The sequence below is a fragment of the Brevibacterium sp. LS14 genome, assembly GCF_012027885.1.
GTDB lineage: Bacteria > Actinomycetota > Actinomycetes > Actinomycetales > Brevibacteriaceae > Brevibacterium > Brevibacterium casei.
On the sequence record NZ_SJXG01000056.1, the window covers coordinates 56,814 to 114,484 of the forward strand.

Genomic DNA, 57,671 nt, shown 5'->3' on the forward strand with positions numbered 1-57,671 from the left:
GGGCCGCCGATCCACGCGGGGCCGGGACCCAGGCCGCCGATCCACGCGCAGCCGGAAATCCGAGTCGCCCCGGACGCGGATTTCGAGCGCCGCGTGGATCGAGCGCTGACCATCGTCGACGGACTCAGTCCCTCACTTCTGCAGCTCGTCGAGGGCTTTCTGCGAGCCGGGGGCGAGTGTGATCGGCTCCGGCGGCACCGCGGTGTCGAGTGTGATGTCCTTCGCGGCCGCATGGACCTTCTCGAGGTCGGCCTTCTTGTCATAGATGAGCTTCGTCAGCGCGCACTGCGTGCCCTCATCCATGTCGTTGCGGACCATGAGGACGTTCGGGGTGACGATCGTCTTCACCGTGCCCGCGCCCTTGTAGGTGTCGGCGGGGATCTCGGCCACCTCGTAGACGGGGTTGAGCTCCTTCATCTTGCTCTCGAGCCCGGAGATGTCGACGAACTCGACGTCCCCGCCGTTCGAGGTGAAGAGGTCGGTGACGCCTGCGGTGGGCAGACCGCCCGACCACACCATGCCGTCGATCGTCCCGTCCTTCATCCCGTCGACCGTCTTGGCCAGGTCGAGTCGCTGCTTCGTCACATCACCGTCGGCGAGGCCCGCGGATTCGATGAGGCGGTTGGCGATGACCTCGGTGCCGGATTTCGGTGATCCGGTCGAGATCGTCTTGCCCTTGAAGTCCTCGACGGACTTGATGTTCGCGTCCTTGCGGACGATGACGTGCGTGTAGTTGTCGTAGATGCGCGTGAGTGCCGAGATCTCCTCGGGCTTGTCGAAGTCGGCGTTGCCGGTGACGGCATCGGCTGCGGTGTCGGCGAGCGAGAACGCGATGTCGTAGTCGCCCTTCGCCAGCTGCTGGAGGTTCTGCACCGAGGCTCCCGTCTCGGCGGCGGTGGCCTTGAGCTCGGTGTTGTCGGAGATCAGCTGCGCGAGACCGCCGCCGAGGACGTAGTACACGCCCGTCGAGTTGCCGGTGGCGATCGTGATCTGTCCCGACGCCGCCGTGCAGCCGTCACCGCCTTCGGCGGCAGGGGTGTTCTCGCGCTTGCCGCCGCACGAACTCAGGGCCAGGACTGCGGCGATCGCAGCCGCGGTGACGGTGAACATCTTCGTTCTCTTCATGGGCTCTTCCCTTTCTTAGTGGGTGTCTCAGTGGAGGTCCGGTGACAGCGGCTTCAGTGGACGATGGGGGGCCAGCGGTTGGCGCCAGCAGTTGGCATCGGCGGTTGGGCGGCCGGGCCGCCCGGTCCCCGCACCGGGCTGGGAGGTCAGGGGCGAGGTCATGGGTGGGCCGCCTCGGCGGGGGTGGCCTGCGGACTCCGAGGACGACGTCGGAGGATGAGGTGGACGACGACGGCGAGGGCGAGGGCGGCGAAGCCGATGGTCATCGACAGCGGCTGGAGGTAGAGGAGCGCGCCGGCGGCGATGAAGCAGAGGACGCGTTCGGGCCAGCCGGCTCGGCGGATGATCCAGCCGCCGGCCCCGGCGGCGAGCGCGGCGACGGCGCACGCGGACACGGCACCGGTCCACAGGGCCCCGAGGAATCCGCCCTGCGCGACGAGGGAGGCGCCTTCGGGGGTGAAGGTGAAGGCGAGCGGGACGAGGAAGGCGGGGATCGCGTACTTGCACGCCTGCCACATCGTCGCGATGACCCGGCCCCCGGTGATCGCCGAGGAGGCGACGGCGGCGAGCGCGGTCGGCGGGGACACCTCGGAGAGGACGGCGTAGTAGAAGATGAACATCGCGGCCGCCGCCTCGGGGACGCCGAGGGTGATGAGGGCCGGACCGACGATGACCCAGCTGATGATGAACGAGGCGGTCACGGGCACCGCGAGACCGAGTACGGTCACGGCGATCGCGGCGAAGATGCACGTGAAGACGAGGACGGCGGTCGGGTTCGTCGAGATCGCCTGCGCGCCCTTGACGAGGATGTCGGAGATGACCTGGCCGAGCCCGGTCTTCGTGATCGTCGAGACGATGATGCCGGCGGCCGCGCACACGCTCGTCACCGGCAGGACCGAGCGGATGCCGGTCGAGAGTGCGCCGAAGATGACGTCCCAGATCGCCCGGAGGATCGCGGTCGGCTGCCCGCGGTGGGTGAGGACGATCTCGATGATGCCGAAGCCGATGCCGACGAGCGTCGCGTAGACGACGGCCTTGAACGGGGCCATGCCGAGGGCGAGGAAGACGACGATGATGCCGAGCGAGATGAAGTGGTAGAAGCCCTTCTTGAGGATCGGCCACGAGCGCAGCCCCGGCGGCGGGCGGTAGTCGACGTCGATCTTGCGCGAGTCGATCTCGATGGCGAGGAAGATGCCCAAGTAGTAGAGCAGGGTCGGGACGACCGCCCAGAGGAGGACGAGGCCGTAGGAGACGTTGAGGAGCTCGGCGATGATGAAGGCCGCGGCGCCGAGGGTCGGCGGAGAGAGGATCGCGCCGATACCCGAGGCCGCGAGCATGCCGCCGGCATTCTCCTTCGGGTAGCCGGCCTTCTTGAGCACCGGCCAGGTCACCGCACCGAGCGAGACGGCCGTGGCCGTACCCGACCCCGACACCGTGCCGAGAAGGAAGCCCGAGAGCGCGACCGTGCGTCCCGGCGCGGCCTTCGACTTCTTGAAGAGTGAGAATGAGAGGTCGATGAAGAAGTTCGCCGCGCCCGTCTTGTCGAGCACCGCGCCGTAGATCGTGAAGAGGACGATGTAGGTCGCGGCGACGTCGAGCGGGATGCCGTAGAAGCCCGACGCGTCGTTGTAGAGCGCGTTGATGATCTGGTCGAAGTTCTGTCCCGCGTGCGCGCCGGGCCAGCCGACGGGGATGTAGGCCCCGTAGTAGCTGTAGAGGAAGAAGACGACGCAGAAGATCGGGAGGATGAGGCCGGTGGTCCGCCGCGTCGCTTCGAGGATGAGGAGCAGGAGGATCCCGCCCATCGTCACGTCGAGGGTCGAGAGCGAGCCCTGCCGGTTGAGGAATTCGTTGAAGCCGCCGGAGAAGAACGGCAGCACCGGATAGGCGCAGGTGAGGAAGGTGACGACGACGAGGATCCAGTCGATGACCGAGGGATTGTCCGTGGAGCGCTGGGGCTTGGCCCGGGGCTGGGTCTTGGCTTTCGATGTCCTCGCCGAGGTGGGGCTGCCCTGGGTCGGGTCCGCTGAGCCGGTTGCCGTGGACGGTCCCGTCGCCGAGGCGGCGACCTCCTCGGCGGCGTCCGCGGCCCGCTCCCCCACCTCCTTCTTCCGGCCTAAGCCGGGCCGGTAGCAGATGAAGACGAGCGGGAGGACGAAGGCGAGGAACCACATGAGGTAGTACTGGTTGCCCTGCCTGAGCGGGAAGAACACCTGGTTGAGCACGTAGAGCGAGATGAGGAAGCAGACGATGGAGACACCGAGGTCGAGCCGGCGCGTGAGCGTGCGCTGCGGCAGCTCTTCGTCGTACTGCGCGATGAGTTCGTCGACGTTCGCTTGGGGAAGCGGACTCGTGGCGGTCCCGGACGGACGCTCGGACATCGGTGTCCTCTCGCTCTCTCTGGTGTCTGCGGTGCGGGGGCGGTCAGTGGTTTCGGATTCGGCGATGACGGTTGCGGTGGTGCTGGGTGGGCTGGTGCGAGAGGCTCGGGTGCGGGAGGCTCGGGTGCGCGGGGCGATCGAGCGTCATTGCCCTCTGCCCTCACACGCATTGTGAGCTGATTCACAATATACTCAGTCGCCCGCCGGCTCTCCGCACATCGACGCGAACCGGCCGCGGTTTGGCGAGATCGTTATCCGCAGTGCCGTTATTCGGGACTTCGACCGCAGACACCGCGCGGATCGTCGACGGTCGTCACCGGCCACACTCCGGCTGTCACCTCCGTCCGCCCGGCGGCGCTCGACCCTGGACACCGGCCAGCCCTCCGAGTAGCGTGATTGGCAAGGCACTTTGTGATTTCGAGGAGAGGTGGGTCCATGCGCGTCGCAGTCGTCGGGGCAACGGGCAACGTCGGAACGGCGGTTCTCGATGAGCTTGCGCACACGCCCGAGGTCAGCTCGGTGCTCGGCATCGCCCGACGCCTTCCCGACACCGACGCCGCCCCCTACTCCGAAAGCGAGTGGGCATCGATCGACATCGGTGCAGCGGTCTCTCAAGACGTCGCGATTGCCCGCCTCGCCGACGCCTTCACAGGTGCCGATGCCGTCATCCATCTCGCGTGGCTGATCCAGCCCAACAGCGATCGCACCCTGCTCAGACGCGTCAACGTCGACGGCACGGCGGGGGTGGCGGCCGCCGTCGCCGAGGCGCAGGTCCCGCATCTCGTCGTCGCGTCATCGGTCGGCGCCTACTCTCCCGACGACACTCGCCAGCTGCGCGACGAGGACTGGCCCACCGGCGGCATTCCCTCCTCGCACTACAGCGTGGACAAGGCCGCGCAGGAGCGTGTCCTCGACGAATTCTCCTCCCAGCATCCGAACGTGCGAGTGACTCGGATGCGTCCTGCTCTCATCTTCGCCGCCCACGCCGCCTCCGAGATCCAGCGCTACTTCCTCGGCGAGTGGATGCCCCTGCAGATGCTGCGAACCGGATCGCTTCCCTTCCTTCCGGTGCCCAGCGGACTGCGCGGCCTACAGGCAGTGCATTCCAGCGATGCCGCTCGCGCCTATGTCGCCGCCGTGCTCCGCGGCGGACACGGGGCGTACAACATCTGCGCCGACGACGTCCTCGGGCCTCCCGATCTCGCGACCCTGCTCGACCACGGGCGCGCCGTACGCGTACCCACACCGCTGGTGCGGGCGGCGCTCGGAATCGGTCACGATGCCCGCCTCGTCGCAGCCGACGAGGGCTGGCTCGACATGGGGGTGAGCGTTCCTCTCATGGACAACGCCAAAGCGAAGCAGGACCTCGGCTGGCGTCCCGAGCACAGCGCGTCCGACGCAGCCCGAGACCTCCTCGACGGTCTCCGTGAGGGCACGGGTGCTGCTTCGGTGCCACTGCGCGATCGAGACGTCGCAGACCAGGTGTCGCGAACAGGACCAACCGCAGAATCCGCGCTGGCGGCCCGCGAGACCCGCTCGCGCTCCGACTCCGTCGATTGGGACCTCATCGGTCTCTACGTCAGCGACCACCTCTCGGGAGCAACTGCCGGAGCCGCGAGGATAGCGCGGATGGCCGAAGCCTTCATCGACACTCCTGTCTATGCTCCGCTCTCTGAACTAGCGGATGAGATCCGGCGGGAGCGCGGGTTCGTCGCTGAGCTCGTCACCGACCTCGATCTGCGGCGTCGCCGCCTCGTCGATGCCGCGACTTGGACGCTCGAACGATTGGGACGGCTCAAACCCAACGGTCGGCTCCTGCGCCGCTCGCCGATGACGCTGGTGCTCGAGACCGAGCTGATGCGCAGTGCGATCATGGGCAAACTCGGGATGTGGCAGACGCTGCGTGACAACGCCGACGCCCTCGGGCTCGCAGCAGAGGTGTTCGACGACCTGGCCGAGAACTCCCGCAGGCAGCTGCGCACCCTTGACGCCGTCCATGACTATGCCCGTACACGAGCGTTCCGTTCCGACAGCGAGGTCCACGACCAGGACTCTTCGCAGTCACCGGTCCGCCCGGAGTGAACGGGCCGGTCCCCATCGGTCGCTCGTCAGTCGGCGGCGATCAGCACAGGCGGCACTACGGGGGTACAGGCTGCGACCTCTGTGTACGTTGGAGTCATGACCGTCCTTCGGCGCGTGTTCGACGCGCACTTTCACATCATCGATCCCGCACACCCGCTCGTCGAGAACGGCGGCTTCCTTCCGGACCCGTTCACCGTCGCCGACTATCGCGCCCGCGTTGCCCACCTCGGGGCAACGCCCGACCGCGAGTCACCGACGACCGAGGAGTCGGCCTTCGCTGTCCGCGGCGGGGCCGTCGTGTCCGGGTCGTTCCAGGCCTTCGATCAGGGCTACCTCGTCGAGGCTCTGCGCGCGCTGGGTCCGAGCTTCGTCGGGGTCACCCAGCTGCCGGCGGACACCCCTGATGCGCGGATCCTGGAGCTCGCCGAGGCGGGCGTGCGCGCCGTGCGGTTCAACGTCGCCCGCGGCGGCTCAGCTCAGCTCGACGACCTCGACCGCTTCGCCTGCCGGGTCCACGATCTCGCCGGGTGGCACACCGAGCACTACATCGACGCCCGGACGATCGACTCCGAACTGGCCGATCGCATCGCCGCGCTGCCGGCGGTGAGCATCGACCATCTCGGCATGCACTCAGATGGCCTGCCGATGCTGCTCCGCCTCGTCGAGGACGGCGTCAGGGTCAAGGCCACCGGATTCGGTCGCGTCGACCTCGACCCCGCCGAGGCAGTCCGCCGTATCGTCGACACCGACCCGAGTGCGCTCATGGTCGGCACCGACCTACCTTCGACGCGGGCCCGGCGCCCGTTCGCCGACGACGACCTCCGACTCATCGAGGGTGTGCTCACCCCCGCCGAGGCTGACGCCGTGTTCTGGGACAATGCCGCCGCCTTCTACCTCGGGGAGGTCGGGACGCGGGAGTGAACACCGGGGTGACAGGACATCAGCCGGGGCTGAACACCGGCCCTGAGCGGAACACCGGTGGGGCAACCTTTCGGCCAGGGAGCGTGCGGACCTCGGACCGGCGCAGCCTCCGACATCGCACGACCGCCGGGCCCCGACGCCGCCGATGACTCGACGATGACCGGGACCCGGCGGTCGCCTCGGCGAGGGAAGGCCCTACTGCGCAGCCCGACGTTCGTACGCGACGCGGGCGAGGACGTAGCCGAGGATGCCGATGCCGCCCAGCCACAGCAGTGCGATCCACCAGTCGGCGCCGATCGGGGTGCCCATGAGCAAACCGCGGACGGTTTCGATGATGGGCGTGAACGGCTGCCAGTCGGCGAAGGCCTGGATCCATCCGGGCATCGTGTCGGTGGGCACGAATCCGGAGCCGATCATCGGCAGGAGCATGAAGATCATCGGGAGGTTGCTCGCGGATTCGACGGACTTTGCGGTGACGCCGAGGGCGACGGAGAGCCAGCCGAGGGCGAGGATGATCGCCGCGGCGAACCCGGCGAAACCGAGCCAGCCGACGACGTCGGCGAGGGGGCGGAAGCCGATGGCCACTCCGACGAGGATGACGAGAACGATGGCGACGCACTGCTGGAGGCCGTTGCCGATGACGTGGCCGGCCATGACGGCGCCGCGCGAGATCGACATCGACCGGAACCGGGTGACGATGCCCTCATTCATGTCCTGGGAGACCGAGAGCGCGGTCAGCTGCATGCCGCCGGCGATCGTCAGCACGATCATCCCCGGCATGATGTAGTCGAGATAGTCCCCGGCGTCGCCGCCGAGCCCGCGCCCGAGCGTCCCGCCGAAGACGAAGACGGCGAGGAGGAGGATCGCGACCGGGGCGACGACGAGGAAGATCCAGACCGGGTAGCGGGCGGCGTGGACGAACTGCCGTCTGACCATCGTCGCCGTGTCCGACCAGGCATGTCGAAGCGGGCGGGAGTGCGTGTGCGGGGCGGGGGTGGAAAGTGTCGTGGCCATCGTCATCGGTCCTTCGGCTCGGTGGGTGCGGGGTCTTGTGTGGCGGGGGCGGTGCCGTGGCCGGCGCGGGCGGTCCCGGAGGGCGCCGCATCGGGCTGCGCGGGGGCGGCACCGTGGCCGGTGAGGGAGAAGAAGACGTCGTCGAGGCTCGGCGTCTCGACCGTGATTCCCAGCGGTTCGATGCCCGCCGTTTCGAGGCCGGTGAGGATCTGCCGCAGGTGTCCGGCTCCCCCGTCGCCGGCCACGGACAGGGACAGCGCCTCGGATCGTGCGCTCGCCTCAGGCCAGAGGCTGCGGGCCCGGTCGAAATCCGTCGCCGAGGCGAAGGCGAGGTCGACGTGCCCGCCGGGGATGAGCCGCTTGAGCCCGGCCGCGGTGTCGTTCGCGACGATGCGTCCGCCGTCGAGGACGGCGATCCTGTCGGCGAGCGCGTCGGCCTCGTCGAGGTACTGGGTGGTGAGGAAGATCGTCACCCCGGAGGCGACGAGCTCGGAGACGATGTCCCACATCGTGCGGCGACTGCGCGGGTCGAGACCGGTCGTCGGCTCGTCGAGGAAGACGAGTCGGGGTCGGGCGATGAGCGTCATCGCCAGATCAAGGCGCCTGCGCATGCCGCCGGAGTACGTCGACGCCCGCTTCGATGCGGCGTCGCCGAGGTCGAAGCGCTCGAGCATCTCGTCCACGCGCTGGCGCTGCTGCGACTTCGGCAGGTGGGCGAGGGCGGCGACGAGGGCGAGGTTCTCGCGGCCGGTGAGGAGGCCGTCGATCGCGGAGAACTGCCCGGTCAGGCCGATGAGGGGCCTCACCTGCGGGCCTTGGCGGACGACGTCGAGGCCGAACACCTCGGCGCGACCGCCGTCAGGTCGCTGCAGGGTGGAGAGGATGTTCACCGTCGTCGTCTTGCCGGCGCCGTTGGGGCCGAGGAGGGCGAACACCTCCCCCGCGGCGACCTCGAGGTCGATGCCGTCGAGGACGCTCTTGTCCCCGTAGGACTTCATCAGCCGTGTGGTGCTGATCGCGAGATCCGACATGGGATCCTCCTGGTTCCCGGCTCGATGAGCCGTCGATGGGCGGGTTGGGTGTCGATGGATGTGTGGGGTGTGGGTGTGACGGGTGATGCGTGGTTTCTGGCCCTGTTTTCGGGCGCGCTCGACCGCGGTCGGCGGTCCGGTCCGGTTTTCGGGCGCGTTCGACCAGGGCAGGTGGTCGATGAAGGGTGAGAGTGGCGGTCAGATGGGCCGCGTGCCCTGGTCGATGATCCGCCAGGCGGCCTGGGGAGTCGCCCCGAGGTCTGTGCGCGGTCGGCCCCCGCAGTCATGCTGCGCTCAGCGGGGTGAGTCAGCGCGCGGCGTCAGCGCGCGGGGTCAGCGCCGCATCAGCGTGCGCGGTCGATGGCGATGTCGCCGAACTTCGTGTGCGCATGCACCTCCACGGGCTTCTCATCGCCGAGCGGGCCGGCGTCGGATTCGAGGTCGGTGCGCACGACGCCGCGCTTCGAGTCGGCGTCGATCCACACCGGTGCTCCCGGTGCCACGGCGACGTCGATGCCGCCGAAGTTCGAGCCGAGCTCGAGACGGCCGCCGCGGGCACGGCTGACCCGCACGGTACCGTGCCCCGAGGTCGCCGAGACGTCGCCGTCGACCTCGCCGAGGGCGATGCCGCCGGTCGCGGTGATGAGTTCGGCGGAACCGGCGAAGTCGTCGATGCGGATCGAACCGTGTCCCGACTTGATCCTGGTCTCGCCGCCCACGATGCGACCGATCTCGGCCTCACCGCTGGAGAGCTGGAGATCGGCACCGTCGGCCACCTCGGCGAGGGCGATGCTTCCGTGGCTGACCTTGGCACGGATCGACACCATGGTGTCACCTGTGACGTCACCGGCGGAGATCTTCAGTCGAACAACGCCGAGGTGGCCCCGCAGCCGCACTGCCCCTGCAGAGATGGTCGCCTCGAGGTCGGTGCCGGCGGGCACCGCGAGCCGGACGTCGGCCGATCCGTTCGCGCCGAGGAGCAGCCGCTTCTCGCCGGTGACGGCGATGCCGTTCTCGGTCTCGGTGACGGTGATCCGTTCGGCGGCCTCGCGGTCGGTGCTGCGGTCGGGGTTGGAGGGTTCGATCGTCACGTCGACGTCGGCGCGGTCGCTCGCGGTGACGAGCAGTGCGGCCGCGGGAACGTCGATCGTCACGGCCTGGTGGACTGTGGCAGTGGTGTCGGTCATCGCATCCATCCTGAGATTCGGCTGGTTCGGGTCCGGGCGGAGCTGCTGGTGTCGAGGCCGGCGGCGATGGCTCGCACGAGCCAGGCATTGAGCGAGAGGCCTTCGGCCTTCGCCGCCTTCTCGGCGCGGGCTTTGATGGTGTCGGGCAGGCGCAGGGTCGTGCGGGAGGTGCTCGCCTCGTCGAGGTCGAGAGCCTCGCCGGCATCGTCGGACGGGGGCGGCTGACTCGCCGAGGCGGGTGCCGGCTCCGTCGCGTCGGACAGCCCGTCGACGACGAAGTCGATGTCGCGGCCGCGGAGGCGGACGTCGATCGAGGCCGGTGCGATCGCCGTCGTCAGTTCGGCGCTGGCGTCGGTGAGGGCGTCGAGGATCGTCACCCGTGCGGCGGGTTCGAGGGCCGAAGCGAGACGACCGGCGACTTCGCGCGTGGTGTCATCGCCGGCCGCGGCAGCCGTCGCGAGCTGATTCTGCAGCTGTTCGACATGTCGTGTGATGTTCATGCATCCATCATGACACCATTCCGGTGTCATACGCAAGAGTCAATGACACCAGATTTTTCCGACGGCTGAGCGAGCCCCACAGCGGCGCGTCGTCACGTAGCATTCACAGATGAGTCCTCAACGGTCCCCGCTCGCTGAGACGCTCCACGGTCTCGACGGCAGAAGCTACGGCAACTACAAGCAGATCACCGGGCAGTACCGGTTCGGACCGGTGACGCTCATCGTCGATCGGGTCCAGGTCGATCCCTTCGCCTCCCCGTCGAAGGTGCGGGTGCGCGTCGACCGCGCCGATGCCGGCTTCCCGGCCGACCTCACGACCGATCGCCTCGACCGGATCGGAGCCTCCGACTTCCTCCTGCGGGCCGGCAATGCCGTGCTGCGGAAGCAGCATGGGCGCGCGATCAACCTCGGACATCCCGGCCAGGAGGTCCTCGAGCGGACGAACGTCATCATCGACGACGCCGGGTTCGAGGCGCGTCTGCTCGTCAACCTGCCCGCCCGCGGGCGGCGCATCCTCGGGCATCAGGCCGCCGACACCGTCACCCGCGACGTCGTCGAACTCGCCCGGCAGATGTTCCTCTTCGCCAACGTCGACGGCGAGGCGCTGGCCGACCACGTGCAGCTGCTCCGCGATCAGACCGAGCTGCAGGGCCGCCTCGGCGAGGAGGATCTGCTCGGCTTCGTCGGCAACGGTGCGGTCCTCCCCCGCCGGTCGGGCGACTCGGATCGTCCGATGGACGCCGAGGTGGCCGTGCCCTTCCGCAGTCCCGAGAGCCTTGAGCGGACCTTCGACCTCAGCAGCGGGCGCAGCGTCACGGGCATGGCGATCCCCCGCGGTGTCACCGTCATCGTCGGCGGCGGCTACCACGGCAAGTCGACGATCCTGCGCGCGCTCGAACGCGGCGTCTACCCGCACGTGGCCGGCGACGGGCGCGAATGGGTGATCACCGAGCCGACTGCGACGGCGATCCGGGCCGAAGACGGCCGCGCGGTGACCGGTGACGACATCTCGCCGTTCATCAACAATCTCCCATCCGGCACTGACACGAGGTTCTTCTCGACGACGAACGCGAGCGGCTCGACCTCGCAGGCGGCCAACCTCGTCGAGGCCGTCGAGGCGTCTGCGCAGACGCTGCTCATCGACGAGGACACCTCGGCGACGAACTTCATGATCCGCGACGAGCGGATGCGAGCCCTCATTCCTGCGAACCGGGAGCCGATCACGCCGTTCGTCGAACGCGTCCGCCCGCTGCTCGCCGAACGGGGCGTCTCGACGGTGCTCGTCGCCGGCGGATCGAGTGCGTTCTTCGAGGTCGCCGACCTCGTCATCGCGATGGACGCCTATGTGCCGAGCGATGTCACGGAGAAGGCGCATGAGCTCGTAGGGGTCGATGCCGCCGATCTCGTCGCCGACGCCGAGTCCGGTGACGACGTCTTCGGCGATCCGCCTGCCAGGATCCCCACCGCCGATGCGCTCAAACCGGCGGCGAAGACCAAGGGAGCGAAGGCGAAGGGCCTCGATCTCATCCAGTTCGGCAAGTCCTTCATCGATCTCGCCGCGGTCTCCCAGCTCGTCGATCCCGAGCAGACGAACGGCGTGGCCGAGGCCCTGGAGTACATGGCGAAGATCTTCGACGGTCGCACCTCGGTCGTCGAGGCGCTGGCGGAGATCGAGGAGATGCTCGACGCGCAGGGCATCGACGGGCTCACCGGCCATCGCAGGCATCCCGGGCACGTGGCGAGGCCGCGCCCGCAGGAGATGGCGGCCGCCCTCAACCGCTACCGGGGTCTGCGCCTGGTCGAGTGAGGGCGGAGCTGCTCACCCCACCCGCCGGCGACGGACTCGACCGGTATCACCAGCGCGTCCATCTGGAAACACTCGGGCATCACTGAGGAATACGACGAGGGCGGGGCGATTTGGGGCAGCATCGCTGCCTACCGGAAACCCGACCCAACCAAGAGCGACGCGATGATACACGCCGTGATCTGTTCGCCCAGCAGCGGTGTTCACGTCGGGATCCGCGTTCGCGGTCGTTCACTGAAACAGTGCGTCGCTGGCTTCCTCGCATACTCCGACCGACCCAGGACCGGCAACCTCCCCGCCCCAGCAATCAATGGTCGTTTCGAACATTTTCGTGGCATCGTTCTTGACGTCCGAAATCCTACCGACTGCATCGCAATATTGTTGCTCGATGCCGACGGCTTCCGACCCCAATTGCAGCTTCGATCGCGCAGCGCCGCTTCCGGGTGCACGTGACAGGCAGTTCAATCGCGGCGTCGGGGTGTTCTCAAATTGGTCACGCGACTCCAGAGATGAACGACACGTACACATAATTTCCTCTGCGAAGATCGGCGTGATAAATGCGTCCATAAATCTTGACCAAGCATCGCAGAGCTATCATTACCACCGCCAAGAATCAAACCGAAAATCTACCTCAGAAGCATGAAGACGAAACTCGTCATCCCCGCTATCGTGGCTCTCGCTGCTGTGCGCCTCACTTGCTTCGTGGCGAGGAAGAAGTGCTCTACTACACATGCATATCAGTTGACAATAGTAGAAGTATCAATCAAAAGGATGAAATGAGTTTCCTCAAGAAACCTGCCAATGGCGTTGCGATTGCCGTAGTGGTCTCGGTCGCATCCGCAACGGCTGTGTCCGCAAGTGAACAACAGCCTCAGTGTATGGAGGCTGGTCCGAAAAGAAGACAATCAAGGGCACGACCAATAAGCGGTCGCATGGATGGACGACGTGGAAGGGCGTGAAGCACTATACGACTGCTCGTCTCGAACACTACTGGCCCAACAAGGGTGTCATTACAAGCTCGGGCAGAAAATACGGGACGGGAAAATCACAAGCGGTGACTAAGTGGGTTCCGTTCAATCCAAATGCCAAGAGCAACGGCTACGGCAGGGCGCGCACCTACTACGGTCGATGAGGTCCTACCAGTATCTGATTGTGGGACTGTTGTTCGTCGTCATGTCGGTGGCTCTCCTGGGGGTCCGGATCTATGACACCCGGCAGTCCGAAATCACCCGAGAGGGCAACCATCTGCTCACGCAGCACATGGTTACCTTCTCAGGCACGGCCCAAGAGGCGCGTACACTCCTTGACCAATCCTTGGGGCACTATTCCATCTTCCGCGACCTCGACGATGGCGGAGCAATTCGCGCCGTCGACAGCGATCGCCTCGATCTTCTCGAGCTTCCTATCCACGAGGGGCGCAGCTTTCGCCGTGGTGAGCAACACGTGGCACTGGTCGGCGATCAGGTGCCTGTGACACGCGAAAACGGGGTGTCCGTCTACGAACTCGACGGAGTCGGATACGAGGTGATCGGTCGACTGGGTCGAGACAATCGCAGTCTCCTGGCCGATGACGTCATCGTCGCCGATCGCGACATCGTGGACTCTCCGGATCTTCAGAGTGGAGTCATTCTCGACGGGCCAGCAATGGAGGAACAGGCAGCAGCGCTGCCGGCTGACAAGGTGACGAGGAGTGATGCCAGTGTCAATCGCCGAGCCAGGGTTGACCTCGTCTCGCCGGTCGTCGACTTCGTCGTTGTCGCTGTTGTGGGAATCTGCGCGGTGTTCACCGGGATCCTCGCCAGTCAGCTCTCGCGGCGGACCTTTCGGGTCGGGTTCCTGGTCGGGCGCAGCCCGCTGCGGATGTTCACGGCTGCTCTCATGGCACTCCTGTTGACCGCGGCCGTGGGAGCCGGACTCAGCCTCACCGCCGGACAGCACTTGTTCACTGAACTCCGAAGCAGCTCGGGAATCACAGTGGTTATGCCCGTGGTCATTGCGGTTCTGGCGTTCCCTGGCGGGTCGTCCATCGAATACCTAAGGATGCGGAAATGGAGATAGTTCGCGATCTCAGACAGAACTGGGTCTTCGTTGTGATGAAGATGATCATTCTCGGGCTCGTGCTGACGTTGATCTACCAAGTGGTGGCGTTCGCCGGAATCAGCAAGAGCGCGATCTCGCGAAGCTTCTCAAGCGATGCCGAAGTCGACATGTACGGGGTCACCGATACTCTGGCCGACCCTGATGCGTTCTCCTCGTTCCGCGAATCAGGGGAGCGGCTTGATACTGTCGCTCGTTTCTACAACGAGCTCAACGGCAGTACCGAGATGCCGTTCCTCTCAGTGTTCGACCAGCCCGTTTCAATCCCTGACTTCCGCGGAGGACCCGAATTCGACGCCTCGCTCGAGGGTGGCTTGGACGCTGGCGGCGAGTATGTCGATGACGAGACCGGACAGCTCCTGACTGACGTCAGATCATTTCAGATGAATGAGCGGGCCTTCGACTTCTATTCACTCGAGGCGGTGGACGGTCCAGGAATCGACTGGTCGGAGGTCGACTATTCGACGCGGACGATTCCCGTGATTCTCGGCGCGGACTACTCGGGGATCTACGCCGTCGGCGACGTCGTGGAGGCCAGCTACTACTTCGAGGACTTCTCACTCGTCGTCAGTGGTTTCCTTCCCCCCGATTCGTCGATCTACTACCAGGGGGAACTCAATACGTTCCTCGATGATGCAGTCATCGTTCCGTATCCGCCAGTGATGGAGCGGACGACCGAAGCAAGTCAGTACTTCTTCGGGATACTCGCATTCGCGATGATCGCCGGTGACCTTGCAGTCGACACCGAGGCCTCTTCGGACGAGGTGCTGCGTCATCTTGGAGAGGTCTCCACGCGTGCAGGATTCGACGACTTCACCGTTCTCAACGCACCGACGTACCTGGTGCAGTTCCAGTTGACGAGGCAACTCATCCAGGACAACACGGCCCTGCTCACCGGCATCGCGGTGCTGCTGATCATCTGCGTGGGACTGTCGAACGGAATCATCGGCGCACACGTCGCCAGGCGACGTTGGCGCATCCAGAAGATCGAACATCTGCTCGGCGTCAGCAGCCGCGTGACACTGACCCGGATCATCACCGTGACCGCGGTCGAATACGCATGTCTGCTGATCGCGTTCGCGCTTCTTCTTCTGTCCGTTCCGCAGATGAATCTCGCCGCATTGGCACCGGTCGCGCTCATCGCGGTGGCCTGTCTCGTCATTGACAGTGCACTCCAGGCTCTGCTGCGCACAAACAACATACGCAGGCATCTTCTGGAAGGAGAGGAATCATGACCGTGGAACTGCTGTCAGTGGGCAAGCGCATCAAAGAACCGAACGGGGAGACTCGAGTACTCTTCGACGATCTCGACTTCCGTCTCGGCCGGCCTCCGAGCGCCGTCGCGATCATGGGCAGAAGCGGCTCCGGCAAGACGTCGCTGCTGCGCATCATCGCGGGTCTCGACACGGGGTATACGGGAACATACACGTTCGAGGGTGAAACCGTCGACCGGGATGCGATTCGTCTGTCGCGCCTTCGCTGGTCATCGATCGGCTATGTGACACAGAGGTTCGATCTCCTCGACGATCGCAGTGCTCTGCGCAATGTGATGTTCGGCTGCCCGGACCGACGAACGGCGAAGGAACGATCTCAGGAGTGCCTCGAACGCCTGGGGATCGGCTCACTCGCACGCAAGCGGGTCAAGCAGCTCTCCGGCGGCGAAGCTCAGCGAGTCGCCATCGCACGGGCCATGGTGAAACGGCCCAGAGTCATCCTTGCCGACGAGCCCACCGGCTCGCTGGACCCAGAATCCGAAGATCGCATCCTCGGGGTCTTCGAGATCGTGAAGAGCATGGGCACGAGCCTGATCATCGCCACCCACAGTGAACGGGTCGCCGAGCGCTCCGACAGGATTCTGCATCTGAGCGACAGCCACCTGTGCGATTCGGCAGACAACACGTTGTGATCGACGCCAGCAGGCCAGTCTGAGTCACTTTTCGCCCGATCAGTCGGTTCTTGAACCGAGCGATCGGGCGAAAAGCGAATCACATGGATGAGGGGTCTTCACTAAGGGTTTCAGCGACCGGGGACCGCCCTCTGCTGGGTGGGATCCCCCGGCCACCGAGGCGACTGACCCTTGCGCCGAAGCGATTCCCGATCTCATCCGTCCAGCAGCTTGGCCAGCTCCTCGGCCGTCCTCACCGGCAGCGAGCATGCCGATCCCCGGCAGACGATCGCCGCGCCCTCGGGGACGGCGACCTCTTCCCCGTTCTCATCCGGCACCCCCGTCGAATCGGTGAGCACCGTGACCGCAGGATGCTTCGACGCGAGAGTGCGCAGAGCATCGTCGCGACTCGCGACGCGGACCGGGGCGAGCGCCCGTTCGGCCTGCCAGAGCGCGTGCCCGCACCCGCGCGGTGCCCGCTGGGCGAGCGCCCGATAGACCCCGAGCAGGCGGTCGCGGACCTCGAGGATCGTCCCCGTCGTCAGAGACTGGTGCCCGTCGGTCCGTCCGGTGCCCGCATCGTCTCGATCACAGTCGCCGAGGCGCCCCTCCGACCCAGCGCTGCCCTCGACTCCGAGTTCGCCGAGGAGGAGCATCGCCTCGGCGGCCGCTGCCCGTGCCGAGGGCAGGGCGTTGTCGACCGGGTCGGAGCCGCGGACGCCGATGAGGTCATCGGGGGCCGAGTCGACGACGGTGAGAGTGCCGTCCTCGTTCCGCGAGGTGAACCTCTCGAGCATGACCGCGGCCATCTCGGTCAGCCCCGCCGGCGAGAGCGCGCCATCGTCGAAGCTCACTTGCGGCCGCGCATGCTCGCCCGCGCCATCGGCCAGCCCGGCGTTGCGCAACTGGAGAACGGTGAGGCCGGCGACGAGCATCTGCGCCCAGTCGGCCAATCCCGCGGCACCCGGCCCGGGATCGTCGCCGGTGAAGCTGCGCCGGACGTCGAGGTCGCGAACGGCCGGAACTTCGACCTCGTCTGGGGCCGCGTCGATGTCTCCGACTCCGGTGCCGAACCGGTGGAGCATCGCCTCCCAGTACGCGGTCGCGGTGCTCCCCCACACGGAGGCGCGGTCGTCCGGGTGACGGTAGAGGGCCGCCTCGGCGAGGGCTGTGATGGCCAAGGCGTTCCATTCGGTGATCGTCTTCTCATCCCGCGCCGGCCGGGGCCGTTCATCGAGGAGGTCCCGCAGCGCCAACCGCTGCCTCTCAGTGCCCTCGGTCGCCCACGGCGCGGGGTGATCGGCGTCGAAGGGCACGTCGTCCATTCCGAGCCAGTCGACGATCCGCGGTGCCCCGATGACCTGACCCGGCAGCTCGGCGGCGGCCGGAGAATCGACGAGCTGGAGCACCCCGACACCGTCGACCGGTGCGAACTCCTCGGGGGTGACGACGTAGGCGGCCCCCTCCTCGAGCGTCCCGTCGGCCCCCAACGAGTCCGCGTCAAGGGCGGCGATGAAGCGGTCGCCGTCGGAGAGGTCAGCGAGCATGAAGTCGGCAGTGTCGTCGATTTCGCGTTCGGCGAGGGCGAGCCACTTCGAGGCCGGGTCGAGGCTGCGTTCGACCTTGGCCCACGCGACGGCGGCGCGCAGGTAGAGGGCGTTGTCGTAGAGCATCTTTTCGAAGTGGGGGACGAACCACTGCCGGTCGACGCTGTAGCGGGCGATGCCGCCGCGGATCTGGTCGCGCATGCCGCCCGCGGCGATGTGCGCGAACGTCGACCGGACGGCGACGAGGCAGTCGAGGACGAGCTCACCGGTGAGGTGGCCGTCCGCCCCGAGGACGTTCAGCCGTCCTGTCCGCTTCGCCTCGGCGACGGGGTCTCCGTCATCGGATCCTTCCCCCGCCGAGGTGGTCCCGCCCAAGCGGACGAAAGTGGAGAGGAGTTGGAGGAGGTTCATCGACGGCGGGAACTTCGGGGCACTGCCGAAGCCGCCCCATGCGGGGTCGTAGGAGTCGAGGAGCGCTGCGGCGGCCGCGTCGAGTTCGTCGGCGGAAAGGGACTCGGCGACCGCCTCGGCGGGGAGGGCGTCGGTGACGGCGGTGGCCATCTCGGCAAGCCCTCGATCCATGCGCTGGGACATCTCGGTCACCTCGGCGCGGCGGTCGGTCCAGGTCTGGGACACGGCGTCGAGGACCTGGGTGAACGAGGGAAGGCTGCCGCGCGGGGTCGGCGGGAAGTACGTGCCGGCGTAGAAGGGGCTGCCGGTCGGGGTCGCGAAGATCGTCATCGGCCAGCCGCCCTGCCCGCGCATCGCCTGGAGGGCGTTCATGTAGTGGGCGTCGATGTCGGGCAGCTCCTCCCGGTCGATCTTGATCGGGACGAAGCGGTCGTTGATGAGGGCGGCGACCTGGGGATCCTCGAAGGATTCGTGGGCCATGACGTGGCACCAGTGGCACGTGGAGTAGCCGATGGAGATGAGGAGGGGGAGGTCGCGATCGACCGCCTCGGCGAGGGACTCCTTCGTCCACATCCGCCAGTCGACGGGGTTGTCGGCGTGCGCGCGGAGGTAGGGGCTCGTCGATGCTGCGAGTTCGTTGGCCATGCCTCCAGCGTCTCATCTCCGCGCGGGGACCGCGAGGGCGCAACCGCACCTGTGCCCGTGATGAGACGGCGAGTGCCGCATCGCGGCGGACCGCGCCTCACCACTGACAGTTCTTCTACACTGCGTAGAAGAACCCGGGCCGGCAGTCGCATCCGGCGACGGCCGCCGGGCCAGAGCAGGAGGCAGCGCGATGAATGCAGACCCGACCATGGTCCTCGGTGTCAACGAGTGCTGGGACCGACTGCGGAGCACGTCGATCGGATGCCTGGCCGTCATCGTCGGCGACGGCGCTGATCTCCACCCGGAGATCTTCCCCGTCAACTACGCCGTCGATCACGCCTCGGTCGTCTTCCGCTCCGGGGAAGGCACGAAGGTCGAGGCGATCCACGAGCATCCGCAGGTCGCCTTCGAGGTCGACGGATTCGATCCGGAGACCGGCACCGCGTGGAGCGTCGTCGTCAAGGGCACGGCGAAGCCGATCAACCGCACCGATGAGCTCCTCGACACGATCTCCCTCGACGTCACCCCGTGGCAGGGCGGCAGGAAGAACCGGTTCGTCCGCATCCACACCGGCGAGATCACCGGCCTGAGCTTCCCCGTGGCGGAGCCGGCGGAGTGGGACACCCCGCTGAGCGGAAAGCTTCGCGCTCCGCGGGAGTGAGCGGCGCCTACAGCTCCTCGACGACCTCGACGAGGACGTCGGGGACGTTGGTGATGATTCCGTCGGCGCCGTACTCGATCGACTTCTCCATGTCGGTCACCGCGTCGACCGTCCACACAAGGCTCGACATGCCGAGCTCGTGGACGGTCGTCAGGTACTCGGCATCGGCGTCGATGTGCTCAGGATTGATCTGGTCGACCCACGCGGCGAATTCGCGCAGCTGCTCGAGCGTCGGGCGGCCGAGGAGACCGACGGGCACCTCGGGCGCGAGCTCGTGGAACTCGCGGACGAAGTCCCAGTCGGCGGACTGGACGACGAGGAGGCCGGCGGCAAGAGAGCGGTCGAGGTAGTCGGGCAGCTCATCGCAGGCACGGACGATCGCCTCGGCGATGCCGGGATAGAGGTTTGGGTGCTTGACCTCGAGGAGCAGACCGGTGCGGGTCGTGTGGACGAGGGCGAGCACCTCGGCGAGGGTGGGGACCTGCAGACCGACGAACGACTCGTCCTTCCAGCTGCCCGCGTCGAGTTCGGCGATCTCGGCCGCGGTCAGGGACTTCACTCTCGTGTCGGTGCGCTCGGGGTGGAGGGTGCGAATGTTCGTCGTCCGATCGAGGGTGACATCGTGGACGACGACGAGCTCACCGTCGGCACTCAGGTGCACGTCGACCTCGATCATGTCCGCCCCCTGATCGATCCCGGCGACGAACGCCGGGATCGTGTTCTCAGGCCAGCCCGCGGACGCACCTCGATGTGCGATGACGAGCGGCGGCACCGGGGTGCGCACACCGCCCTTTGGCGGATGGGTGAGGACGGTGATGGGCATGGGGAGACTCCTTCGGGGATGATCGCCGAGGCGGTGCCGGTGGTGCCGTCATCGTGGTACCTCAAGGGCGATTGCGGATCAGCCTAGTCTCGGGAGGCGATGTGCGAGTGATGTTTGGGTTGCGCGCACGTGAATCCTGGATCGGAGCGAGCTGACTTCTGGGAGAATCGACGCTGGACGGATCTCGCGAACGGCCGCGTCAGCGTTTCGCGGTCTTCGACGTCGCCCCGGTCGCCCAGCTGACCTGATCGAACGTGACGCGGTAGGTCTTCTTGCCCTTCGACGTCACCTTGAGCGTCGCCTTTCCCTTCTTGGCGGAGACGGTCTTGATGGTCTTCCACTTGCTGCCGGACTTGACCTGGAACTTCACCTTCGGGTTGTAGTTGACCTTGCCGTAGTCCTCCGGGCTGTAGACCTTGGTCGTCGACGTCAGGGTCACCGTTTTCCCGCTGCGCTTGGTGGACAGCGACGCGTAGGCCTTGCCGCGGACATAGAAGCTGCCCTTGGTGTGGTCGGTACCGGCATAGTGATCGTAGTAGTCACCGCTGTAGTTTTCCGCTGTCACCTCCGAGGGCCCCAAGGTGTACTTCCCCAGACCGTCGCTGCTGGGGCAGACCATCCCACGGTCAACATCGTTCGGACGAAATGTAGATGCGAAGAACAGGTCGCCTGCGTACCCGTGCCGCCCAATGATTTCAGGCATGACTGTCCACGAGTCGGTTCCTGAGGACCGGTATTTGAGGTAGACGTTGAAATACTTGCAGTTCGAATCAGACACAACGAGGTTGTCTGCTGTCAGCTTGGTGACGTCGAACGAGACATTCGCGGCGTCCGCCGAGGCGGCGGGGGCGATGACGAGGGCAACGGCGGCGAGCGCGGACACGGCGGCGCGACGGATGAGTTTCACGGAGACTCCATCAAGGGGAACTGAACAGGGTGGGTGCCGGAGTAGGAGTCTCAGAGGTATGCGTCGGCAGGCTGCGTCACGATGTCTTCGGGTCGAATCCATCGAAGCGTACCACGCCTGAAGTGCACGGCCGTGATCTCAGTCACCGACCGCCTCGGCGGGGGGGCGCCCTGACCTCGGCACGGAAGGATCACCGCACCTTCCGAACGCTCCCCAGGTGCGGCTCGGCTCACAGCGGAGTGGCACAATGAGGTGAGGAAACTCTCAAGAACTCCTGACGAATTGGACCATCGCATGCAAACCCTCCAGGACCTCATCGCACTCGTCAATGACAGGCTCGGCTGGGTGCTCATCGTCGTCCTCATCGCCGTCGCCCTCTACCTGACCATCCGCACCGGCGTCGTCCAGCTGCGGATGCTGCCGGAGATGTTCCGCGTCATCGGCGAGAGCCCCGGGGAGAACAAGGACGGCACGAAGTCGATCTCCTCGTTCAAGGCCTTCTGGATCTCCGCGGCCTCGCGCGTGGGCACCGGCAACATCGCCGGCATCGCGCTCGCGATCTCGATCGGCGGTCCGGGCGCGATCTTCTGGATGTGGCTGATGGCGATCTTCGGCGCGGCCACCGCGTTCGTCGAATCGACTCTCGGTCAGCTCTACAAGGTCAAGGACAAGGACTCCTACCGAGGCGGTCCTGCCTACTACATGAGCGTCGGGCTCAAGCAGCCGTGGATGGGCGCGTTCTTCGCCGTCATCATCACCGTCACCTACGGCCTCGTGTTCAACTCGCTTCAGGCGAACTCGATCGTCGACGCCACCGCGACGAGCCTCAACGTCGACACCACGCAGAGCTTCTGGCTGCCGGTCGGCCTCGGCATCTTCCTCGCCCTCGTCACCGGCGCGGTCTTCCTCGGCGGCGTGCAGCGGATCTCAGCATGGTCCTCGGTCATCGTCCCGGTCATGGCCGGGGCCTACCTGCTGCTCGGCATCCTCGTCGTCGCGATGAACATCACCGAGGTCCCCGCGATGATCGCCCTCATCTTCGAGAACGCGTTCGGCATCCAGTCCGTCGTCGGCGGCGGCATCGGCATCGTCATCCTCCAGGGCATCCGCCGCGGCCTCTTCTCCAACGAGGCCGGCATGGGTTCGGTCCCCAACGCCGCAGCCACCTCGTCGGTGTCGCACCCGGCCAAGCAGGGTCTCGTGCAGAGCCTCGGCGTCTACTTCGACACCATCCTCGTCTGCTCGATCACCGCGTTCATCGTCCTCCTGTCCAACCCCGTCTATGACGAGGCCCAGGGTGCCTCCCTCACGCAGACCGCGCTGGCCTCGCAGCTGGGCACGTGGGCGGTGCACTTCCTCACCGTGGCGATCTTCCTCTTCGCGTTCTCCTCGATCCTCGGCAACTACTACTACGGCGAGGCGAACATCTCCTACCTGTTCAAGAAGAACGCGCGTCCGGCGATCATGACCTACCGTCTCATCGTCATGGCGGCCGTCTTCACCGGCTCCGTCATCGCCCTGCCTCTGGCCTGGTCGGCAGCCGACGTGTTCATGTCGATCATGGCGCTGACGAACCTCGTGGCCGTCTTCCTCCTCGGACGCATCGCGCTCAAGGTGCTCAAGAACTACACCGCTCAGCGCAAGCAGGGTCTCGAGCCGGTCTTCAACCGCGATGACCTGCCCGGTGTCACCGGCATCGACGCGTGGGACGGTTCGGACGAAGTGACGACCCGCGCGTACTGGGAGAAGAAGGACGCTGCGAAGGGCGCGAAAGGCGCGAAGGGCGCGCAGACCCGCTGAGAAGGCGCCGGCCGGTCGCGGGTGCGGGCCGGCGGCGCGCTGGCGTGCAGCCCGACGGCGCTGCAAACAGAAGTGACCAGTTTCCGCCGAGAAGGTCAGGTTGCGACCTGACCGATCCGGCGAAAACTGGTCACTTCTGCGCGTGAGGATTTCGGCAGAGAGCCCCCGAGCGCCTCAGAGTCCCTCAGCACCTCACACTGCGGCGGTCTCCTCGATGATGAGCGGGTAGACGCCGTTCTCGTCGTGGACCTCCCGGCCGGTGACCGGAGGGTTGAACACGCACGCCATGCGCAGCTCGGTGTTGGCGACGACGGTGTGCTTCTCGTGCCCGTCGAGGAGATACATCGTTCCGTCCGAGAGCGGGTAGGTCTTGCCCGTCTCCTCGTCGGTGAGCGTCCCCTCGCCCTGCACGCAGTACACGGCTTCGATGTGGTTCTGGTAGTGGAACGTCGAGCGCGTGCCGGCGTAGATGACGGTGTCGTGGAAGGAGAAGCCGACGCCCTCCCGTCCGAGCACCATCCGGCGGCTGCGCCACGTCTCGGACTGGACGTCGCGGTCGGTGTCGTTGAGGTCGTCACGGTTGATCACGTACATGGAGAGTCCTTTCGAAGTGGTAAGTCTGCGGTCCTGCCCAGCGTTCTGGCCTCAGCCCATCGCCGAAGCATCCGGCCTTCAGCCCATCGCCGGAGCGTCCGGGCCTCAGGCCATCGCCGGCGCAGCCTCAGCTCCAGCCGGAGCGACCTTGAGCACCGAGGCTTCGAGGATGTCGAGCCCGGCGGTGAGGTCGGCCTCCGAGATCGTCAGCGGCGGCATGATCTTGACGACCTCGTCGCGCGGACCGGAGGTCTCGATGAGCAGGCCGCCTGCAAAGGCATCGGCCGCGACCTGGCCGGCGACCTCGGGGTCGTCGAAGAGCAGACCGGCGAGCATGCCGCGCCCGCGGACCGTCGCCCCCTCGGCCTTCTCAGCGATCTGGTCGAGGCGCTGGTGGAGGTGGGCGATCGTGTCGGCGAGCCGATTCTGGAAGCCGTTGTCGGCCCAGAAGGTCTTCAGCGCCGCGGTCGCGGTGACGAAAGCGGGGTTGTTGCCGCGGAACGTCCCGTTGTGCTCACCGGGCTCCCAGGCGTCGAGCTCGGGGCGGAAGAGCGTGAGCGCCATCGGCAGGCCCGACCCGGAGATCGACTTCGACAGGCACACAATGTCGGGTTCGATGCCGGCGTCCTCGAAGCTGAAGAACGTTCCTGTGCGACCGCAGCCGGCCTGGACGTCGTCGACGATGAGGAGGATGTCGTGCTTCTTGCACAGCGCCGAGAGCTCCCGCAGCCACTCGGCCCTGGCAGCGCGAACGCCGCCCTCGCCCTGGACGGTCTCGACGATGATCGCCGCGGGCTTGTCGACACCAGAGCCGGAGTCCTCGAGCACCCGCTCGAGCCAGAGGAAGTCCGGGGTCTCCCCGTCGAGGTAGTCTTCGTAGGGGATCTTCGAACTGTTCGTCAGCGGGATGCCCGCACCCTCGCGCTTCATCGAGTTCCCGGTCACCGACAGCGACCCGAGCGTCATCCCGTGGAACGCGTTCGTGAATGAGAGCAGGTGCTGGCGCCCGGTGACCTTGCGGGCGAGCTTGAGCGCCGCCTCGACGGTGTTCGTCCCCGTCGGGCCGGGGAACATCACCGTGTAGTCGAGTCCCCGCGGCTTGAGGATGAGCTCTTCGAAGGTCTCGAGGAACTCCCGTTTGGCCGGAGTCTTCATGTCGAGCGAGTGGAGCACGGCCCCCGACTGCAGGTACTCGACGAGCGGGGTCATCACGGCCGGGTTGTTGTGCCCGTAGTTGAGCGCGCCGGCACCGGAGAAGAAGTCGAGGTACTCCTTGCCGTCCTCGTCCCACTGCTTGGGGCCCTGAGCGCGGGCGAAGGTCGCCGGCCACGAACGCGAGTATCCGCGCACCGCCGATTCGCGGGTCTCGAAGATGTCAGGGGTGGTCTCGGTCGTCGTATCAGTGCTGGTCGTCGTCATCGTGTGATTCCTTTCGACTGCTGATGCAGGCCGACGGGTCGCCGGTCGTCTGCGGGTGCGGGCGTCGGGCCCGGCAATGGTGCGTGGATGGTCGCCGAGGCGGTCGGAGCGTTCCGGACCACCGCCTCGGCGAGGTGTGCGCCACCCCTCCGCGGTCAGAGCGGGGCGATCTCATAGAGGTATTCGGTGTCGTGGCCGTCCGGATAGAGGTCCGGGGTGAAGAGCGGCCGCCGGTCGAAGCCGGCTCCGCGCTGCTCCGCGAAGGCCTGGAACAGGCGGTTCGAGGCCGCGTTGTCGTCGGTGATCGTCGTCTCCAGGCGCAGGGCCCCGGTCCGGTCGGCGAGTGCGTGGAGCATCGTCGAGGCCAGCCCGCGGCCGCGGAAGCGCTCGGAGACGGCGACCTGCCAGATCATCAGGGTGTCCGGTGACTCGGGTCGCGTGTACCCGGTGACGAACCCTGCGGGTTCGTTCTCGATCCACGCGATCGCCGAGGTGTCCGCGAAGTCCCGGCACCACAGCAGGTACGAGTACGAGGAGTTGAGATCGAGGACGGCCGAATCCTTCGCCAGCCGCCACAAATGCTGTCCGTCCTCCAGCGAGGGAGTCCGAACGTCGGTTTCCGTCTTCGGTTGAGCGAGTGCGTTTCTCACGCCCACCAACCTAACGAGATGACTTCCGGCGTCAATCTCGCCTCGGCGATTTCACCCCCGATTCGCCCCGGTGCGACCGGGAGCACCGCCGGGATCGCGCCGTGAGCGCAGCGGAGCTTCCCCAGAGCATCTCTGGGGATCGCCGGATCGAGTCGTCGAGGCCGCCTCGGCGGAAGTCTTCGTTATCGGTTCGTTACATTTATCGTGACGTGGAACTCGAGTTCCAGGCGCTGGGAGCGGCCAGCGGCGTCACCGAGGCGCCCTCCCGATCCCCCGGATGGGCCGCTCTCCTCAGGGGCGGCCCCTCCGAGGAGGATCCGGTGCGAAAAACGACCCCACATCGAACTCGATCCTCCTCGGGAGTTCCGCGCCGACTCCGGCGGTCGCTCGCGCGACGCCGCGGACCACCCGAACGTCGCCGACCGTCGACCGCGGCACAGCCTCCCGAGGAGGATCCGGTGCGAAAATCGACCCGTTCTCGAACCCGATCCTCCTCCGGGCGGTCGTCGACCTTGGCCGGACGGTCGTCGTCGGCCGCGGACGGTCGCCGAGGTGCCCGCGCGGATCAGCACTCGACGACGTTGACGGCGAGTCCGCCGAGCGCTGTCTCCTTGTACTTCGAACTCATGTCGGCACCGGTCTGGCGCATCGTTTCGATGACCTCGTCGAGGCTGACCCGGTGCTGCCCGTCGCCCCAGAGCGCCATCCGGGAGGCGTTGATCGCCTTGCCCGCGGCGATCGCGTTGCGTTCGATGCAGGGGACCTGGACGAGCCCGGCGATCGGATCGCACGTGAGTCCGAGGTTGTGCTCCATCGCGATCTCGGCGGCGTTCTCGACCTGCTCGGGGGTGCCGCCCATGACCGCGGCCAGTCCTCCGGCGGCCATCGACGAGGCGGATCCGACCTCGCCCTGGCAGCCCACCTCGGCGCCGGAGATCGAAGCCCGCTCCTTGTAGAGGACGCCGATCGCGGCGGCGGTGAGGAGGAAGGTCATGATCGCCTCGTGCTTCGCGCCTTCTCCTCCGTCGACGACGGAGTCGACGTAGTTGAGCGCGTAGTGGAGGACGGCGGGGATGATGCCGGCCGCACCGTTGGTCGGGGCGGTGACGACCCGGCCGCCCGAGGCGTTCTCCTCGTTGACGGCCATCGCGACGAGGTTGACCCACTCGAGGTAGTAGCGGGGATCCCGGTCGGGGTCCTCGGCCTTGAGCTTGAGGTACCAGTCGTGTGCGCGCCGGCGCACCTTGAGGCCCCCGGGCAGATGCCCGGAGCGGTCGAGCGAATTCGCCGCGCACTCCTCCATCACCGAGTAGATGTGGAGGAGCCCGTGACGGATCTCGTCTTCGTCGCGCATCGTCAGCTCGTTGCCGAGCATCACCTCGGCGACCGAGAGTTCGTTCTTCCGGCACTGCTCGAGGAGGTCGGCGGCGGAGTGGAACGGGTAGGGCAGTTCCTCGCTGGCGGCTTCGAGTTCGGCGTCGATGACCGCCTCGGCGACGGCGAACTCCTGGTCCTCGTCCGCGTTCGACGGGTCGTCGACCTCGTCGTCGAACCCTTCGTCGGCATCCTCGACAGGGGCGTCAGCGTCCTCGACAAGGGCGTCGTCGACAAGCGCGGCCCTCTCCTTCTCGACGAACTCGGTCTCCGAGGTGACGAAGCCGCCGCCGACGGAGTAGTACGTCTCCTCCGCCAGGGGCTCCCCCGCCTCGTCGAAGGCGGTGAGGGTGAGCGCGTTCGTGTGCCGGGGAAGGACCGTGAGGGGGCGTTTGACCATGTCAGCCTCGGTGAAGGCGAGCTCGACGCCCTGGCCGGTGGCATCGCCGAGGATGATCTCGCCGGTCTCGGCCATCCGGGTGCGGCGGGCGGTGAGCTCGTTGCCCTCGACCGTGTCGGGACGGCATCCCTCGAGGCCGAGGAGGATCGCGTCGAAGGTCCCGTGACCGGCACCGGTGGCAGCCAGGGAACCGAAGACGTCGACGCGGATGCTCGCGACGGACTCGAGCTTCTCGCCGAGGAGGTCGAGGAAGCTCGCGGCCGCGCGCATCGGACCCACGGTGTGGGAGCTCGACGGGCCGATGCCGACGGTGAAGAGGTCGAAGACGCTCAGAGGCATGGTGTCCTTCCCTGGAACGGTCATGTGCGGGAACGACAAGGTCGGCCGCATCCGGACGCTTGCGGATATGACCGACCCTGTCGTTTTCGGTTCGCAGAACCCGATTCCGACGGCGCTGGGGCCGCCTGACACGGGTTCTGCACGGTGGGGTGGGCGCTGCGGCGTCCCACCCACCCTGCTGGTCTACAGCGAGTTGTTCTTCGCGTAGCTGTCGGCGTCCATGACGACACCGACCTCGTCGACGTTGACCTCGAAGAGCCAGCCCTCGCCGTAGGGATCGGAGTTGACGAGCCCGGGAGAGTCGAGGACCTTCTGGTTGATCGAGGTGACCTCCCCGCCGACGGGCGAGTAGAGGTCGGAGACCGACTTCGTCGACTCGACCTCGCCGCAGGTCTCGCCGGCCTTGACGCCGTCGCCGACGCTCGGCAGATCGAGGTAGACGACCTCGCCGAGGGCGTCGGCGGCGACGGCGGTGATGCCGATCTTCACGGTCTGTCCGGCGATCGTGTCGGGGCCCTGGTTGACCCATTCGTGCTCAGCGGAGTACGAGAAGTCCTTCGGAAGTGCAGGCAGATCAGCCATGATCTTCCCTTTCTGCTGTCGAACAGCGGTTGTGGCGAGCAGGTGTGACCAGTGTACGAGCCGCGCGGGCAAGTCTCATCGGTTCCGACAGGTCAGTTTTCCGAACGCCGGTAGAACGGCAGCTCGACCACGGTGAACTCGTGGGCCTTGCCGCGGATGTCGACTTCGACCTCGGTGCCCGGCACCGCCAGGCCACGGTCGAGATACGCGAGCGCGATGGGACGGCCGAGCGTCGGGGAGGGCTGTCCCGAGGTGACGACACCCACCTCGGCGCCGTCGGAGAGGATCACCGAACCCGACCGGGCAGCGCGACGTCCCGTCGCGGTGAGGCCGACGAGGATGCGCTCGGGTTCGGTCTCCCCGAGGGCGGCCAGCGCGTCCCGGGCGACGAACTCACCCTTGGTCTTGAACCCGATCATCCGGCCGAGGCCCGCGTCGTACGGGGTCGTCGAGAGGGTGAGCTCGTTGCCGTAGAGCGGCATGCCCGCCTCGAGGCGCAGCGAGTCCCTCGCCGCGAGACCGCAGGGCACGAGCCCGTGGTCGGCACCGGCGGTGACGAGTGTGTCCCACAGACGCTCGGCCCCGATGTTGGGCACGTAGAGTTCGAACCCGTCCTCACCGGTGTAGCCGGTGCGGGCGAGGATGAGGTCGATACCGGCGATCGTCAGCGGCATCCACGCGTAGTAGCCGAGCTGGTCGACGGCCTCGCCGACGGTGATCGTCCCGGAGGGATCCTCGTCGCTCGTCGTCGTCCGCGGCCCGAACTCCCCCTTGGCACCCTCGTCGAGGGCGGCGAGGATGATGGCCTGCGAGTGCGGTCCCTGCACCGCGATGAGCGCGGTGTCCCCGGACTCGTCGAACATGCGGACGTCGGCGCCGGGTTCGACCTCGGTGAGGAAGGTCTGCAGACGGTCCTGCAGGGCCTCGACGACGGCGGGCGTGTTCGAGGCGTTGGGGACGATGAGGAACTCCTCCTCGCCGATGCGGTACGTGATGAGATCGTCGAGCAGATACCCCTGCTCGTTGACGATGACTCCGTACTTCGCCTTCCCGACCTTCATCGACGAGTACTTCGCGACGAGCGCGTAGTCGAGGAAGGCTGCGGCACCGGCACCGGTGATGCGGACCTCGCCCATGTGGGAGAGGTCGAAGATGCCGGCGGCCTCGCGCACGGCGCGGTGTTCGGCGAGTTCGGAGCCGTACTTGAGCGGCATGTCCCAGCCGCCGAAGTCGGTGAACGTCGCGCCGAGCTTCGCGTGGGTCTCGTGGAGCGGGGTCTCTTTGATCTCAGCGGTCATCAGGCGGCCTCGGTCTCGGTGGTCTCGGTGGTCTCGGTCATCTCGAAGGCCTCGGGCGGCGGGCACGAGCACACGAGGTTGCGGTCGCCGTAGGCGCCGTCGATGCGGCTCACCGGCGGGAAGTACTTCGACAGGGTGAGGCCGGGAACCGGGAAGACCGCGGTCTCGCGGGTGTACTTGCCGTCCCAGTCGTCCATGACGACGGTCGCCGGGTGCGGAGCGGCCTTGAGCGGGGACTCCTCGTAGCTGTAGTCGGTGCCGATCGCGTCGATCTCCGCGCGGATGCTGCGCATCGCCTCGATGAACCGGTCGAGTTCGGCCTTGTCCTCGGATTCGGTCGGTTCGACCATGAGAGTGCCGGGCACGGGGAAGGCGAGCGTCGGCGCATGGAAGCCGTAGTCGATGAGGCGCTTGGCGACGTCCTCGGCGGTCACCCCGGTCTTCGCCGTGATCTCACGGAGATCGAGGATCGTCTCGTGACCGACGAGCCCGTTCTCTCCCGAGTAGAGGACCGGGTAGTAGTCATTGAGCTTTTTCGCGATGTAGTTCGCACCGAGCAGGGCCGCCCGGGTCGCCTCGCGCAGTCCCTCGCCGCCCATGAGCTCGAGGTACGCGTAGCTGATCGGCAGGACCCCGGCAGAACCGTAGAGCGAGCCGGAGACCGGCAGGTCGACCGTCGACATGTCGCCGGAGACGAGGTCGGGGTTGACCGGGTTGCCGGGCAGGTGCGGGGCGAGGTGCTCGCGGACCGCGACCGGTCCGACGCCGGGGCCGCCGCCGCCGTGCGGGATGCAGAAGGTCTTGTGGAGGTTGAGGTGGGAGACATCGCCGCCGAAGTCGCCGGGCTTGGCGAGTCCCACGAGCGCGTTGAGGTTCGCCCCGTCGACGTAGACCTGACCGCCGGCGGCGTGGACCTTGTCGCAGACGATGCGGACATCGGACTCGAAGACTCCGTGCGTCGACGGGTAGGTGATCATGATCGCGGCGAGCCGATCACCGTGTTTGGCGATCTTCTCATCGAGGTCGTCGAGGTCGATCGAACCGTCGCCGTCGGTCGTCTTGACGACCTGGACGTCGAGGCCCGCGAGGACGGCGGAGGCGGCATTCGTCCCGTGCGCCGACTGCGGGATGAGGCAGACGGTGCGCTGCGGGTCGCCGTTCTCCCGGTGGTAGAGGCGGATCGCGAGCAGGCCCGCGAACTCGCCCTGCGAACCGGCGTTGGGCTGCAGGGAGACGCGATCGTAGCCGGTCACCTCGACGAGGGAGTCCTCGAGGCGGCCGATGAGGGTGCGCCATCCCTGGGTCTGCTCGATGGGGGCGAAGGGGTGGATGGTCGCGAACTCGGGCCAGGTGATCGGCTCCATCTCGATGGCCGAGTTGAGCTTCATCGTGCACGAGCCCAGCGGGATCATCGTCCGGTCGAGTGCGAGGTCGCGGTCGGCCAGCGTGCGCAGGTAGCGCATCATCGACGTCTCGGAGCCGTGCGTGTTGAACACCGGGTGGGTGAGGAACTCGGTGTCGCGGTGGAGGTCGGAGGCGAACTGCGGTTCCGGCACCTGGTTGGGTCCGAAGGTCCCCGCCGAGGCGGCTGCGAAGTCGTCCTCGTCGATCCGGGCGATGATGCCGAGGGCTTCGAGGAGTCCGTTGGCGTCGGAGACGGTGTGGGATTCGCCGAAGGAGACGCCGATCGTCGTCTCGTCGATGACGCGGATGTTGTATCCGGCGGCCTCGGCGACGACGCGGGCCGCTTCGGCGTCGGCCACGCGCAGGGCGACGGTGTCGAAGAAGTCGTAACTGAGCACCTCGGCGCCGGGGGCCGTGTCAGCGGCAGCGGCGAACGCCTCAGCGAGGCGGTGGATGCGGGAGGCGATGCGGGTCAGTCCGATGGGGCCGTGGAAGACGGCGTACATCGAGGCGACGTTGGCGAGCAGGGCCTGGGCGGTGCAGATGTTGCTCGTCGCCTTCTGACGGCGGATGTGCTGCTCGCGGGTCTGGAGCGCCAGCCGGTAGCCGGGCTTGCCCTGAGCGTCCTTCGAGACGCCGACGAGGCGGCCGGGGAGCTGACGCTGCAGGGAGTCCTTGACCGCCATGAACGCCGCGTGGGGTCCGCCGAAGAACAGCGGCACGCCGAAGCGCTGAGCCGAGCCGACGGCGATGTCCGCACCCTGCGAGCCCGGATCCTTGAGCAGGGTGAGGGCGAGGAGGTCGGTGTCGAAGGTGACAAGGGCACCGCGCTCGTGGGCGCCCTCGACGGCTGCCGAGAGGTCGCGGATGACGCCGGTGGTGCCGGGCTGGGCGCAGACGATGCCGAAGATGTCCTCGCCGACGAGACCCTGCGAGAGGTCGGCGACGACGACGTCGAACTCGAGTGCCCGGGCGCGGACGTGGACGTTGGCGATGACCTGCGGATGGAGCTCGGAGTCGAGGACGACCGTCGAGCCCTTCTTCACGGACCGACGCATGAGGAGGACCGCCTCGGCGACGGCGGTGGCCTCATCGAGGAGGGAGGCGTTGGCGATGTCGAGGCCGGTGAGGTCCTGGACGACCTGCTGGAAGTTGAGCAGAGCCTCGAGGCGTCCCTGCGAGATCTCCGGCTGGTAGGGCGTGTACGCGGTGTACCAGGCGGGGTTCTCGACGAGGTTGCGGCGGATGACGGCGGGCGTGACGGTGTCGTAGTAGCCCTGGCCGATCATCTGCGTGCGCATGACGTTCTGGGAGGCGAGATTGCGGAGGTCGGCGAGCACCTCGGACTCGGACTTGCCGGTGGGCAGGTCGAGGCCGTCGATCTGGATGGTGGCCGGGACGGCGGCGGTCGAGAGCGCTTCGAGGGACTCGTAGCCGAGTTCGGCGAGCATCGCCTCGGTGTCGTCGGCACGGGGACCGATGTGGCGGTCGGAGAACGGCCGCGCCGTGTCCCCGGTGGCCTGCGTGGTGTGGGCGAGTGAACTGGTCATGGCCGTCCTTGATCGGTGTCGCGCCCACCTGTGGAGGACGCACTGAACAGTGAGGGTCCTCCCCGATCTGTCGGATCACCAGCTCGCTGCACGGGATGCTGCGAGGAAGCGGTCCTCCAGATACGCCTGCAATCGGTGGTACTGGGCCTGAGAGTTTCCCGGGGAGGGAATTGCACCTACGGCGCTGCACTGCGGTCCGGGTCACAGGCTCGGAGGGTGTCCGAGGAGCGATCGCGGAGACCGGGCAGCTCTCCCACGTCATGTCTTAACGGCGTATGAAATTGTCCGCATTCATTCTAGTGGCATGGCGCACTCGGCGACAACCGACGAGGTGGCGGGGGCGACCGCTGTCGGCAACCCTGCAGGCGCTCGGCAACCCTGTGCCGGGGTGCCGAGCGCCCGGAGGGTTGCTCGGGACTCACACCTCGGCGAGGTCCGCGCCCTTCGTCTCCGGCAGGAGCGCGACGGCGGCGATCGTGCAGCCGCACAGGAGGATCACCCACCCGCTCGAGAGCCACGGCAGTCCGAGCGAATTGAACAGTCCGTTGAGGTAGGGCGCGGTCCCGCCGAAGACCGCGACGGAGATCGAGTAGGCGAAGCCGATGCCCTGCGTGCGGACGGTCGTCGGAAACGCCTCGGAGAGGACTGCCGAGAGCAGGGCTCCGGCCATCGCGACGACGAGGAGAGCGATCGACGAGGCGAGGAAGAGCGTCCACCCCACCGAGGTGATCATCCCCATGAGCGGATACTGGAGGACCGCCATGAGCACCCCGAATCCGATGAGGACGGGGCGCCGGCCGATCCGATCCGACACGGCTCCCCAGAACGGCAGCGAGACGAGTGCGATGACCTGCGCACCGACCGTCGCCCAGTAGGCGGCCTGCGGATCCATCCCGCGTTCGGTGATCGCCAGCGTCGAGGCGTACGACGACCATGTGTAGTGGGCGGCGGTGATGCCGGCGGTCATGAGGACGACGAGGACGATCGACCGGGCGACCCGGCGGCGGTCGAGGGCGGGAGGAAGCGCCGGGGTCGGGGCGGCGGTGTCGGCGGCCGCCTCGGCGAGGGTGGCGTCCTCTGCCGCGAAGACCTCGCTTTCGATCATGCCCCGCCGCATCCACAGCGCAACGAGGGCGAGGAGGGCACCGAGGGCGAACGGGATCCGCCAGGCCCAGTCGGTGACCGCGGTTTCGGGGAAGAGGTTCGTCACGGCACCGCCGACGGTGTAGGCGAGGACCGAACCGCCGAAGATCGCGACGAAGACGATGCTGCCCCAGAGGCCGCGGCGGTGGGCGGGGGCGATCTCGGCGATGTACGAGTTCGCCGTCGCCGACTCCCCGCCGTGGGCGAAGCCCTGGGCCACGCGGACGATGAGGAGGACGAACGACGCTGCTGCCCCGATCTGCGCGTACCCGGGCATGACCGCGATGAGGAAGGAGCCTGCGGCCATGATGAGCATCGTCGTGATGAGGACGAACTTGCGTCCCCTGCGGTCGGCGATGCGTCCGAAGACGATGCCGCCGAGAGGCCGCATGAGGAAGCCGACGGCGAAGACGCCGAGGGTCGCGAGCACCGCTGAGACCGGATCGTCGCTGTCGAACATCGCCGCGGCGATGAAGGGGGTGAAGACGGCGTATGCGCTCCACTCGTACCATTCGAGGATGTTGCCGACGGTGCTCGCGACGACCGATCGCCGCTTCTCGCGCAGGGTCACCATCGTCCCTGTCGTCTGTGCAGTCATGTCTGCCTTTCCCGTGCTGGGTGGTGGTGGGTAGCTGGGTTCGCTGTGACCGAGGGAGACGGCCCAGCGGGTGGTTCGGGTTCGGATTCGGGCACGAAATCGGGCCGGAATAGGGCGGAGTCGACCCCGGAATCGGGTCGGGATCGGGGGCGGAATCGGGATGAAATCGGGCGCACTCGAGGAGGGAACGTCGCCCCGGGGTCGTGCGGACGCGGGCGGGGGCGGTCACCCCTCAGAGGCGGGGCGTGATCAGGGTCGTCTGCGGCAGGACCGCTTACCTGAGAGTCGCCGCCACCTCCCCTGCGACGTCGAGGAGGGCCGGCACTCCCTGCTCGAGCGCACCGGTGAAACCCCCTGCAGCGGGAGCCTCCCCGGCGAGCCACCGGGTGTAGATCGCCTCGGAGAAGATCGCGGCCTTCCACAGCGCCAGCGCCTGGTACCAGGGCAGACTCGTCAGATCGAGTCCCGTCCGGTCCCGGTAGCGGGCGGTGAGCTCGGCACGATCGGGGAATCCGGGCCCGGAGGTCACCGGGGTGAGGTCCATGACCGTGCGCGGATGCCGCCCATCGGTGTAGGTCGCGAGGAAGTACCCGAGGTCGGCGAGCGGATCCCCGAGCGTCGACATCTCCCAATCGAGGATCGCCGTGACCCGCACCGGCGCGGTCGGCGCGAGCATCGCGTTCCCCGCCCGATAGTCGCCGTGGACGACGGAATGACGCTGAGTCTCCGGCCGGTTGGCCCCCAGCCACTCGCCGAGGCGGCCGACCGCGGGCAGCGAACGCCGGGTGTTCTTCTCCCACAGTGAGGAGAAGAGCGCGACCTGGCGTTCGAGGTAACCCTCGGGGCGCCCGAGGGCGGCGACCTCGGGAACGGTGACGTCGACGTCGTGGAGGGAGGCGAGCTGGTCGACGAGCTCCTCCCCGAACGCCTGCCGCGCCTCGGCGGGGGCGAGGATCTCCGGCAAAGTGTCGGTGACGACGGTTCCGGGCACGAAGTCCATGAGGTAGAAGGGGACGCCGAGGACGGTCTCGTCCTCGCAGACGTCGATGATCCTCGGCACCGCGACCCCCTGGCCGCGCAGCACGGTCTGGATGCGTGCCTCCCGGACCATGTCGTGGGTCGACCGGGGAAGGGGCGGTCGGGGTCCGCGCCGGAGCACGACGTCGGCGCCGTCGCGGCGGATCCGGTAGGTGACGTTCGACTGGCCCTCACCGATCCGCTCCCAGCGGATGGGACCGGTGCCGATTCCGCGATCGTCGAGGTGGCGCGCGAGCGCGTCGAGGACGAGCAGCGGCGGGATGTCGAGGGCCGCGGCTTCGGCTGAGGTCTCGACGACGTCGACGAGCTGGGCGGTCATCGCGCGCCCTCCTCGGTTTCCGTCCGCGGGCCGGCGACGACGTCGAGGCGCGGGGCGCCGGCGGCGACCTCCTTGCGGCGGCGCGAGGACGCTCGGCGCGAGATCGCGAACTTGTGGGTCTCGGTCGATCCGTCGTAGATCCGGAAGGGCCGCACTTCGTTGAGGTACTGGATGAGCGGCAGCTCGTCGGAGATCCCGTCGCCGCCGGTGAGCTGGACGGCCCGATCGATGACACGATAGATGGCCTCCGAGCAGTGGACCTTCGCGATCGACGACAGCGAGTTCGCCTCGTGTTGGTCGCCGTCGAGGACGAGGGAGGTCTTCGCGATGATCGCATCAGAGGTCTCGATGTCGATGACCGAGGCGGCGATGAGCTCCTGGGCGAGTCCCTGTCGGGCGAGGACATCGCCGAAAACGGAGCGGTGCTCAGCCCGGTCGAGGGCGATGTCGAGTGCCCGCCTGGCCAGACCGAGCCAGCGCATGCAGTGCGTGAGGCGGGCGGGAGCGAGTCGCACCTGGGCGTAGGCGAACCCCTTGCCCGGTTCGCCGAGCACAGCAGACTCGGGCACGCGGACGCCCTCGAAACGGACATAGGGGTGCCCGCCGGCGATCGTCGTGTCGACCGTGTGGATCGACCGTCCGACCTCGACGCCCGGGGCACTGCGGTCGACGAGGAACATCGTCGCCTCCTGACCGCGGCGCTTCCCGGCCCCAGCCGAACTCCCGTTGTCAGCGGGACTCCCGGCCGCCTCGGCGCTCCGGTTGTCAGCCGAACTCACGCCCCCAGCGGGACTCCCGGCCGCCTCGGCGGCGGTCTCCTTCGGATCACCGTCACCGGTGGCGGCCATGACGATGAAGAAGTCGCAGAGTTCGGCCCCGGAGATGAAGCGCTTGTCTCCGGTGATCACCCACTCATCGCCGTCGCGCACGGCGCGGGTCGACAGTGCCGCCGGATCGGATCCGGCACCGGGGTGGGGTTCGGTCATGGCGAAGCTCGACCGGACCTCGCCGGCGGCGAGCGGACGCAGGTACCGCTCCTTCTGGTCTGCGGTGCCGATGCGGGCGAGCATGTGCATGTTGCCCTCGTCGGGAGCCATGCAGCCCAGCACCGCCGGTCCGATCGGCGAGTACCCGGCCTCCTGGAAGATCGGCGACCAGTGCTCGACGGGCACACCGAGGCCGCCCCACTCCGTGGGCACGTGCGGGGCGAAGACGCCGGCGGTCTTCGCTCTGGCCTGCAGGTCGGCGAGGACCGCCTCGTCGAGTGTCGATCCCGGCCTCGGCTCGGACGGGACGACGACCTCGCGGATGAAGGTCCGGGTCCGCTGCCGGATGTCCTCGACCTCGGGCGGCAGCGCGCTCATGCCGTGCCTCCTGCCGTGATGAGTCCCCCATCGGCGGTGAGGACCTGAGCGGTGATCCAGTCGGCGTCGGCCGAGGCGAGGTAGGCGACGGCAGCCCCGATGTCCTCAGGGGTGCCGAGGCGGCCCACCGGGTAGGCCTGGGCGACCTCGTCCTCCCGGCCTTCGTAGAGAGCGGTCGCGAACTGCGTTTTGACGACGGCGGGGGCGACAGCGTTGACCCTGATGTCGGGTCCGAGTTCGACGGCGAGCGTGCGCGTGAGGTGCGAGACCGCGGCCTTCGAGACGCCGTAGAAGCCGATGCCCGGGCTCGGCACCTCCCCGGCGACCGAGGAGACTGAGACGATCCGGCCACGGTTCTCGCGGAAGTGCAGGCCGGCGTGTCCGACGGCGCCCTGCACCCACGCGAGCGTGCCGATGACGTTGACGTCGAGGATCTTCCGTGCGGCGTCGAGGTCGATGTCGATGGTCGGGCCGTAGACGGGGTTGATCCCGACGTTGGTGATGAGGACGTCGAGGCGGCCGAACCGCTCGGCGATGGTGTCGAAGACTTCGGCTCGGTGCGCGGGGTCATCGGACTTTCCGGCGATGCCGAGGGCGGTGCCTGCGGGGAAGGAGGCGACCGCCTCGGCGAGAGGGTCGGGTTTGCGTGCGGTGAGGACGACGCTCGCCCCCTCGGCGGCGAGGCGCTCGGCGATGCCGAGCCCGATGCCGCGGCTGGCTCCGGTGACGAGGGCGACCTGCCCCTCGAACCTGCGACCGGTGATGGGTGCACTCATGATGTCTCCTCTGTCGGGGCTGGGGCTGTCGGGGCTGGGGTGGTCGGGGTCGCCTCCGGCGGGTTCGCGTCCGGTCGGTTTGCGTCCGGCGCGGTCGGCGGGCTCTGGTCCCGCAGCAGTCGCCGTTGGATCTTGCCGGTGTGGGTCTTCGGGAGGTCGGCGATGATGTGGACGATACGCGGGGACTTGTACGCGGCCAAGCGTTCGCGGGCGAAGGCGATGAGGTCCCGTTCGGTCGCGATCTGTCCGGCGCGGAGGGAGACGTAGGCGACGACGGTCTCGCCCCGGTAGTCGTCGGGCTGACCGACGACGGCCGCCTCGAGCACGGCCGGGTGTTCGTAGAGGGCGTCCTCGACCTCGCGCGGCCACACCTTGTACCCGGAGACGTTGATCTGGTCCTTGATCCGGTCGACGAGGTAGATCCATCCCGCGGAGTCCATGACCCCGACGTCGCCGGTGCGCAGCCAGCCGTCAACGAAGGCGCGCTCGTTCGCGTCGGGACGGCCGAGGTAACCGGGAGTGACCTGCGGGCCGCGGAGCTGGAGCTCCCCTGCGGGCCCGTCGGTGACGACCTCACCTGTGGCGATGTCGACGATGCGCGCGTCGAGACCGGGGAATGGCACCCCAATGGCGAGCGTGTCGGTCGCCTGGTCGACCGGTGCGTCGATCCCCGCCGGCACGCCGATGACCGCCGAGGCCGTCTCCGTCATCCCGTAGATGTTGTGGACGTAGTGGCCGAAGCGGTCCCGGAACTTCGCGACCGTCGCCGGGGGCACCGGTGCGCCACCGGAGTAGAGGAGGCGGATGCTCCCGAAGTCCGCCGAGGTGGCCCCCGAATGTTCGAGGAGGGCGTTGAAGACCGTGATCGACCCGATCGTCACGGTCACACCGTCCTCGCGGATTGCGGTGACGATCTTCTCCGCATCGGGGCGGCCGACGAAGTCGAGGACGATCGGATGGATGAGCGAGGTGGTCGCGCACGCGACGGCGCCGGTGATGTGGAAGAGCGGGGCGACGGCGAGCATGACGTCGCCCTCGCCCAGACCGAACCACTGTCCGCATGTCTGCGCGACGCTGAGCAGATTCCAATGCGTCGCCACCGATCCCTTCGCCGGTCCCGTCGTCCCCGAGGTGTAGGTGAGCAGCCCTGGGTCGTCGAGGCCGGGGAGCAGGTCGTCGCGGAGTTCAGCATCCCTCGCCGAGGTGGGACGACGAGTCCCGAGCACCTCGGCCCACCCGGTCGTGGGGATCTCGGTCCAGTGAGGCGTTCGGGTCGTCCGTGCCGACGGGGAGTCGGACGAGACGGCGTCGACCGCCTCGCCGCCGGGGCCCGCCGCCTCGCCGCCGGGGTCAGGGTCTGCAGCGGCGTACTCGTCGTCGGTCGTCGTGATGATCCACGACACCGAGCTCCCGGACAGGGACTGGGCGACCGCCTCGGCGTCGGAGGCATCGCAGATGAACCCGGGGGCACGGGAGTCGTCGATGAGGGCGCGGAGCTCGCGGCCGCGGTACATGGGGTTGAGGACGAGCGGGACGGCGCCGATCTTCCACGCCGCGAGGAGGGCGACGGCGAACTGGGGGACGTTCTGGAGGCAGATGCCCACGATCCCGCCCCGGTCGAGTCCGTGGTCGAGGAAGCCGGTGGCGAGCGCCTCGGCGTCGCGGTCGACTTCGCCCACGGTCAGGCGTCGGCCGCGGTAGAGGATCGCTGTGGCCTCCGGGTGTGCGGCGACCCGGTCGTGCCAGGCGTGGGCGACCGAGTCCCACGGCAGATCGGCCTGCGGATTGACCGTCTCGGGGTAGAGCGCCGTCCACACGGGTGCAGTTGCCGTCATCGGCTGGTGCGTCATCGGCTGGTCCGTCGTCATCGTTGTCCACTCCGTCGTCTCGGGCACCTCGGCACATCGCCTCTGCGCCCGACCGAGCGCTCGCTCGGTTCTCATGTAGCTTAGGTCACATAACCGAGGGGCACAAGGGCACGACTGGTACTCGTCGCAGGGTTTGGGGCTCGCGGCAGGGTTTGGCACACGTCTTAGGGTTTGGCGCTCGTCGCGTGAGCCGCGGCTGCAGGCAGCAGTGAGTTCTCTCCGGGTGAGTTCTCTTCGGGCGCCCACACGAAACTCGGCCCCGGGAAATCGGACGGAATTCGGCTCCGGGACTTCGGACGGAACACGGCCTCGGCACACTAGATTGGTACCCGGGGCAGCGTTCGGGTCGGACTTCGGCGACTGCCCAAGCACGCCCGTCGGCGGAATCCCCCTGCCGGCACGAGACAAGGATGACGCCGTGGCACCGTGGAGAACGTACGACACTCCCCTCCTCCCCCCGCTGCTGCGGGCTGCTCTCGACTGCTTCGTCCGCGGCGGGTTCCACGGCACGTCGATCCGCCAGGTCGCCCAGGCGGCCGGACTCTCGGTTCCCGGCCTCTACCACCACTTCGCGTCGAAGCAGGCGATCCTCACCGAGATCGACCGGTTGGCCATGGCCGATCTCTGGGAGCGGAGCACCGCGGCGCTCGCGGACGGCCCGCAGGAACCTCTGCCCCGGTTCGACCGCCTCGTCGAGTGCCTCCTCCTCTTCCACGCGCACCAGGCCGACATCGCCTTCATCGCGTTCAGCGAGATCCGCAGCCTCCCGACCGAGGCACGCGACTCGCACATCGCGGCCAGGGACCGGCAGCAGAAGCTTCTCGATGACTGCGTCGTCGCATGCGTCGACGCCGACGTGTTCTCAACGCCGTACCCGCGGGACGCCGCGCGAGCGATCACGACGATCTGCACGGGAGTGGCGCAGTGGTATCGGCCCGACGGTGAGCTCGATCCCGAGGGCGTTGCATCACGGTATGGGGAGATCTGCCGTCACGCCGCCGGACAGGGTGCCGGTTCTGCCGGCGGCGGCACCTGGCCGCGCACTGCTTCGAAGGGATCGCAATGAACCACCTCGAGCACGTCCGCGACATCGGGCCGGCCGAGCTGTTCCCGCTGGCCAGCGAAGCGATCCTCACATGGCAGCTGCAGGAGGGCGCCGGCGTCATCGCTCGCCCGCAGCGTCGGGTGCGGCCGGGAATGGTCGTCGACCTCTGGCTCAATCCGCGGTGGCCGGCTCCGCCGCTGCGGCAGCGCGGTGAGGACCTCGTCATCCCGGTCGGTTCGTGCATCGTCGTCGATGTCATCGACACCGACCGGCAGGCTGGCTTCGTCTACCGCACGCGGCCTGGGCATCTGGAGTCGGGTGTGCAGACGTTCCTCGTCTCCATCGACGATGACGATCGGCTCGTCGTCTCGATCACCTCCCGCTCGCTGCCGGGACATCCCCTGCTCAAGGCGGCCGCTCCCCTGTCCGTTGCGGCGCAGAAGATGATGGCCGCCCGCTACGCTGCCGGTCTCGAACGCCTGCTCGCGCAGCACGGGGACCAATGACGTCTCCTCCGGCAGAGTCAGGATGGTCTCCTGACGAGGCGGTGAATTCGGCATCACGCTTGCTCGGACGCCACCTCACTCTCAAGTCAGTCCTATCCGGCGGACAGCATGCGACCACGGTTCGCGCCTCCGACGGCACGACCGACTTCATCGTCCGCAGCTTCCCCAACGGGGATGATGCGGCCCAGCGCGAGACCGGCGTCCTTTCCCGACTCTCCTCATTGGGTGAGTTCGTTCCGCGGCTCATCGCGGCCGACGCGTCGTTGGACCACCCGCTCGTGGTCACGACCGTCGTACCGGGAGGGGCTCCCGATCCAACACTGCCCACCGACACCATCGCCCGTGAGATGGCCGCTGCTCTGATTCGGATTCACGCACTGAGCGGTGAAGGACTACCCGCAGCTCCGGCCGCGCCGCCCACAGGGACCTCTCGCCTGGCACAACGCGCGCAGGACGAATGGAACTCCCTCGATCTCGAAGACCCGGTGCTTACCCATTTCGACTTCTGGTCGGGCAACGCGCTCTGGTCAGGGCGGCGACTCACCGGTGTCGTCGACTGGGCAGGTGCCCGACAGGGTCCTCGCGGCATCGATCTCGCGTGGTGCCGTCAGGATCTCGTGCTCCTCGGGTCCACCTCGGCACCGGAAGTCTTCCTCAACGAGTACGAACGAGGACTCGGTCGCACCGTCGGCGACATCCGACCTTGGGACGTCCAAGCCGCGGCCAGCGCGCACGAGCGCGTCGAGACCTGGCTGCCCAACTACCACGGGATAGGTCGCACCGATATGACCGAGCGCGACCTCCGCCATCGCCTCGATGCATGGAACGCAACCCTCTGAGAACCAGCGCATCCCTCGGAGCAGCCGTTCGGCACGCCAATACTCGTTAACGTATCCGCTCGATGTCGCGTCGATCTGGGCCGGACGCCTGCTTTTGAGTCACTTTCCGCCCGATCGGTCGGTTCATTCTCCGACTGGTCGGGCGGAATGCGACTCGTTTCGGCAGTCAGACGGGCTGCCTGCCCGAGCAACGAACAGGACATCGCCTCCCGCCACTACACCGAGTGCTTGATCTCGCCGCCGACGACCGTGAGGAACACCCGCGCATCGCGGATCGCCTCGGCGTGGGCGAAGAGCGCCTCCTCGGACTCGTAGCCGAGCAGACCCTCCGGCCCGGCCTCCGCCTCGGCGTCGGTGAGCCCTTCGGCGACGAACGGGTCGACGTCGACGACGATGAAGTCCGCGTCCATGCCCGGCGCCAGATACCCGCGTCGATCACCGAGACCGGCGGCCACCGAAGGGGCGTGCGTGTGCAGTCGCAGCGCCTCGACCGCCGAGAGCCGACGCCACGGCTGGAAGCTCGTGCTCGCATCCCCGGAGATGTCGGCCCTCGTCATCGCCGCGTAGATCGCCGCGAACGGGTTCGCATGCTCGACCGGCCCGTCCGAGCCGAAGATCACCTGCGCACCCGCGTGCACGAGATCCGGCCACGCGTAGGCGGCGAGCTGAGCGGACTCGTCGACGAGGTGGAGGAGATGGAGGTCGGAGATGCAGTGCCGAGGCTGCATCGAGGCGGTGACGTCGAACTCGGCGAAGCGCGCGACGTCCTCGGGCTGTATGAACTGGGCGTGCTCGATGCGGTGGCACAGACGCCGCCCGGTCTTCTCCTCGACCGCCAGTGTGGTCGGTCGCAGCCGCTCGAACACATTGAGCACGTGGTGGTTGGCCTGATCGCCGATCGCGTGGATCGCCACGGAGATCCCCGCCTCGGTCGCGATCCGCGCCTGCTCGAAGAGCTCATCCTCGCTCATCTGCGCGATACCGTAGTTGAGGTGGGACTCGGCAACCGGCAGCGCAGGGCCGCCGTCTTCGGTTCCGACCGACGCCTCGGCCGCGGCCTCGCGCACCTCGGCCCCGTGGACGCCGACGCCCGCCGGCTCCGGTTCGGGATAGGGCGAGGACATGTGGCTCGTGTGCGAGCCGAGCGCACCGTCGGCGAAGAGCTTGACCCCACCGCGTTGCAGCCAGTCGTCCCCGCCGCCGGTCACCCACCCGGTCTCGATCGCCCACGGCACCTCGGGCTGGCGGAGGAACTTCGTCACCCGCAGATCCTGCCGACCGGCCTCCCGCAGATCGTTCCACCCCAGCGTCGAGGCGATTCCGTCGAAGTCGTGGATGCCGGTGAGTCCGAGCGAGAGGAAGAGCCGCTGGGTCGCCTCGAGCCGTTCGGCCCGCTCCTCCCGCGTCGGTTCCGGGATGTAGCGCATGAGCAGATCCGCGGCATCCTCCCTGATCAGACCAGTGGCCACGCCGTCGGGTCCGCGGACGATCTCCCCGCCGGACGGGTCAGGGGTGTCGTCGTCGATGCCGGCGATCTCGAGCGCGCTGCCGTTCGCCCACACCGTGTGCAGGTCGATCGACCACATCGCGACCGGGTGGTCGGGGACCTCGCGGTCGAGCAGCTGCCGGTCGGGGTAGCGCGGGTCGTCCCAGCGGTTGAGGTCCCAGCCGGCGCCGACGACCCAGCTGCCCACCGGCAGCGTCTGGGCACGTTCGCGGATGGCGGCGACCGCCTCGGCGAGGGAGCGGGAACCGGAGAGATCGAGATTCGTCAGCGAATCCGCGTACGCGACCGAATGCATGTGGGCGTCGACGAGGCCGGGGAGGATGACCCGGCCCCCGCAGTCGATCTCCTCGACGGCGGCTCCCGGGATGACCGCGGTAGCCCCGACCCCGCCCGCCGAGGCGAGCGCCGCCGTCGACGACGTCTGCGCGGCGGCGATGTCGAGGAGGTCATCGCGGGTGCCTACGGCGACGATCGTCTCCCCGTCGACGAGGATCGCGTCGGGCGGGGTCGCGGAGGGGTCGTCGTCGGGCGCGAATGAACGCACGACGGCATGGGAGAACAGGCGCATCCGCCCAGTCTAAGGCGCGATTCCACCGCTCTGTCGACCCTGCCGCGAGCCGCGTTCCGACTGCCTCGTCGGCACGGTACAGAGGCCCGGTCCGACCGCACCACCGGCCCGACCCAGATACGCGTTCCGACCTCCCGGCCGACCCGTCAGTTGTGGTTGCAAACGATGACTCAGGACAATGGTGGCATGCCCGCTTCCCAGCACCCCTCCCCCGCAGATTCCCCTGGCCACGGCCTCCCCGTCCCCACCGGAGCCCGCGATGCCCGCCCGACCCGCCGAGTCATCGGAGTCGTCGAGATCCTCGTCATCGCCGGCCTCCTCTCGGTGTTCGGCTTCGCGTTCAACGCCATCGGCATCCTCCCGCTCCTCGCGCTCGGCATCACCGACACCCAGCCGTGGACCCTCCCAGACGGATCGGGTCGCGCCCTCGGCTACCTCGTCGCGATCGTCGCCACCGTCGGGATCATCGCGATCTACCTCCGGCGGCGGCTCGGAGTCGGTTTGAAGGCGATCGGGCTCACCCGCCCGCGCTGGGGATCCGCGGTCATCGGCCTGCTCGTCGGTGCGGCTGTGAGCGCCGGCGGCACAGCGATCGCCTGGAGCGGCGGATGGGTGCACCCGGCCGAGCCGGCCACCCTCCCCTCCGGGATCGTCCTCGCCGTCGTCGCCGTGCTCTACCTCGTCACCTACATCGCCCAGGGCGCCGGCGAGGAGGTTGTCGCCCGCGGCCTGCTCCTGCGCGGGACCTCGTGGTGGATCGGACTCGGCCCCGCCGTCGTCCTCCAGGCGCTCTTCTTCCTCGCAATCCACGTCGGCAACCCCGGCTTCACCCCGCTCTACGGCGCCTTCGTCCTCTCCTATGCGATCTTCGCGGGACTGCTCGTCGTCTGGCAGCGCCATCTGTGGGGTGCGATCGGCGTCCACGGCGGGTACAACGTCGTCTTCTTCGCCGTCGACCAGCGCGGGCTCGGCCTCCGCGATGTCGGCGACACCGCGAACCTCTCGTTTCCCGACATCGCCTCGACCCCGTTCTTCGCCCTCGGAGCGATCGTGCTCGGCATCCTCCTCTACCGTCGCCGAGGCGGTGCCGGCCGCGCACGCGACTTCTACGAGGCGTAGAATTCAGGCATGGTCAACGCTCTCGGCTCCCAGGACTCCCGGCTCGCCGCCTCGGCGCGGCTCATCCTCCCGGCGGTGTGGCTCGGTCTCATCATCGGCATCTCGCTGATCGAGGCGCCGCTGAAGTTCCAGGCTCCTGGCATCACGATCCCCCTGGGACTGGGCATCGGCCGCCTCGTGTTCACGGCGATGAACTGGGTCGAGATCGTCATCGCCGTCATCCTCCTCTGGGCGATCCTCAAGGACGGAGTCGGACCGCTCTTCCGCGGTCTCACCAGCGGAATCATCGGCGTGCTCATCCTCAAGGTCGCATTCGTCCGACCCCTGCTCAACCAGCGCACGGACGCCGTGCTCGCCGGCATCGACGACGGCGGATCGGCCATGCATCTCGTCTACATCGCCGCCGACGGGCTGCTCATCCTCGGCCTCATCGCCCTCATCGTCGTCGGAGCACGCAAGTGGATCCGCATCCCCGCCGAGGCGGCCTCCCCCGGTTCCATTGACCGCTGAGGGGCTCTTGGGCCGGGTCGCGGCGAGTTTGTGGTCGAAGAACCGAGGAAATAGCGCCGATTCGGCCTGAAACCCTCGGTTCTTCGACCACTAACGCGCGCGGGGAACCCTCCAGCCACGAGCGCGGGCTGCGGTGAACTTCAGCAGCAGGAGAGCGGCAGCATCCCCAAGCAGCGGGCGGGCTGCAACGTTCTTCAGAAGCACTGCGGCGCTGCAGCGAGTTGTGGTCGAAGAACCGAGGGAAAATCGCCGATTCGGCCTGAAACCCTCGGTTTATTGACCACAAACGCGGGTGGTGCCAGCCTGCAGGGCGGCGCCGCTCAGCAGCGGACGATCACCACCGCTCAGGCCACCATCCCTCAGTAGTAGACGGCGAGGCGGCCGCGGGGGCCGTCGACGACGTCGACGGGGGTGTCGAAGACCCGGGTGAGCACCTCGGCGGTCATGATCTCCTCGGGGGTGCCGAACTCGGCGACCTTCCCGTTCTTCACCGCGCAGATGTGGTCGGCGTAGTGGCCGGCGAAGTTGATGTCGTGGATGACGATGACGATCGTGCGCCCCATCTCGGTCGCGGCTCGGCGCAGGTGCTGCATCATCTGCACGGAGTGCTTCATGTCGAGGTTGTTGAGCGGCTCGTCGAGGAGGACGTAGTCGGTGTCCTGGGCGAGCACCATCGCGACGTAGGCGCGCTGCCGCTGGCCGCCGGAGAGCTCGTCGATGAACCGGTTCTCGAGCTCCCCGAGTTCGAGGAAGTCGATCGCTCGGGAGATGATCTCCTCATCGGCCGTCGTCAGACGCCCCTTCGAGTAGGGGAAGCGGCCGAAGCCGACGAGCTGGCGGATCGTCAGCCGAGTGATGAAGTGGTTCTCCTGGCGGAGGATGGAGACGATCTTCGCGAGGTCCTTCGACTTCGTCGAGGCGACGTCGTATCCGGCGATCTCGATCGCCCCGGAATCGATGTCGAGCAGGCGCCCGATCATCGTCAGCAGCGTCGACTTCCCCGCCCCGTTGGGTCCGACGAGGGCGGTCACCCCGCCGGCGTGGATCGTCACGTCGACGGGACCGATCTGCACGGTCTCGCTGTAGTTCTTGGCCACGTCGCCGAGTGTGATCACAGTCGACCCTTCCGCATGATGACGAAGAGGAACACGCCTCCGCCGATGACTTCGATGATGATGGAGACCACGCCTTCGGCGTAGAAGATGTTCTTGAGGATGAAGTACGCCCCGCCGAGGATGACGAACCCGAGCAGGCCCGCCATCGGCAGCACGTACCGATGGTCGTAGGTGTCGGAGAACTGGTAGGAGAGCATCGCGACGAGGAAGCCGAGGAAGATCATCGGCCCGATCATCGACACCGACACCGCCATGAGGATCGAGACGAAGAAGAGGATTGTGATCGTCGCGGCCCTGTGGCTGAGCCCGAGGTTGCCGGTCACGTCCTTGCCGAGCGCGAGCACGTTGAGCCGCGGCGCGGACAGGTAGATGGCCGCACATGCGATGAGGCAGAGGGGGATCGCCACCGGCAGGTAGGTCGCATCGGAGTTCGCGATCGAGCCGAAGAGGCGCGCGGAGAGGACGTCGAACTCGCTCGGGGTGAGCGTGCGCTGCATGAACGTCGCCACCGCCCCGAGTCCGCCGCCGATGACGATGCCGACGAGGAGCATGACCTCGACGTTCGCGTACTTCCCCGAGAGCAGCCAGCCGTAGAGGGCGAGCGAGAGCCCGATCATCGCGACCAGCTGCATCGTGAAGGGCAGCACCCCGCGCAGCTCGACGAGTGCGGTCACCCCGAAGAAGTACATCGTCGCCGTCTGGATCGCGACGTAGAGCGACTCGAAGCCCATGATCGAGGGCGTGATGATCCGGTTGTTCGTCACCGTCTGGAACGCGACCGTCGCGAACGCCTGGCACAGGGCGACGATGACGAGGACGACGAGGCTGCGCCCGCGCAGGCCCGCGATGAGCCAGAAGCCTTCGTCCGTGATCGGCAGCGGGTTGTCCCACGCGAGGAGTCCGAAGGCGATCCCGAGCGCGGCCGCCGCCAGCACGCCCATGATCGTCCAGTACCGTCGACGGGCCGCAGCCGTCGTCAGTGCCCCCGAATGGCGTCCGGTCGTCCTCGCCGAGGCGGCTGCCGGGGTGGTCTCGGAGGTGCGCGGTTCCGCACCGCGGTCGTCGGTGTCCATGCTGCGCATGTCAGCTCCTCCTCCGCTGCCGCAGCAGCAGGACGATGAAGACGGCGGCCCCGACGATGCCGAGGATGAGGGAGACGGGGATCTCGAAGGGGGCGATGATGAGACGTCCGATGAGGTCGCAGACGGTGACGATCGCGATCCCGAGCAGGCACACCCACGGCAGGTTCGAGCGCAGGTCGTCGCCGCGCATCATCGAGACGATGTTGGGCACGATGAGCCCGAGGAAGGGGAGGTTGCCGACGACGACGGTGACGACGCCGGTGGCGATGGCCACGAGGACGGTGCCGATGAGGATGATCTGGTTGTACTTGAGTCCGACGCTCGTCGAGATCTCCTTGCCCAGGCCCGCAACGGTGAATCGGTCGGCGGTGATGAACACGGCGACGACGACGATCGCGACGATCCAGAGGACCTCGTACTGTCCGCGCAGGATCGAGGTGAAGCTGCCGGCGAACCAGATCCCGAGGCTCTGGAGCATGTCCGTGGACACAGCGATGAAGGTCGAGACCGCTCCGACGACGGCGCCGAGCATGATCCCGACGATGGGGACGATGAGCGAGGACTTCAGCGAGACGCGGCGGAGGAAGAGGAAGAAGACGAGGGTGCCGATGAAGGCGGCGAGGATCGCGCCGATCATCCGCTGCACGATCGTCGCCTCGGGGTAGATGATGACGGTGAGCATGAGTCCAAGGCCCGCCCATTCCGTCGTGCCCGTCGTCGTCGGCTCGACGAATCGGTTCTGCGTGAGCAGCTGCATGACGAGCCCGCACATCGCCATCGCCGCACCGGCGAGGACGAGCGCGACGGTCCGCGGGACCCGGGTGATCTGGAACATCTCCGCCCCGTCGGCGGCGCCGAAGATGTCGTAGACCCCAGTGAGCAGGGAGGCGACGAGGAGGCCCGCCACCGCGAGGGTCGCGAGGCCCAGCTGCCAGCTGAAGAGCGGTCCCCGACTCGTCGCCGGGCGACCGGTCCTGCCGGTCCTGCCGGTGCCGTCCGTGTCCTGGGGCGCTTTCGTGTCCTCGCCGAGGCGGTCGTCCGCCGAGGCGGCCGTCCGGTCGTCCGTGGTCCCTGAGTTCGTCATGCTGCCGTTCCCGCTCGCACCGCGGCGGCGCGTGGGCGCCGCCGCGGTGGTTCCGGTGCGGGTCTCACCCGCACCCGGTTCTGCTTACTTCTGCGCTTCGAGCTTGTCGGCGAAGCCGTTGAAGAACTCGGTGTACGTCTGGATGCCCTCGTTGAGATAGGTGTCCTCGGGGAAGTAGACGATCTTGTCGTTCTTCACCGCGGGAACGTCCTCGAGGGCTTCGGACTTCTCGAGCACCTCGGCGGCCGGAGCCGATCCCTTCTCCCGGCGGTCGGCGGTGAAGGAGGCGTCACGGTCCATGACGATCATGAGGTCGGGCTGGGACTCGGCGATCGCCTCGACGGAGATGTCGTCGCCCTTGTCGCCTTCGCTGCCGCCTTCGACCTCGAGGGCCGGATCGAGGTCGAGGATGTCGAAGACCGGTCCGACGGTGCGGCCGACGGACGGGGCGACGTAGCCGATGTCGCCGGCGGTGGTGATGACGCCCATCGCCTTGTCGCTGCCGTTGTAGGCGGCCTTGGCACGGTCGATCGAGGCATCGAAGTCCTCGACGAGCTTCTTCGCCTCGTCCTGCTTGCCGAAGACCTCACCGAGGACGGTGGTCTGACGACGCAGCTCCTCGTCGAAGGCTTCGCCGTCGCGCGGGTCGAGCTCGAGGACGACGGCCTCGGGGGCGAGCTTCTGCAGGTCGTCGTGGAACTGAGCGAAGCGCTGCCCGTTGACGATGAGGTCGGGCTTGGCGGCGGCGACCTGCTCGAGGTCGGGCTCACGGTGGGTGCCGAGGTCGGGGATCGATTCGTCGCTCGTGTAGGAGAGTCCCTGCGGCATGAGGCCGCGGGCGCCCGCGCTCAGCTTGATGCCCCACGCGTCGAGCGTCTCGAAGGTGCGGTTGTCCGTGGCGACGACGGAGGTCGGAGGGGTCGTCACGGTCTGCGTGCCGTTGTTGTCCTCGACCTTGATCGTGCTCGAGGCGGCGGTGTCGGCCTGGGCTTCGGACTCCGCGGAGGAGCAGCCGGACAGGGCCAGGGCCAGGACACCGAGGGCGGCGCCGAGGCGGAGGCGGGTCGAGATCATCGTGTTCTACTTCCTTGAGGCGATCGGTACGCAGATGTGAGCCATCTGTGAGTTAGCTTAGCCTAATCTCTCAGAAATAGACGACGCCTGTCTTGCGTTATCCCTGTCACAGTTCCCGCGCCGAGGCTCTCGAACGAGTATCGGCGCAGGTCGACCGGGTCGGGCCCCGGCCTCAGATGGTGTCGATGAGGCGCGCGAGCTCTGCGGCCGAATCGGCCGCGGCCGTCGGACCGTCACTGCCCCCGCGATGGACGAAGGCTCCGGCCTCCTCGGCGACGAGCGCGCCGCCGGCGTAGTCGTAGATGCCGAGCCCGCGTTCGGCGTAGCACGTGACCCTTCCCTCGGCGACCATGCAGAGATCGAGCGCGGCCGACCCGCAGCGGCGGATGTCGTCATAGCCGTCCATGAGAGCGGGCAGCTTGGCCAGCTGTCGGCCACGGTTGTCACCCCGGTAGGCGAATCCGGTCGCGAGCAGCCGTCCCGAGAGACCGACGGGCGCCCCCGAGAGCCGAGTCGCCGGGGTCGCCGCCCCGGGTGCGCCGTCGGCCGCGGGGGCACCGGCGGCGGGCACGCCGGCGGCGGGGGCACCGGCGGCGCTGAGATCCGGCTCCGGCATCCGGTCGAAGAGCCGACCCTCGACGCGGTAGGCGCCCCGAGACCGGCCGGCCACCCATGTGGCTCCGAGCCCGGGAGAGGCGACGAGTCCGACTGCCCAGGCGTCGGTCGCTGTGTCGAGGACGCCGACGGAGAAGGCGAAGTGCTCGATGCCGCGGACGAAGTTGACGGTGCCGTCGATCGGGTCGACGTGCCATTCGAAGCGGCCCTCGGCGTCACCCGCGGTCACCTCGGCGAGGGCCCCGGCGACAGGATCGAACGCGGCGAGGCGGCGCAGCAGATCGCGGTCGAAGAACTCCACCGGGTCGATCGCCTCGGCGCCCTCCTCGCCGACCATGACGTCACCGGGACGCACAGCGCTGAGGTACCCGCGCACGAGCGCCTCGATCTGCGCGTCGGCGAGGGTGACGAGGTCGTTCGGCGAGGTCTTCGTGTCGACGACCGACTCGTCGAGATCGGCACCGAGCGATGCCCGCCATGCCGTCATCCGCTCCCAGGCGATGACGGCCAGGTCAGCGGCGATGCGGACGAGAGGGTCCGCGGCGAGGTCGGCGGGCAGGTGCGTGGATGCGCTCATGCCGCCACTCTAACGCGCACGATCCGCGAGTCCGGTTCGCGTCCCAGCGAGGGTCCGGCCGATGCCCCGGCAGGGGTCGGGCTGAGGTTTCGGCATGGGCTCGTCTCCCACCCCGGCAGGGGTGCGGATTCCGCACAGGGCGGGCCCGCTGCGACCGCAGTGAAATGAGGGATCCCTGCCAGCGGGAAAAGACAAGACGACCAGCCGAATTGTTTATTGAAGAATTCGACAACTTACCGTGTAAACACCAGTCGAATTGTCCGATAAACCGGAATGGCTACAATTTGCCTTACCCTATAAAAATTCACGATCTCGGGGCACTACGCCCATCTCGCATCAACGCACACGGGGAGGCCGACGGCGGGTCGTCCCGCCGTCACCCTGCCCGACTGCGTCACTCGGCGGCTGCTGCCGGCGCTTCGGCGCCGACCGATTCGGGCTGCTTCCGAGCAGCGTCGCCCGATCCCTCGGAGCGCTGCACACGCCCGTGCCTGCGCACGATCTCCTGCACTGCCTGGGAGGAGGTGCCTGCGGCCTCGGCGATGGCACCGAAGGTGGCTCCCTCCTCGCGTGCGCGGAGGATGGACATGACGTAGTTCGTGTTGATCTTGGTTCGCTGCCGTGAAATTCTGCGCACAGCCGCAACCAGGGCTGTCTGATCCACTGTTAATTCGCGAGCGCGACGTGACATTGTTTCTTTCCTTGCCTGCACATGTGGCACACCGCCACAGGAAAATGTACTTCTATTAAATACCACGACGCCTATGTCACGCCAATTTTTCCCGAATACTGGAAGGTTCGGTCCTAATCTGAGTACGAGGTGTGCGAATTCCGCACATCGGCACAATATCCGACCGTGACAATGCCGATTGCGAAAAGGGCATTGCTCGTTCCGCACGGACTCGGGCGCCGCCGCCTCGGCACCGGTGGCACAATGCTCCCATGAGCGCTCCATCCTCCGCCTCTGCCGAGGCACTCGTCGCCGAGCTCTCCGCCGCCGGTGTCGGCGATGTCACCGGAGAAACCGCAGACCGCGCCGCCTACTCTTCGGATGCCTCCCTCTTCCGTCTCGTGCCCCAGGCTGTCGTCTTCCCCCGCGGCGAGGACGACGTCGCGGCTGCGCTCTCGGTCGCCCGCCGCCTCGGCGTGCCGATCACCTGCCGTGGTGCGGGGACGTCGATCGCAGGCAACGCAGTCGGCACCGGGATCGTCCTCGACTTCTCTCGGCACATGAACACGGTGCTCGACCTCGACCCCGTCGAGCAGAGCGCGTGGGTCGAAGCCGGATGCGTCCATGCGAGCCTGCAGGCACGAGCGCGGGAGCACGGTCTGCGCTTCGGTCCCGACCCGTCGACGCACACCCGGTGCACGATCGGAGGGATGATCGGCAACAACGCCTGCGGTCCGCGTGCGCTCGGCTACGGACGCACGGGGGAGAACATCCTCGCGCTGCGGATCATGCTCGTCGACGGCACGGTCGTCGACCTCGATGATGCGGATCCCCGGGAACTGTTCCCGCGCCTCCATGCACTCATCGGTGAGCACCTGGGCACGATCCGCACCCATCTCGGCACGTTCTCCCGTCAGGTCTCCGGCTACGGTCTCGAGGCGCTGCTGCCGGAGAACGGGTTTGACGTCCGTCGTGCCTTCGCCGGGTCCGAGGGCACGTGGGGCATCGTGCTCGCCGCGAAGATGCGGCTCGTACCCGAGCCCGCCCATACGGCCGCGGTCGTCCTCGGGTATCCGGACATGGTCGCCGCCGCCCACGACGCTCCGCTGCTGCGCGATTTCCCCGTCGCGGCGTGCGAGGGTCTCGATTCGCGGATGCTCGACCGGGTCATCGCGGCCAAGGGCGGGAACGCCGTTCCCGCTCTGCCTGAGGGCGCCGGTTGGCTCGTCGTCGAACTCACCGGCGACGATGCCGAGATCCTCGCCGAGGAGGCGCAGCGTCTCATCGATGAGTCCCGTGCTCTCGACTCCGCCGTCGTCGACGCGGAGACCGCAGCGGCGGTGTGGGCGATCCGCGCCGACGGTGCGGGGCTCGTCTCACGCACCCCGGACGGGCGCGACGCCCACGCCGGGTGGGAGGATTCCGCGGTTCCGGTCGAGCACCTCGGCGACTATCTGCGGGATCTCATGGACCTCCTCGACGAGCACGGGCTGTGGGGGATCCCGTACGGGCACTTCGGTGACGGATGCCTGCACATGCGCGTCGACTTCCCCCTCGAGGATCCCGACGGCCCGGCAGTGCTGCGGCGATTCCTCGTCGCGGCGACCGAGCTCGTCGCCGGCTACGGCGGGTCGGTCTCGGGAGAGCACGGCGACGGTCGCGCACGCTCCGAGCTGCTGCCGCTGCTCTACCCGCCCGAGGTCATCGACCTCAACCGAGCGGTCAAGGAGCTCTTCGATCCCCGCCACCTTCTCGGGCCCGGGGTCATCGTCGACCCCGACCCCCTCGACGCCTCGATCCGGCTGACCGAGCTGCCCAGGCGCGATCGGCTGCCCGGTCAGCTCGCAATGGCGTATCCGGACGAATCCGACGGGTTCGCCTCAGCCGTCCACCGGTGCACGGGGGTCGGCAAATGCCGCGCGGATTCCGCGGCGAACGGTGGGATCATGTGCCCGTCGTTCCAGGCCACGAGGGACGAGCTGCACTCGACGAGGGGTCGCGCCCGGGTGCTCCAGGAGATGGTCTCCGGTGACCTGGTCACGACCGAGTGGGACTCCCCCGCCGTCGCCGAGGCGCTCGACCTCTGTCTGTCCTGCAAGGCGTGCGGCAGCGAGTGCCCGACGGGCACGGATATGGCCACATACAAGGCCGAAGTCCTCCACCAGTCCTATCGGGGTCGGATGCGGCCTCCCTCGCACTATGCGCTCGGCTTCCTCCCGCAGCTGGCGAACGCTCTCACCCCGGTCGCGCAGCTGGTCAACCGGGTCGCCCGGGTGCCGGGGGTCGGTGCGCTGGGAAAGCGGTTGGCGGGGATCGATCCCCGCCGGTCGATTCCGACGTTCGCGACGACGACGTTCCGGAGCTGGTGGCGATCCCGCGCCGAGGCGGGCGCTGGGGCCTCCGACCGCCTCGGCGAGGTCATCCTCTTCGCGGATTCGTGGTCGAACCACTTCGCGCCGAGGATCCTTGCGGCCGCGGTCGCCGTCCTCGAGCATGCGGGCGTGCGGGTGCGGGTGGTCGAGCAGACGGTGTGCTGCGGTCTGCCGCTCATCTCGACCGGCCAGCTCGATGCCGCACGCAGCCACCTCGGCGAGACGGTCGCCGCCCTCGATGCGACCGGGGATGCGCCGATCGTCGGGGTCGAACCCTCGTGCCTGGCGACACTGGCCGACGATGCGCAGAAGCTGCTCGCGAGCGATGCGGCCGAGCGGGTCGGGTCGCGGGTACAGACGCTCGCGGAATATCTCCTCGGGATCGGTGCCGAACTGCCCGACCTCGCCGGCGTCGACGCGGTCGTCCAACCGCACTGCCATCAGTCGGCGGTGCTCGGGACAGCCCCAGACCGAGAGCTCCTCTCCCGGGCGGGAGCGAGCGCCGACTTCCTCGGCGGGTGCTGCGGGCTGGCGGGGAACTTCGGGGTCGAGGCCGGTCACTTCGAGACCTCGGTCGCCGTGGCCGAACTCGCGCTGCTGCCCGCACTGCGCGTCGAGCGCGAACGCGCCGACCGCGAACGCGCCGAACGAGAGCGGGACGACGACGAACGGATGCGCGTCGTCCTCGCCGACGGCTATTCGTGCAGGACGCAGATCGCCGATCTCAGCGACTCAGCCGGGGTCTCCTTGGCCGAGCTCCTCGCGTGGGGGCACGGTCTCGAGGTGGGGCGCTGAGTCTCAGGCCTTCGCGGTGAGGACGGGGACTTCGGCTTCGAGGAGGATGCGCTGGGCCTGGGATCCGAGGATGAACTTTCCGATCGCCGAGCGCTTCCGCAGGCCGATGACGATGAGCTGGGCATCGTGCTCGGCGGCGAGGTCGTTGAGGGTTCCCGGGACGTCGTCCTCATGGTCGGGCTGGAGCACGGTGACCGCGACTCCCGCCTCCTCACCGAGGGCGACGATGCGATCGATGTCGTCCTTGTCGATCTCGGTCGGGGTGCCGCTAGCACCGCGTCGCTGTGAGTTGACCACGACGGCGTCGCACGTGCGCAGCGCGGCCTCTGCGAATCCCGCGCGCAGCGCCGCCTCGCCTTCCGGGGCAGGGAGATAGCCGATGAGAATCGTCATGGCATCAGTATATGGACGACTCCCGTTGTCGTTCACCGTCCGGTCACTTCCCGGACACCTCGGTGTCGCTTGCGGCCATGATCGCCTCGATCCGCCCGCGCATCACTGAGAGCTCCGCGACGAACTCCGGCGGATCGACGACGCGGCACGGGAACGGGATGTTTGCGGTGTAGATCGCCGCCGCGCCGAGGTCTGGCACCCCGAACGTCACGCGCACACCACCGCTGACCTCGGCAATCGTCGCGGCACGGGTGGAGAACCACGGTTCGATCTCCGCCCGGGTGGCCGCGATGTCGAGGACGATCGTGTGCTCGTACGCGGCGACGGTGACCGCGCGACGCACGGCCGCCTCGGCGTCGGGGGCAGGTCGCAGCGGAAAGCCGAACGTCGTCACATGGACCTCGCTCAGCCGGTCGAGGCGGAAGACCCGCCAGTCGCTGCGGTCGAGATCCCACGCGTAGAGGTACCAATGAGAGCCAAGCACGACGAGCTGGGCGGGTTCGACCCGTCGGACGGCCGGCGCGGCGTCGGTCCACGGCTTCGCGTAGGCGAAGGTGATGCGACGGCGGGCGGCGATCGCTGAGGCGATGGCCCCGACCGCGGCATGGTCGACGTCGGGCTCGTTGCCGGGGGCGACGGTGACCGCGGTCCCGATCTCCCTCACCGCGGAGGCGGCCGCGGCCGGGAGCATCGCCTCGAGTTTCCCGCTCGCCGAGGCGGTGTCCGCACTTCCGAGGCCCGCACCGGCGAGGAGTGATAGACCGAGCGCGGTCGCGAAGGCCTCCCCAGATTCGAGTTGAAGGGGCGGCAGCACGGTCCGGCTGCCGGCCCGGTACCCGCCGTCGACTCCGGGGGCGGCATCGACGGTGTAGCCGAGCTCGCGCAGGGTCGCGATGTCGCGTCGGATCGTCCGTTCGGTGACGCCGAACTCCGCGGCGAGGTCGGTCGCGGTGAATGACCGACCGGTCCCGAGCCGCGCGAGGAGGGAGAGGAGGCGGGATTCGGAGCTCATGCGCACCTGGCCGAATCTCGGGCGACGTCGTCGTGCATGCGGACATCATATGTCCGCAATCGGTCGGATGATGGTTTCAAGCGCATCGCCGATCGCGCCGAGCCGTTCACCCCACACCAGGCCAGACCCGACCATCAGGAGTCGTCATGCCCTTCTTCGCCCCGCCCGTGACCACCGAGACCGACGCCCAGCTGAGCTTCCTCGAACAGCAGTGCCAGCAGCTGCGACTGACCGCCGCAGGCCTCACCGACGAGCAGGCCCGCAGCACCCCGACAGTGAGTTCGCTGAGCATCGCCGGGCTGCTCGCCCACTCAGCCCACGTCGTCTACGGCTGGCTGCAGCAGGTCCGCGACCCGTCGCTCGTCGCCACCGAGGAGGACTACGCCGCGTTCGGTGAGGAACTCGGGCTCTTAGGATCCTTCGAGGGCGCGACCCTGCCGGATCTGACCCTGGCCGAGGTGCTCGCCGCCTTCGACCGCGCCGTCGCCGAGATCACCGCCACCCGCACCCAGGCCGCGGCGGACGGGATCGACCTCGACGCGAAGGTCCCGGTGAACAACCCGTGGATGCCGAAGGACTTCGACATGTCGGTGCGCTGGATCCTCGCCCACCTCAACACGGAGATCGCGCGGCACGCCGGACACGCCGACATCATCCGGGAATCGATCGACGGCGCGGTCTCGTACCAGCTCAACGCCCAGGCCGAGGGGCTGCCGTGGCCGCCCGAGGGCTGAGCCGAACCCACACATCGGCACCCCGGTCCTGCCGTGACTCGCTGTGCAGTGCGAGTCCGAACAGGTCCAGGGTGCCGATGCGGATCGATGGTCCCCGCCGAGGCCGTTCGCCGTCTGACGTCTCCCGCCGAGACGGTCCGCTCAGGCTGCGCTGACCGCGGCCTTGGCCACGCGGTCGACGAGGTGCTCGGTGTAGGCGGGCACCGTGAGGAACTCGGGGAAGTCGTCGGTCAGCGCTGAGGCCCGGAAGATCTCGACCGCCTCGGTGACGTGGTCAGCGGGGGTGCGCTCCATGAGCGCGAGCTCCTCGCCGAGGTAGCGCTCGACGAGCTGCCGGGTCACCGGCTGGCCGTTGTCGAGCGTGACCTCGTGGTGGATCCACTGCCAGATCTGCGACCGGGAGATCTCCGCGGTCGAGACGTCCTCGAGCAGGTTCTCCAGCGCCACGTTGCCGTTGCCGCCGAGCCACTCGTTGAGGTAGCCGATGGCGACGCGGATGTTGACCCGCACGCCCTCC

General features: G+C 67.9%; 46 protein-coding genes and 1 riboswitch (1 of these 47 only partly in view). Of the genes, 15 read left to right on the forward strand and 31 right to left on the reverse strand.

What is annotated here, in order from left to right:
* Nucleotides 1–132: 132 nt before the first annotated feature.
* Together EZE58_RS12985 and EZE58_RS12990 are read right to left on the reverse strand one after the other, a co-directional pair.
* Complete coding sequence (locus EZE58_RS12985; RefSeq protein ID WP_009377359.1) at nt 133–1,125, reverse strand: TAXI family TRAP transporter solute-binding subunit; 993 nt, start codon at nt 1,123–1,125, stop codon at nt 133–135.
* A 158-nt stretch (nt 1,126–1,283) separates the two neighbouring features.
* The gene (locus tag EZE58_RS12990; RefSeq protein ID WP_009377361.1) at nt 1,284–3,506 is read right to left on the reverse strand and encodes a TRAP transporter fused permease subunit; all 2,223 of its coding nucleotides are present in this window, start codon (nt 3,504–3,506) and stop codon (nt 1,284–1,286) included.
* 435 nt (nt 3,507–3,941) lie between these two features.
* On the opposite strand from EZE58_RS12990, the gene EZE58_RS12995 reads away from it, so the two are divergent.
* Nucleotides 3,942–5,588 carry an NAD-dependent epimerase/dehydratase family protein gene (locus EZE58_RS12995; protein ID WP_009377363.1) on the forward strand — a complete coding sequence of 549 codons (1,647 nt, stop codon included), beginning with the start codon at nt 3,942–3,944 and terminating at the stop codon, nt 5,586–5,588.
* A gap of 96 nt (nt 5,589–5,684) precedes the next feature.
* Nucleotides 5,685–6,509, forward strand: coding sequence for an amidohydrolase family protein (locus tag EZE58_RS13000; RefSeq protein WP_009377365.1), 825 nt, complete (start codon nt 5,685–5,687; stop codon nt 6,507–6,509).
* Between the two features lie 195 nt (nt 6,510–6,704).
* Here the strand turns inward: EZE58_RS13000 and EZE58_RS13005 are convergent, their stop codons facing one another.
* From EZE58_RS13005 to EZE58_RS13020, 4 genes are all read right to left on the reverse strand, one after another.
* Complete coding sequence (locus EZE58_RS13005; protein ID WP_167560700.1) at nt 6,705–7,523, reverse strand: ABC transporter permease; 819 nt, start codon at nt 7,521–7,523, stop codon at nt 6,705–6,707.
* 2 nt (nt 7,524–7,525) lie between these two features.
* Entirely contained in the window at nt 7,526–8,554 is a 1,029-nt protein-coding gene (locus tag EZE58_RS13010) for an ATP-binding cassette domain-containing protein (RefSeq protein ID WP_167560704.1), read from the reverse strand.
* A 344-nt stretch (nt 8,555–8,898) separates the two neighbouring features.
* Nucleotides 8,899–9,741 carry a DUF4097 family beta strand repeat-containing protein gene (locus tag EZE58_RS13015; RefSeq protein ID WP_009377371.1) on the reverse strand — a complete coding sequence of 281 codons (843 nt, stop codon included), beginning with the start codon at nt 9,739–9,741 and terminating at the stop codon, nt 8,899–8,901.
* Nucleotides 9,738–10,241, reverse strand: coding sequence for a toxin-antitoxin system HicB family antitoxin (locus EZE58_RS13020; RefSeq protein ID WP_009377373.1), 504 nt, complete (start codon nt 10,239–10,241; stop codon nt 9,738–9,740). The genes EZE58_RS13015 and EZE58_RS13020 overlap by 4 nt, the downstream gene beginning before the upstream one ends.
* A gap of 109 nt (nt 10,242–10,350) precedes the next feature.
* On the opposite strand from EZE58_RS13020, the gene EZE58_RS13025 reads away from it, so the two are divergent.
* From EZE58_RS13025 to EZE58_RS13040, 4 genes are all read left to right on the forward strand, one after another.
* The gene (locus EZE58_RS13025) at nt 10,351–12,048 is read left to right on the forward strand and encodes an ABC-ATPase domain-containing protein (RefSeq protein ID WP_009377375.1); all 1,698 of its coding nucleotides are present in this window, start codon (nt 10,351–10,353) and stop codon (nt 12,046–12,048) included.
* A 1,125-nt stretch (nt 12,049–13,173) separates the two neighbouring features.
* Complete coding sequence (locus tag EZE58_RS13030; RefSeq protein WP_009377377.1) at nt 13,174–14,103, forward strand: hypothetical protein; 930 nt, start codon at nt 13,174–13,176, stop codon at nt 14,101–14,103.
* A complete protein-coding gene (locus EZE58_RS13035) occupies nt 14,094–15,377 on the forward strand; it encodes a hypothetical protein (protein WP_009377378.1) in 1,284 nt (427 codons plus the stop codon). The genes EZE58_RS13030 and EZE58_RS13035 overlap by 10 nt, the downstream gene beginning before the upstream one ends.
* Nucleotides 15,374–16,048 carry an ATP-binding cassette domain-containing protein gene (locus tag EZE58_RS13040; RefSeq protein ID WP_009377380.1) on the forward strand — a complete coding sequence of 225 codons (675 nt, stop codon included), beginning with the start codon at nt 15,374–15,376 and terminating at the stop codon, nt 16,046–16,048. Before EZE58_RS13035 ends, EZE58_RS13040 begins: the two co-directional genes overlap by 4 nt.
* A gap of 194 nt (nt 16,049–16,242) precedes the next feature.
* On the opposite strand, the gene EZE58_RS13045 is transcribed toward EZE58_RS13040, so the two are convergent.
* Entirely contained in the window at nt 16,243–18,630 is a 2,388-nt protein-coding gene (locus EZE58_RS13045; protein ID WP_009377382.1) for a DUF255 domain-containing protein, read from the reverse strand.
* Nucleotides 18,631–18,820: 190 nt separating this feature from the next.
* Here EZE58_RS13045 and EZE58_RS13050 point away from each other — a divergent pair, with 190 nt between their 5' ends.
* Entirely contained in the window at nt 18,821–19,291 is a 471-nt protein-coding gene (locus tag EZE58_RS13050) for a pyridoxamine 5'-phosphate oxidase family protein (protein ID WP_009377384.1), read from the forward strand.
* Nucleotides 19,292–19,298: 7 nt separating this feature from the next.
* Here the strand turns inward: EZE58_RS13050 and EZE58_RS13055 are convergent, their stop codons facing one another.
* Complete coding sequence (locus tag EZE58_RS13055) at nt 19,299–20,114, reverse strand: glycerophosphodiester phosphodiesterase family protein (protein ID WP_009377386.1); 816 nt, start codon at nt 20,112–20,114, stop codon at nt 19,299–19,301.
* 199 nt (nt 20,115–20,313) lie between these two features.
* Nucleotides 20,314–21,021 carry a hypothetical protein gene (locus EZE58_RS13060; RefSeq protein WP_009377388.1) on the reverse strand — a complete coding sequence of 236 codons (708 nt, stop codon included), beginning with the start codon at nt 21,019–21,021 and terminating at the stop codon, nt 20,314–20,316.
* A 294-nt stretch (nt 21,022–21,315) separates the two neighbouring features.
* Here EZE58_RS13060 and EZE58_RS13065 point away from each other — a divergent pair, with 294 nt between their 5' ends.
* Nucleotides 21,316–22,821 (forward strand): alanine/glycine:cation symporter family protein, encoded by a 1,506-nt coding sequence (locus EZE58_RS13065; RefSeq protein ID WP_009377390.1) that lies wholly within the window; start codon nt 21,316–21,318, stop codon nt 22,819–22,821.
* A 192-nt stretch (nt 22,822–23,013) separates the two neighbouring features.
* Here the strand turns inward: EZE58_RS13065 and EZE58_RS13070 are convergent, their stop codons facing one another.
* From EZE58_RS13070 to EZE58_RS13130, 12 genes are all read right to left on the reverse strand, one after another.
* Nucleotides 23,014–23,415: an ectoine synthase gene (locus tag EZE58_RS13070; RefSeq protein ID WP_009377392.1), complete on the reverse strand. Its 402-nt coding sequence runs from the start codon at nt 23,413–23,415 to the stop codon at nt 23,014–23,016.
* 105 nt (nt 23,416–23,520) lie between these two features.
* Complete coding sequence (gene ectB, locus EZE58_RS13075; protein WP_009377394.1) at nt 23,521–24,834, reverse strand: diaminobutyrate--2-oxoglutarate transaminase; 1,314 nt, start codon at nt 24,832–24,834, stop codon at nt 23,521–23,523.
* 155 nt (nt 24,835–24,989) lie between these two features.
* Entirely contained in the window at nt 24,990–25,490 is a 501-nt protein-coding gene (ectA, locus tag EZE58_RS13080; RefSeq protein WP_346773187.1) for a diaminobutyrate acetyltransferase, read from the reverse strand.
* A 559-nt stretch (nt 25,491–26,049) separates the two neighbouring features.
* Nucleotides 26,050–27,597: an L-serine ammonia-lyase gene (locus EZE58_RS13085; protein WP_009377398.1), complete on the reverse strand. Its 1,548-nt coding sequence runs from the start codon at nt 27,595–27,597 to the stop codon at nt 26,050–26,052.
* Between the two features lie 183 nt (nt 27,598–27,780).
* Nucleotides 27,781–28,179, reverse strand: a complete 399-nt coding sequence (gcvH, locus tag EZE58_RS13090) for a glycine cleavage system protein GcvH (RefSeq protein WP_009377400.1) — start codon at nt 28,177–28,179, stop codon at nt 27,781–27,783.
* 92 nt (nt 28,180–28,271) lie between these two features.
* Nucleotides 28,272–29,477, reverse strand: coding sequence for a glycine cleavage system aminomethyltransferase GcvT (gene gcvT / locus EZE58_RS13095; protein WP_009377407.1), 1,206 nt, complete (start codon nt 29,475–29,477; stop codon nt 28,272–28,274).
* Nucleotides 29,477–32,431 carry an aminomethyl-transferring glycine dehydrogenase gene (gcvP, locus tag EZE58_RS13100; RefSeq protein ID WP_009377409.1) on the reverse strand — a complete coding sequence of 985 codons (2,955 nt, stop codon included), beginning with the start codon at nt 32,429–32,431 and terminating at the stop codon, nt 29,477–29,479. The genes gcvT and gcvP overlap by 1 nt, the downstream gene beginning before the upstream one ends.
* A gap of 126 nt (nt 32,432–32,557) precedes the next feature.
* A riboswitch (glycine riboswitch) is annotated at nt 32,558–32,697 on the reverse strand.
* 152 nt (nt 32,698–32,849) lie between these two features.
* Complete coding sequence (locus tag EZE58_RS13105) at nt 32,850–34,172, reverse strand: MFS transporter (protein WP_040341567.1); 1,323 nt, start codon at nt 34,170–34,172, stop codon at nt 32,850–32,852.
* 274 nt (nt 34,173–34,446) lie between these two features.
* Nucleotides 34,447–35,529, reverse strand: coding sequence for a phosphotransferase family protein (locus EZE58_RS13110; RefSeq protein ID WP_009377416.1), 1,083 nt, complete (start codon nt 35,527–35,529; stop codon nt 34,447–34,449).
* Complete coding sequence (locus EZE58_RS17255) at nt 35,526–36,893, reverse strand: acyl-CoA dehydrogenase family protein (protein WP_009377417.1); 1,368 nt, start codon at nt 36,891–36,893, stop codon at nt 35,526–35,528. Before EZE58_RS17255 ends, EZE58_RS13110 begins: the two co-directional genes overlap by 4 nt.
* Nucleotides 36,890–37,669, reverse strand: a complete 780-nt coding sequence (locus EZE58_RS13125; protein WP_009377419.1) for an SDR family oxidoreductase — start codon at nt 37,667–37,669, stop codon at nt 36,890–36,892. Before EZE58_RS13125 ends, EZE58_RS17255 begins: the two co-directional genes overlap by 4 nt.
* Complete coding sequence (locus EZE58_RS13130; RefSeq protein WP_240941318.1) at nt 37,666–39,612, reverse strand: AMP-binding protein; 1,947 nt, start codon at nt 39,610–39,612, stop codon at nt 37,666–37,668. The genes EZE58_RS13125 and EZE58_RS13130 overlap by 4 nt, the downstream gene beginning before the upstream one ends.
* Before the next feature lie 343 nt (nt 39,613–39,955).
* On the opposite strand from EZE58_RS13130, the gene EZE58_RS13135 reads away from it, so the two are divergent.
* The 3 genes from EZE58_RS13135 to EZE58_RS13145 are packed head-to-tail and all read left to right on the forward strand — an operon-like array spanning nt 39,956 to nt 41,927.
* Nucleotides 39,956–40,603: a TetR/AcrR family transcriptional regulator gene (locus EZE58_RS13135; protein WP_009377425.1), complete on the forward strand. Its 648-nt coding sequence runs from the start codon at nt 39,956–39,958 to the stop codon at nt 40,601–40,603.
* Complete coding sequence (locus tag EZE58_RS13140; protein ID WP_167560706.1) at nt 40,600–41,088, forward strand: DUF1990 domain-containing protein; 489 nt, start codon at nt 40,600–40,602, stop codon at nt 41,086–41,088. Before EZE58_RS13135 ends, EZE58_RS13140 begins: the two co-directional genes overlap by 4 nt.
* Nucleotides 41,085–41,927 (forward strand): aminoglycoside phosphotransferase family protein, encoded by an 843-nt coding sequence (locus EZE58_RS13145; RefSeq protein ID WP_081590987.1) that lies wholly within the window; start codon nt 41,085–41,087, stop codon nt 41,925–41,927. The genes EZE58_RS13140 and EZE58_RS13145 overlap by 4 nt, the downstream gene beginning before the upstream one ends.
* Before the next feature lie 215 nt (nt 41,928–42,142).
* Here EZE58_RS13145 and EZE58_RS13150 read toward each other — a convergent pair whose 3' ends face one another.
* Complete coding sequence (locus EZE58_RS13150) at nt 42,143–44,002, reverse strand: amidohydrolase (protein ID WP_009377428.1); 1,860 nt, start codon at nt 44,000–44,002, stop codon at nt 42,143–42,145.
* Between the two features lie 186 nt (nt 44,003–44,188).
* Between EZE58_RS13150 and EZE58_RS17600 the strand changes: the two genes are divergently transcribed.
* Nucleotides 44,189–45,121: a CPBP family glutamic-type intramembrane protease gene (locus EZE58_RS17600; protein WP_009377429.1), complete on the forward strand. Its 933-nt coding sequence runs from the start codon at nt 44,189–44,191 to the stop codon at nt 45,119–45,121.
* A gap of 9 nt (nt 45,122–45,130) precedes the next feature.
* Complete coding sequence (locus EZE58_RS13160) at nt 45,131–45,631, forward strand: hypothetical protein (protein ID WP_009377432.1); 501 nt, start codon at nt 45,131–45,133, stop codon at nt 45,629–45,631.
* A 359-nt stretch (nt 45,632–45,990) separates the two neighbouring features.
* Here the strand turns inward: EZE58_RS13160 and EZE58_RS13165 are convergent, their stop codons facing one another.
* The 6 genes from EZE58_RS13165 to EZE58_RS13190 all read right to left on the reverse strand — a co-directional run bounded on the left by EZE58_RS13165 (nt 45,991) and on the right by EZE58_RS13190 (nt 51,767).
* Complete coding sequence (locus tag EZE58_RS13165) at nt 45,991–46,746, reverse strand: ATP-binding cassette domain-containing protein (protein ID WP_009377435.1); 756 nt, start codon at nt 46,744–46,746, stop codon at nt 45,991–45,993.
* Complete coding sequence (locus tag EZE58_RS13170) at nt 46,743–47,828, reverse strand: iron chelate uptake ABC transporter family permease subunit (RefSeq protein WP_009377437.1); 1,086 nt, start codon at nt 47,826–47,828, stop codon at nt 46,743–46,745. The genes EZE58_RS13165 and EZE58_RS13170 overlap by 4 nt, the downstream gene beginning before the upstream one ends.
* A 1-nt stretch (nt 47,829) precedes the next feature.
* Nucleotides 47,830–48,912: an iron chelate uptake ABC transporter family permease subunit gene (locus EZE58_RS13175; protein ID WP_009377439.1), complete on the reverse strand. Its 1,083-nt coding sequence runs from the start codon at nt 48,910–48,912 to the stop codon at nt 47,830–47,832.
* 84 nt (nt 48,913–48,996) lie between these two features.
* Nucleotides 48,997–49,986, reverse strand: a complete 990-nt coding sequence (locus tag EZE58_RS13180) for an ABC transporter substrate-binding protein (protein ID WP_009377443.1) — start codon at nt 49,984–49,986, stop codon at nt 48,997–48,999.
* A 172-nt stretch (nt 49,987–50,158) separates the two neighbouring features.
* Nucleotides 50,159–51,178, reverse strand: a complete 1,020-nt coding sequence (locus EZE58_RS13185; protein WP_009377451.1) for an inositol monophosphatase family protein — start codon at nt 51,176–51,178, stop codon at nt 50,159–50,161.
* A 394-nt stretch (nt 51,179–51,572) separates the two neighbouring features.
* Complete coding sequence (locus tag EZE58_RS13190) at nt 51,573–51,767, reverse strand: hypothetical protein (RefSeq protein ID WP_009377453.1); 195 nt, start codon at nt 51,765–51,767, stop codon at nt 51,573–51,575.
* Nucleotides 51,768–52,120: 353 nt separating this feature from the next.
* Here EZE58_RS13190 and EZE58_RS13195 point away from each other — a divergent pair, with 353 nt between their 5' ends.
* Complete coding sequence (locus EZE58_RS13195) at nt 52,121–55,015, forward strand: FAD-binding and (Fe-S)-binding domain-containing protein (RefSeq protein ID WP_009377455.1); 2,895 nt, start codon at nt 52,121–52,123, stop codon at nt 55,013–55,015.
* Nucleotides 55,016–55,018: 3 nt separating this feature from the next.
* Here EZE58_RS13195 and EZE58_RS13200 read toward each other — a convergent pair whose 3' ends face one another.
* Nucleotides 55,019–55,408, reverse strand: a complete 390-nt coding sequence (locus EZE58_RS13200) for a universal stress protein (RefSeq protein WP_009377457.1) — start codon at nt 55,406–55,408, stop codon at nt 55,019–55,021.
* Between the two features lie 43 nt (nt 55,409–55,451).
* Nucleotides 55,452–56,420: a WYL domain-containing protein gene (locus tag EZE58_RS13205; RefSeq protein ID WP_009377459.1), complete on the reverse strand. Its 969-nt coding sequence runs from the start codon at nt 56,418–56,420 to the stop codon at nt 55,452–55,454.
* Between the two features lie 146 nt (nt 56,421–56,566).
* Here EZE58_RS13205 and EZE58_RS13210 point away from each other — a divergent pair, with 146 nt between their 5' ends.
* Nucleotides 56,567–57,154 carry a DinB family protein gene (locus tag EZE58_RS13210; RefSeq protein WP_009377461.1) on the forward strand — a complete coding sequence of 196 codons (588 nt, stop codon included), beginning with the start codon at nt 56,567–56,569 and terminating at the stop codon, nt 57,152–57,154.
* A gap of 141 nt (nt 57,155–57,295) precedes the next feature.
* On the opposite strand, the gene EZE58_RS13215 is transcribed toward EZE58_RS13210, so the two are convergent.
* On the reverse strand, nt 57,296–57,671 hold the 3' end of the coding sequence (locus EZE58_RS13215; RefSeq protein ID WP_009377462.1) for a malate synthase. 1,229 nt of this gene lie beyond the right edge of the window; 376 of the gene's 1,605 nt are visible here — the last part of the coding sequence; its start codon lies off the right edge, out of view; the stop codon is at nt 57,296–57,298.

Bases quoted from the DNA above. Each gene is read 5' to 3' on its own strand.
- EZE58_RS12995 (WP_009377363.1), top strand. From the start codon at position 3,942: ATGCGCGTCGCAGTCGTCGGGGCAACGGGCAACGTCGGAACGGCGGTT.
- EZE58_RS13190 (WP_009377453.1), bottom strand. From the start codon at position 51,767: ATGTCCATCCTCCGCGCACGCGAGGAGGGAGCCACCTTCGGTGCCATC.
- EZE58_RS13175 (WP_009377439.1), bottom strand. From the start codon at position 48,912: ATGACGAACTCAGGGACCACGGACGACCGGACGGCCGCCTCGGCGGAC.
- EZE58_RS13195 (WP_009377455.1), top strand. From the start codon at position 52,121: ATGAGCGCTCCATCCTCCGCCTCTGCCGAGGCACTCGTCGCCGAGCTC.
- EZE58_RS13110 (WP_009377416.1), bottom strand. From the start codon at position 35,529: ATGACCGCCCAGCTCGTCGACGTCGTCGAGACCTCAGCCGAAGCCGCG.
- EZE58_RS13025 (WP_009377375.1), top strand. From the start codon at position 10,351: ATGAGTCCTCAACGGTCCCCGCTCGCTGAGACGCTCCACGGTCTCGAC.
- EZE58_RS13070 (WP_009377392.1), bottom strand. From the start codon at position 23,415: ATGTACGTGATCAACCGTGACGACCTCAACGACACCGACCGCGACGTC.
- EZE58_RS13055 (WP_009377386.1), bottom strand. From the start codon at position 20,114: ATGCCCATCACCGTCCTCACCCATCCGCCAAAGGGCGGTGTGCGCACC.
- EZE58_RS13020 (WP_009377373.1), bottom strand. From the start codon at position 10,241: ATGAACATCACACGACATGTCGAACAGCTGCAGAATCAGCTCGCGACG.
- EZE58_RS13145 (WP_081590987.1), top strand. From the start codon at position 41,085: ATGACGTCTCCTCCGGCAGAGTCAGGATGGTCTCCTGACGAGGCGGTG.
- EZE58_RS13140 (WP_167560706.1), top strand. From the start codon at position 40,600: ATGAACCACCTCGAGCACGTCCGCGACATCGGGCCGGCCGAGCTGTTC.
- EZE58_RS13125 (WP_009377419.1), bottom strand. From the start codon at position 37,669: ATGAGTGCACCCATCACCGGTCGCAGGTTCGAGGGGCAGGTCGCCCTC.
- EZE58_RS13030 (WP_009377377.1), top strand. From the start codon at position 13,174: ATGAGGTCCTACCAGTATCTGATTGTGGGACTGTTGTTCGTCGTCATG.
- EZE58_RS13185 (WP_009377451.1), bottom strand. From the start codon at position 51,178: ATGAGCGCATCCACGCACCTGCCCGCCGACCTCGCCGCGGACCCTCTC.
- EZE58_RS13130 (WP_240941318.1), bottom strand. From the start codon at position 39,612: ATGAGAACCGAGCGAGCGCTCGGTCGGGCGCAGAGGCGATGTGCCGAG.
- gcvH (WP_009377400.1), bottom strand. From the start codon at position 28,179: ATGGCTGATCTGCCTGCACTTCCGAAGGACTTCTCGTACTCCGCTGAG.
- EZE58_RS13015 (WP_009377371.1), bottom strand. From the start codon at position 9,741: ATGACCGACACCACTGCCACAGTCCACCAGGCCGTGACGATCGACGTT.
- EZE58_RS13170 (WP_009377437.1), bottom strand. From the start codon at position 47,828: ATGCGCAGCATGGACACCGACGACCGCGGTGCGGAACCGCGCACCTCC.
- EZE58_RS12990 (WP_009377361.1), bottom strand. From the start codon at position 3,506: ATGTCCGAGCGTCCGTCCGGGACCGCCACGAGTCCGCTTCCCCAAGCG.
- EZE58_RS13200 (WP_009377457.1), bottom strand. From the start codon at position 55,408: ATGACGATTCTCATCGGCTATCTCCCTGCCCCGGAAGGCGAGGCGGCG.
- EZE58_RS13050 (WP_009377384.1), top strand. From the start codon at position 18,821: ATGAATGCAGACCCGACCATGGTCCTCGGTGTCAACGAGTGCTGGGAC.
- ectB (WP_009377394.1), bottom strand. From the start codon at position 24,834: ATGACGACGACCAGCACTGATACGACGACCGAGACCACCCCTGACATC.
- EZE58_RS13085 (WP_009377398.1), bottom strand. From the start codon at position 27,597: ATGCCTCTGAGCGTCTTCGACCTCTTCACCGTCGGCATCGGCCCGTCG.
- EZE58_RS13160 (WP_009377432.1), top strand. From the start codon at position 45,131: ATGGTCAACGCTCTCGGCTCCCAGGACTCCCGGCTCGCCGCCTCGGCG.
- EZE58_RS13065 (WP_009377390.1), top strand. From the start codon at position 21,316: ATGCAAACCCTCCAGGACCTCATCGCACTCGTCAATGACAGGCTCGGC.
- gcvT (WP_009377407.1), bottom strand. From the start codon at position 29,477: ATGACCGCTGAGATCAAAGAGACCCCGCTCCACGAGACCCACGCGAAG.
- EZE58_RS17255 (WP_009377417.1), bottom strand. From the start codon at position 36,893: ATGAGCGCGCTGCCGCCCGAGGTCGAGGACATCCGGCAGCGGACCCGG.
- EZE58_RS17600 (WP_009377429.1), top strand. From the start codon at position 44,189: ATGCCCGCTTCCCAGCACCCCTCCCCCGCAGATTCCCCTGGCCACGGC.
- EZE58_RS13000 (WP_009377365.1), top strand. From the start codon at position 5,685: ATGACCGTCCTTCGGCGCGTGTTCGACGCGCACTTTCACATCATCGAT.
- EZE58_RS13010 (WP_167560704.1), bottom strand. From the start codon at position 8,554: ATGTCGGATCTCGCGATCAGCACCACACGGCTGATGAAGTCCTACGGG.
- EZE58_RS13035 (WP_009377378.1), top strand. From the start codon at position 14,094: ATGGAGATAGTTCGCGATCTCAGACAGAACTGGGTCTTCGTTGTGATG.
- EZE58_RS13150 (WP_009377428.1), bottom strand. From the start codon at position 44,002: ATGCGCCTGTTCTCCCATGCCGTCGTGCGTTCATTCGCGCCCGACGAC.
- EZE58_RS13005 (WP_167560700.1), bottom strand. From the start codon at position 7,523: ATGGCCACGACACTTTCCACCCCCGCCCCGCACACGCACTCCCGCCCG.
- EZE58_RS13040 (WP_009377380.1), top strand. From the start codon at position 15,374: ATGACCGTGGAACTGCTGTCAGTGGGCAAGCGCATCAAAGAACCGAAC.
- EZE58_RS13205 (WP_009377459.1), bottom strand. From the start codon at position 56,420: ATGAGCTCCGAATCCCGCCTCCTCTCCCTCCTCGCGCGGCTCGGGACC.
- EZE58_RS12985 (WP_009377359.1), bottom strand. From the start codon at position 1,125: ATGAAGAGAACGAAGATGTTCACCGTCACCGCGGCTGCGATCGCCGCA.
- EZE58_RS13180 (WP_009377443.1), bottom strand. From the start codon at position 49,986: ATGATCTCGACCCGCCTCCGCCTCGGCGCCGCCCTCGGTGTCCTGGCC.
- EZE58_RS13105 (WP_040341567.1), bottom strand. From the start codon at position 34,172: ATGACTGCACAGACGACAGGGACGATGGTGACCCTGCGCGAGAAGCGG.
- EZE58_RS13045 (WP_009377382.1), bottom strand. From the start codon at position 18,630: ATGGCCAACGAACTCGCAGCATCGACGAGCCCCTACCTCCGCGCGCAC.
- EZE58_RS13210 (WP_009377461.1), top strand. From the start codon at position 56,567: ATGCCCTTCTTCGCCCCGCCCGTGACCACCGAGACCGACGCCCAGCTG.
- gcvP (WP_009377409.1), bottom strand. From the start codon at position 32,431: ATGACCAGTTCACTCGCCCACACCACGCAGGCCACCGGGGACACGGCG.